This is a genomic window from Novosphingobium sp. HNCC26DJ243 (assembly GCF_057180545.1).
This window is the reverse complement of sequence record NZ_JBXUGN010000003.1, coordinates 112,160-169,830: the sequence shown is the minus strand read 5'-3', so window position 1 is coordinate 169,830 and position 57,671 is coordinate 112,160. Positions and strand designations below refer to the sequence as shown.

General features: G+C 63.0%; 50 protein-coding genes (2 of these 50 running past the window's edge). 28 read left to right on the top strand and 22 right to left on the bottom strand.

The features are described 5' to 3' along the window. A protein-coding gene (locus tag AC2A04_RS11135) for a xanthine dehydrogenase family protein molybdopterin-binding subunit (RefSeq protein WP_484212675.1) crosses the window boundary here: on the top strand, positions 1–1,524 show its 3' portion. The gene continues 804 nt to the left of window position 1, outside the view; 1,524 of the gene's 2,328 nt are visible here — the last part of the coding sequence; its start codon lies off the left edge, out of view; it ends in the stop codon at positions 1,522–1,524. 9 nt (positions 1,525–1,533) lie between these two features. Here AC2A04_RS11135 and AC2A04_RS11130 read toward each other — a convergent pair whose 3' ends face one another. Continuing rightward, entirely contained in the window at positions 1,534–3,411 is a 1,878-nt protein-coding gene (locus tag AC2A04_RS11130; RefSeq protein ID WP_484212412.1) for an ABC-F family ATP-binding cassette domain-containing protein, read from the bottom strand. 173 nt (positions 3,412–3,584) lie between these two features. Here AC2A04_RS11130 and AC2A04_RS11125 point away from each other — a divergent pair, with 173 nt between their 5' ends. From AC2A04_RS11125 to AC2A04_RS11115, 3 genes are read left to right on the top strand one after another with little or no spacing between them, the layout of a single operon-like run. Beyond that, positions 3,585–5,504: a potassium transporter Kup gene (locus tag AC2A04_RS11125; RefSeq protein ID WP_484212411.1), complete on the top strand. Its 1,920-nt coding sequence runs from the start codon at positions 3,585–3,587 to the stop codon at positions 5,502–5,504. A 7-nt stretch (positions 5,505–5,511) separates the two neighbouring features. Continuing rightward, complete coding sequence (locus tag AC2A04_RS11120) at positions 5,512–6,945, top strand: sensor histidine kinase (protein WP_484212410.1); 1,434 nt, start codon at positions 5,512–5,514, stop codon at positions 6,943–6,945. Next, positions 6,942–7,622, top strand: coding sequence for a response regulator transcription factor (locus tag AC2A04_RS11115; protein ID WP_484212409.1), 681 nt, complete (start codon positions 6,942–6,944; stop codon positions 7,620–7,622). The genes AC2A04_RS11120 and AC2A04_RS11115 overlap by 4 nt, the downstream gene beginning before the upstream one ends. Before the next feature lie 65 nt (positions 7,623–7,687). Here AC2A04_RS11115 and AC2A04_RS11110 read toward each other — a convergent pair whose 3' ends face one another. Genes AC2A04_RS11110 through AC2A04_RS11100 form a run of 3 tightly spaced genes read right to left on the bottom strand, consistent with a single transcriptional unit; the run spans position 7,688 to position 10,228 of the window. Then, on the bottom strand, positions 7,688–8,509 hold the full coding sequence (locus AC2A04_RS11110) for an N-acyl homoserine lactonase family protein (protein WP_484212408.1): 822 nt from the start codon (positions 8,507–8,509) through the stop codon (positions 7,688–7,690). 15 nt (positions 8,510–8,524) lie between these two features. Continuing rightward, entirely contained in the window at positions 8,525–9,325 is an 801-nt protein-coding gene (locus AC2A04_RS11105; protein ID WP_484212407.1) for an SDR family oxidoreductase, read from the bottom strand. A gap of 42 nt (positions 9,326–9,367) precedes the next feature. Next, entirely contained in the window at positions 9,368–10,228 is an 861-nt protein-coding gene (locus AC2A04_RS11100) for a fumarylacetoacetate hydrolase family protein (protein ID WP_484212406.1), read from the bottom strand. 582 nt (positions 10,229–10,810) lie between these two features. On the opposite strand from AC2A04_RS11100, the gene AC2A04_RS11095 reads away from it, so the two are divergent. The 9 genes from AC2A04_RS11095 (at position 10,811) to AC2A04_RS11055 (ending at position 20,749) form a co-directional block, all read left to right on the top strand. Then, a complete protein-coding gene (locus AC2A04_RS11095) occupies positions 10,811–12,046 on the top strand; it encodes a CaiB/BaiF CoA transferase family protein (protein WP_484212405.1) in 1,236 nt (411 codons plus the stop codon). After that, positions 12,043–12,819, top strand: a complete 777-nt coding sequence (locus AC2A04_RS11090; RefSeq protein ID WP_484212404.1) for an enoyl-CoA hydratase-related protein — start codon at positions 12,043–12,045, stop codon at positions 12,817–12,819. Before AC2A04_RS11095 ends, AC2A04_RS11090 begins: the two co-directional genes overlap by 4 nt. Before the next feature lie 29 nt (positions 12,820–12,848). Further along, positions 12,849–13,271 (top strand): carboxymuconolactone decarboxylase family protein, encoded by a 423-nt coding sequence (locus tag AC2A04_RS11085; RefSeq protein WP_484212403.1) that lies wholly within the window; start codon positions 12,849–12,851, stop codon positions 13,269–13,271. Beyond that, entirely contained in the window at positions 13,268–14,179 is a 912-nt protein-coding gene (locus AC2A04_RS11080) for an NAD(P)-dependent oxidoreductase (RefSeq protein ID WP_484212402.1), read from the top strand. Before AC2A04_RS11085 ends, AC2A04_RS11080 begins: the two co-directional genes overlap by 4 nt. Beyond that, positions 14,176–15,552, top strand: a complete 1,377-nt coding sequence (locus tag AC2A04_RS11075) for an MmgE/PrpD family protein (protein ID WP_484212401.1) — start codon at positions 14,176–14,178, stop codon at positions 15,550–15,552. Before AC2A04_RS11080 ends, AC2A04_RS11075 begins: the two co-directional genes overlap by 4 nt. A gap of 40 nt (positions 15,553–15,592) precedes the next feature. Further along, complete coding sequence (locus tag AC2A04_RS11070; protein ID WP_484212400.1) at positions 15,593–16,363, top strand: SDR family NAD(P)-dependent oxidoreductase; 771 nt, start codon at positions 15,593–15,595, stop codon at positions 16,361–16,363. Between the two features lie 78 nt (positions 16,364–16,441). Further along, complete coding sequence (locus AC2A04_RS11065; protein WP_484212399.1) at positions 16,442–18,328, top strand: outer membrane protein assembly factor BamB family protein; 1,887 nt, start codon at positions 16,442–16,444, stop codon at positions 18,326–18,328. A gap of 196 nt (positions 18,329–18,524) precedes the next feature. Beyond that, positions 18,525–20,285: an outer membrane protein assembly factor BamB family protein gene (locus tag AC2A04_RS11060; protein WP_484212398.1), complete on the top strand. Its 1,761-nt coding sequence runs from the start codon at positions 18,525–18,527 to the stop codon at positions 20,283–20,285. Then, positions 20,282–20,749 carry a c-type cytochrome gene (locus tag AC2A04_RS11055; RefSeq protein WP_484212397.1) on the top strand — a complete coding sequence of 156 codons (468 nt, stop codon included), beginning with the start codon at positions 20,282–20,284 and terminating at the stop codon, positions 20,747–20,749. Before AC2A04_RS11060 ends, AC2A04_RS11055 begins: the two co-directional genes overlap by 4 nt. 40 nt (positions 20,750–20,789) lie before the next feature. Here the strand turns inward: AC2A04_RS11055 and AC2A04_RS11050 are convergent, their stop codons facing one another. Together AC2A04_RS11050 and AC2A04_RS11045 are read right to left on the bottom strand one after the other, a co-directional pair. Next, complete coding sequence (locus AC2A04_RS11050) at positions 20,790–21,152, bottom strand: c-type cytochrome (protein ID WP_484212396.1); 363 nt, start codon at positions 21,150–21,152, stop codon at positions 20,790–20,792. Further along, positions 21,149–21,607 carry a hypothetical protein gene (locus tag AC2A04_RS11045; RefSeq protein WP_484212395.1) on the bottom strand — a complete coding sequence of 153 codons (459 nt, stop codon included), beginning with the start codon at positions 21,605–21,607 and terminating at the stop codon, positions 21,149–21,151. Before AC2A04_RS11045 ends, AC2A04_RS11050 begins: the two co-directional genes overlap by 4 nt. 321 nt (positions 21,608–21,928) lie before the next feature. Here AC2A04_RS11045 and AC2A04_RS11040 point away from each other — a divergent pair, with 321 nt between their 5' ends. Beyond that, entirely contained in the window at positions 21,929–24,274 is a 2,346-nt protein-coding gene (locus AC2A04_RS11040) for a TonB-dependent receptor (RefSeq protein WP_484212394.1), read from the top strand. A 355-nt stretch (positions 24,275–24,629) separates the two neighbouring features. Here AC2A04_RS11040 and AC2A04_RS11035 read toward each other — a convergent pair whose 3' ends face one another. Beyond that, complete coding sequence (locus AC2A04_RS11035; protein ID WP_484212393.1) at positions 24,630–25,886, bottom strand: FAD-dependent oxidoreductase; 1,257 nt, start codon at positions 25,884–25,886, stop codon at positions 24,630–24,632. A gap of 333 nt (positions 25,887–26,219) precedes the next feature. Here AC2A04_RS11035 and AC2A04_RS11030 point away from each other — a divergent pair, with 333 nt between their 5' ends. Beyond that, the gene (locus AC2A04_RS11030; protein WP_484212392.1) at positions 26,220–27,305 is read left to right on the top strand and encodes an alpha/beta hydrolase; all 1,086 of its coding nucleotides are present in this window, start codon (positions 26,220–26,222) and stop codon (positions 27,303–27,305) included. Positions 27,306–27,440: 135 nt separating this feature from the next. Continuing rightward, a complete protein-coding gene (locus tag AC2A04_RS11025; RefSeq protein WP_484212391.1) occupies positions 27,441–28,778 on the top strand; it encodes an MFS transporter in 1,338 nt (445 codons plus the stop codon). A gap of 113 nt (positions 28,779–28,891) precedes the next feature. On the opposite strand, the gene AC2A04_RS11020 is transcribed toward AC2A04_RS11025, so the two are convergent. Beyond that, entirely contained in the window at positions 28,892–29,323 is a 432-nt protein-coding gene (locus tag AC2A04_RS11020) for a hypothetical protein (protein ID WP_484212390.1), read from the bottom strand. Between the two features lie 159 nt (positions 29,324–29,482). On the opposite strand from AC2A04_RS11020, the gene AC2A04_RS11015 reads away from it, so the two are divergent. The 5 genes from AC2A04_RS11015 to AC2A04_RS10995 all read left to right on the top strand — a co-directional run bounded on the left by AC2A04_RS11015 (position 29,483) and on the right by AC2A04_RS10995 (position 35,314). Then, positions 29,483–31,585 (top strand): PQQ-dependent dehydrogenase, methanol/ethanol family, encoded by a 2,103-nt coding sequence (locus AC2A04_RS11015; RefSeq protein ID WP_484212389.1) that lies wholly within the window; start codon positions 29,483–29,485, stop codon positions 31,583–31,585. 135 nt (positions 31,586–31,720) lie between these two features. Further along, positions 31,721–33,124, top strand: coding sequence for a 3-isopropylmalate dehydratase large subunit (leuC, locus tag AC2A04_RS11010; RefSeq protein ID WP_484212388.1), 1,404 nt, complete (start codon positions 31,721–31,723; stop codon positions 33,122–33,124). Between the two features lies 1 nt (position 33,125). Next, positions 33,126–33,755 carry a 3-isopropylmalate dehydratase small subunit gene (gene leuD / locus AC2A04_RS11005; protein ID WP_484212387.1) on the top strand — a complete coding sequence of 210 codons (630 nt, stop codon included), beginning with the start codon at positions 33,126–33,128 and terminating at the stop codon, positions 33,753–33,755. Continuing rightward, positions 33,755–34,537, top strand: a complete 783-nt coding sequence (locus AC2A04_RS11000; RefSeq protein WP_484212386.1) for an SDR family oxidoreductase — start codon at positions 33,755–33,757, stop codon at positions 34,535–34,537. The genes leuD and AC2A04_RS11000 overlap by 1 nt, the downstream gene beginning before the upstream one ends. 72 nt (positions 34,538–34,609) lie before the next feature. Then, positions 34,610–35,314, top strand: coding sequence for a GntR family transcriptional regulator (locus AC2A04_RS10995; protein WP_484212385.1), 705 nt, complete (start codon positions 34,610–34,612; stop codon positions 35,312–35,314). An 83-nt stretch (positions 35,315–35,397) separates the two neighbouring features. Here AC2A04_RS10995 and AC2A04_RS10990 read toward each other — a convergent pair whose 3' ends face one another. Further along, positions 35,398–35,892: a nuclear transport factor 2 family protein gene (locus AC2A04_RS10990; RefSeq protein ID WP_484212384.1), complete on the bottom strand. Its 495-nt coding sequence runs from the start codon at positions 35,890–35,892 to the stop codon at positions 35,398–35,400. A 17-nt stretch (positions 35,893–35,909) separates the two neighbouring features. Beyond that, positions 35,910–37,319, bottom strand: coding sequence for a c-type cytochrome (locus tag AC2A04_RS10985; RefSeq protein ID WP_484212383.1), 1,410 nt, complete (start codon positions 37,317–37,319; stop codon positions 35,910–35,912). A 191-nt stretch (positions 37,320–37,510) separates the two neighbouring features. Between AC2A04_RS10985 and AC2A04_RS10980 the strand changes: the two genes are divergently transcribed. After that, positions 37,511–38,188, top strand: a complete 678-nt coding sequence (locus AC2A04_RS10980; RefSeq protein ID WP_484212382.1) for a TetR/AcrR family transcriptional regulator — start codon at positions 37,511–37,513, stop codon at positions 38,186–38,188. A 115-nt stretch (positions 38,189–38,303) separates the two neighbouring features. Here AC2A04_RS10980 and AC2A04_RS10975 read toward each other — a convergent pair whose 3' ends face one another. Beyond that, entirely contained in the window at positions 38,304–38,669 is a 366-nt protein-coding gene (locus AC2A04_RS10975; protein ID WP_484212381.1) for a c-type cytochrome, read from the bottom strand. Between the two features lie 251 nt (positions 38,670–38,920). Here AC2A04_RS10975 and AC2A04_RS10970 point away from each other — a divergent pair, with 251 nt between their 5' ends. Both AC2A04_RS10970 and AC2A04_RS10965 read left to right on the top strand, forming a co-directional pair. Further along, positions 38,921–40,177 carry an FAD-dependent oxidoreductase gene (locus AC2A04_RS10970; RefSeq protein WP_484212380.1) on the top strand — a complete coding sequence of 419 codons (1,257 nt, stop codon included), beginning with the start codon at positions 38,921–38,923 and terminating at the stop codon, positions 40,175–40,177. A 217-nt stretch (positions 40,178–40,394) separates the two neighbouring features. Further along, complete coding sequence (locus AC2A04_RS10965; protein WP_484212379.1) at positions 40,395–40,703, top strand: YciI family protein; 309 nt, start codon at positions 40,395–40,397, stop codon at positions 40,701–40,703. 16 nt (positions 40,704–40,719) lie between these two features. Here AC2A04_RS10965 and AC2A04_RS10960 read toward each other — a convergent pair whose 3' ends face one another. From AC2A04_RS10960 to AC2A04_RS10910, 11 genes are all read right to left on the bottom strand, one after another. Next, the gene (locus AC2A04_RS10960) at positions 40,720–41,145 is read right to left on the bottom strand and encodes a Rieske (2Fe-2S) protein (protein WP_484212378.1); all 426 of its coding nucleotides are present in this window, start codon (positions 41,143–41,145) and stop codon (positions 40,720–40,722) included. Position 41,146: 1 nt separating this feature from the next. Then, positions 41,147–42,652, bottom strand: a complete 1,506-nt coding sequence (locus AC2A04_RS10955; protein ID WP_484212377.1) for an aldehyde dehydrogenase family protein — start codon at positions 42,650–42,652, stop codon at positions 41,147–41,149. A 24-nt stretch (positions 42,653–42,676) separates the two neighbouring features. Continuing rightward, complete coding sequence (locus AC2A04_RS10950) at positions 42,677–43,696, bottom strand: hydroxyquinol 1,2-dioxygenase (protein ID WP_484212376.1); 1,020 nt, start codon at positions 43,694–43,696, stop codon at positions 42,677–42,679. 23 nt (positions 43,697–43,719) lie between these two features. Beyond that, entirely contained in the window at positions 43,720–44,223 is a 504-nt protein-coding gene (locus AC2A04_RS10945; RefSeq protein ID WP_484212375.1) for a cupin domain-containing protein, read from the bottom strand. A gap of 128 nt (positions 44,224–44,351) precedes the next feature. Then, positions 44,352–45,275: a helix-turn-helix domain-containing protein gene (locus tag AC2A04_RS10940; protein WP_484212374.1), complete on the bottom strand. Its 924-nt coding sequence runs from the start codon at positions 45,273–45,275 to the stop codon at positions 44,352–44,354. Positions 45,276–45,621: 346 nt separating this feature from the next. Further along, positions 45,622–46,827 (bottom strand): 3-oxoadipyl-CoA thiolase, encoded by a 1,206-nt coding sequence (gene pcaF / locus AC2A04_RS10935; RefSeq protein WP_484212373.1) that lies wholly within the window; start codon positions 46,825–46,827, stop codon positions 45,622–45,624. Continuing rightward, on the bottom strand, positions 46,824–47,483 hold the full coding sequence (locus tag AC2A04_RS10930; protein ID WP_484212372.1) for a 3-oxoacid CoA-transferase subunit B: 660 nt from the start codon (positions 47,481–47,483) through the stop codon (positions 46,824–46,826). Before AC2A04_RS10930 ends, pcaF begins: the two co-directional genes overlap by 4 nt. A 9-nt stretch (positions 47,484–47,492) precedes the next feature. Next, entirely contained in the window at positions 47,493–48,179 is a 687-nt protein-coding gene (locus AC2A04_RS10925) for a 3-oxoacid CoA-transferase subunit A (protein ID WP_484212371.1), read from the bottom strand. A gap of 137 nt (positions 48,180–48,316) precedes the next feature. Continuing rightward, the gene (locus AC2A04_RS10920) at positions 48,317–49,795 is read right to left on the bottom strand and encodes an NAD-dependent succinate-semialdehyde dehydrogenase (protein WP_484212370.1); all 1,479 of its coding nucleotides are present in this window, start codon (positions 49,793–49,795) and stop codon (positions 48,317–48,319) included. Then, complete coding sequence (locus AC2A04_RS10915) at positions 49,792–51,048, bottom strand: iron-containing alcohol dehydrogenase (protein WP_484212369.1); 1,257 nt, start codon at positions 51,046–51,048, stop codon at positions 49,792–49,794. Before AC2A04_RS10915 ends, AC2A04_RS10920 begins: the two co-directional genes overlap by 4 nt. Positions 51,049–51,050: 2 nt before the next feature. Then, complete coding sequence (locus AC2A04_RS10910) at positions 51,051–52,061, bottom strand: Ldh family oxidoreductase (RefSeq protein WP_484212368.1); 1,011 nt, start codon at positions 52,059–52,061, stop codon at positions 51,051–51,053. Between the two features lie 549 nt (positions 52,062–52,610). Here AC2A04_RS10910 and AC2A04_RS10905 point away from each other — a divergent pair. The 4 genes from AC2A04_RS10905 to AC2A04_RS10890 all read left to right on the top strand — a co-directional run. Continuing rightward, entirely contained in the window at positions 52,611–53,846 is a 1,236-nt protein-coding gene (locus AC2A04_RS10905; protein ID WP_484212367.1) for a CaiB/BaiF CoA transferase family protein, read from the top strand. A 121-nt stretch (positions 53,847–53,967) separates the two neighbouring features. After that, positions 53,968–56,316 (top strand): TonB-dependent receptor, encoded by a 2,349-nt coding sequence (locus AC2A04_RS10900; protein ID WP_484212366.1) that lies wholly within the window; start codon positions 53,968–53,970, stop codon positions 56,314–56,316. Positions 56,317–56,451: 135 nt separating this feature from the next. Then, positions 56,452–57,042 (top strand): hypothetical protein, encoded by a 591-nt coding sequence (locus AC2A04_RS10895; protein WP_484212365.1) that lies wholly within the window; start codon positions 56,452–56,454, stop codon positions 57,040–57,042. Between the two features lie 26 nt (positions 57,043–57,068). After that, positions 57,069–57,671: the 5' portion of an FAD-binding oxidoreductase gene (locus AC2A04_RS10890; protein WP_484212364.1), read on the top strand. It continues 1,074 nt past the right edge of the window; 603 of the gene's 1,677 nt are visible here — the first part of the coding sequence; the start codon lies at positions 57,069–57,071; its stop codon lies beyond the right edge, outside the window.

The following is a 57,671-nucleotide window of genomic DNA, read 5'->3' as shown; positions in this document are numbered from 1 at the left end:
GTGCGCATTGCCAACCTGCTCGCGGTTGTTTCTCCCGATGAATGGGAAGCGGTCCAAGCCGCGCAGGCCGTCGCCGCCGAGACGCAGTGGAGCGAATGGAAGGGGCTTCCGGGCCACGAAAAGCTGGCCGAGCACTTCAACGCCAAGGTCGACTGGACCACGCTTCCAGTCAAGGACGGTGAAAAGAACAAGGGCGATCCGGCGACGGTGAAAGGGGAAAAGGTGCACAAGGGCACTTACTTCATGCCCTATTTCAAGCACGCCCCGATCAGCCCGATGGTGACGCTTGCCGACTATCGCCCGGATGGGTCGGTCACGCTTCACACGCTCAGCCAGAATGCACAGCACTTGCGTCGCATGACGGCAAAGATGCTCGGCACGACTGAAGACAAGGTCGTCGTCCGCACGTATCCGGGCTCGGGCCATTATGGTCGTTCCAACGGCGGCAGCGCCGGGAGCGAGGACGAGGCAGCGTTGCTCTCGCGTGAACTGGGCCGTCCGGTGCGCGTGCAGTGGATGCGTGCCGACGACATGCAGTGGTCGAGCCAGTCTTCGGCGGCGGCGGCGGACATAACAGTCGCGCTCGACGCCGACGGGCGGATTGCCGGCTATCAGGCCGACCATCGCGGATTGCCGATGCAGGATGACCGATTGGTCGGAGCCATCCTTGCCGGATTGCCCGTGATCGACGCGCCATCGGTCGAAACGAAGGACGGCTTCCAGAACGCCCTTGCCGGCATGAACGATGACTGGGTCTATGCCACGATCGGCGCGGTGCGCGAGCGCGCGCTGACCACCTTGCAGATCGGCCAGAAGGAGTCGCCGCTCGCCGTGGGCCTGCGCGACCATTCGATGCGCACGCCGATCCAGTTCCAGCAGAACTTCCCGCGCGAAATGGCTTTAAGCGAAGCGGCCATGCTGGCGGGCAAGGACCCGCTCCAGTTCCGCCTCGAGCATGTGAGCGAGCCGCGTTTCAAGCCGATCCTCGAACGCCTCCGCGCGGAATCCGGCTGGACCACGAGGCCTTCTCCCGCGCCGGGTGCCCGAGCGACGGGCAAGGGCACGGTCAAGGGGCAGGGCGTGTCGATCATGTTGCGCGATCAGGGCTATTGGGCCTGCGCCGCGCATGTGGCGGTCGATCCCGATACAGGCGAAGTGAAGGTCGAGCGCGTAACGATCGTGGCCGATGTCGGAATCGTCATCAACCCGCTGCAATTGCGCCGCCAGATCCAGGCCGGTTGCCTGATGGGCGTCAGCCAGGCGCTACACGAGGAGGTCGCGTTCGACGAAGGCGCCGTGACCTCGGCGGACTGGTCGGGCTATCCGATCCTGACCATGGCCGAGATGCCGGAACTACGCGTCATCATCGCCGACAATGGCGGCAAGGGCGAATACGGGCAGGGGTCGGAGAGCGCGAACGCGCTTGCTGCCCCGGCCATCGCCGCTGCTGTCATGGACGCAACCGGCAAGCCGGTTCGCCGACTGCCGTTGCGTCCGGAGTACGTGAAGGCAGCCCTGGCCTAGGTCCTGATCCTAGGCCTCCAGCGCCTCGCCCGCCAGCAGCCAGGCTTCTTCGGCCTGTTCCAGCTCGCGGGCGAGTGTGCCCCGGCGCTGGGCCAGTTCGCTCATGGTCAGTTTGGCAAAAGCGGGCGCGGCGCTCGCGGGCTCGAACATCGCGCGGTCGATCTGCGCGATCTCGGCCTGCAATGTGCTCACGCGCTTTTCAGCTTCGGCCTGCTTCTTCTTCAGCGCCTTGAACTCGTCGCGCGCCATGGCGCGAGCCTTGCGGTCCGGCGCGTTGCCCTTGTCCTTTGACTGCCCTTGCGCAGACTGCGTCGGCTTGGGCTGGTTTCGGCCGAGGATAAAGTCGATGTAGTCCTCGATGCTGCCGTCGTAGGGCTTGGCCGTTCCGCCATCGACCAACACGAGCCGGTCGGCGGTCAGTTCCACCATGTGGCGGTCGTGGCTGATCAGGATCACCGCGCCCTTGTAGGAATTGAGCGCCTGCACCAGCGCTTCGCGCGCATCGATGTCGAGGTGGTTGGTCGGTTCGTCGAGCACCAGCAGATGCGGCGCATCGCGCGTCACCAGTGCCAGCGCAAGACGCGCGCGCTCGCCGCCCGAAAGCGTTCCGACTTGCGCGGTGGCGCGATGGCCGGAGAAGCCGAAGCGGCCGAGTTGTGCACGTACCGCAGCCGGGGTCTTGCCGTCCATCGCGCGGGTCATCAGTTCGAGCGGGGTCGATGCGCCCGCCAGTTCCTCCACCTGATACTGGGTGAAGTAGCCGACCTGCATCTTGCCGGTGGCCTGCATCGCGCCATCCATCGGCGCAAGCTGCGCGGCAAGCAGGCGCGCAAGCGTGGTCTTGCCGTTGCCGTTTCGGCCCAGCAACGCGATCCGGTCATCGGGATCGATGCGCAGGTTGAGCCGCGTCAGGATCGGCGCGCCGGGCGTGTAGCCGACCGCCGCCAGATCCAGCGTGATGAGCGGCGGGCGCAATTCGTCGGGATCAGGGAAGTCGAAGCTGAGCGTCGGGTCTTCGACCATCGCCGCGATCGGCTGCATCTTTGCCAGCATCTTGGCGCGTGACTGCGCCTGCTTGGCGGTCGATGCACGCGCGCTGTTCTTGGCGATGTATTCCTTGAGGCGGTCGGCCTGCGCTTCCTGCGCGGCGCGCGCGGCGGCCTGCTGGGCAAGACGCTCGTTGCGCTGCCGCTCGAAGCTGTCGTAGCCGCCAGGATAGAGCGTCAGCTTGCCCGCGTGGAGGTGGACGATGTGGTCGACCACGTTGTTGAGCAGGTCGCGCTCGTGGCTGATCACGATCAGCGTGCCGGGATACGACTTGAGGAAGTTCTCCAGCCACAGCGTCGCTTCGAGGTCGAGGTGGTTCGATGGTTCGTCGAGCAGCATCACGTCGGGCGCGGAAAACAGCAGCGAAGCCAGTGCCACGCGCATCTTCCAACCGCCCGAGAAGCTGTCGAGCGGACGCGCCTGCATCTCTTCGTCGAATCCGAGACCGATCAGGATGCGCGCGGCGCGGGCAGGGGCGCTGTAGGCATCGATCGCCAGCAGGCGCTCGTGCACGTCGCCAAGACGATCGGGATCGGTGCAGGTCTCGGCCTCTTCGAGCAGTTGCGTCCGCTCGACATCGGATTCGACCACCGTATCGAACGGCGTCTTGTCCCCGCTCGGCGCCTCTTGCGCGATGTAGCCCAGTTTCGTGCGACGCGGCATCTCGACCGAACCCTCGTCGGGTTCGATTTCGCCGATGATCGCCTTCACCAGCGTGGACTTGCCGGCGCCGTTGCGGCCAATCAGCCCAACCTTGGCGCGCGGCGGTACCGCCACCGAGGCACGGGACAGGATGTCGCGCCCGCCAAGGCGCACGGTGATACCGTTGATCGTAAGCATGGGCGCGCGCCTAGCATGAGCGGCGCAAGGTTTGTGCACTTTTTCGCCTCAAGCGTGCCAAACGGCGGACAAGGGCGAATTTCACGGGAATTTTACGCATCGGGCGGCTTTGCAGATGGAGAGTTTACGCGCTGCAGGCGCAACCCACGGCCTTCAACCGGAGTCCATCTGCAGTGCAAGAACAGCATAATGACAGTCGCAACACGCTCGCCGCGCTGACGCTTGGCGCGATCGGTGTCGTTTACGGCGATATCGGGACGAGCCCGCTCTATGCCTTCCGCGAGGCGCTCGCCCAGACCGCGACAGGCGGGATCGACAGCGGCGAGATCCTCGGGGTTCTTTCACTCGCGCTATGGGCGCTGATCCTTGTTGTCACGCTGAAGTATGTCCTGTTCCTCAGCCGGATGGACAACAATGGCGAGGGCGGCGTGCTTTCGCTGATGGCGCTTGCGAACCGGGCGACTTCGGGAACCGCCACTGCGAGCGGCTGGCTCGTCGTACTGCTGCTCGGCGCTGTGGGGGCCTCGATGTTCTATGGCGATGCGATCATCACGCCCGCCCTCTCGGTGCTTTCGGCTGTCGAGGGTCTGAAGACGATCGAAGGGATGGGCGGAATGTCGGAACCGGTGATCCTTGGCATCACCATCGCAATCCTGACGGTGCTGTTTGCGGTGCAATCGCGCGGAACTGCAAGCGTTGCCGGCATGTTCGGCCCGGTCTGCGTGGCGTGGTTCGTTGCGCTTGCGCTGCTTGGCGTCTGGCACATCACGCAAGTGCCGCAAGTCCTTTCCGCCTTCGATCCGCGCAATGCCGTCACCTTCCTGCTTGGCCACGGGGTGGGCGGGCTGTTCGTTCTGGGTGCGGTGTTCCTGACTGTGACCGGAGCCGAGGCCCTGATCGCGGACATGGGGCATTTCGGTCGCACGCCGATCCAGCTGGGATGGCTGGCGTTCGTTTGGCCGGCGCTGACGCTCAATTATCTGGGGCAGGGCGCGCTAGCGTTGAAAGCTTTCGCCGTGGCGGAGGCCTCGGGGCAACCCATGGCCAATGCCGACTGGTTCTTCCTGATGGCACCCGATGCCTTGCGCGCACCGCTCGTCGTCTTGGCGACGCTGGCCACGATCATCGCCAGCCAGGCCGTGATCACCGGCGCGTTCTCGCTGACGCATCAGGCCATCGCACTCGGTCTCCTGCCGCGCATGGCGATTCGCCAGACGTCGGCGCACCAAGTTGGCCAGATCTATATGCCTGCGATCAACTGGCTGCTGCTGGCAGGCGTGCTCGTTCTCGTTATGGCGTTCAAGTCGAGCACCGCAATGGCTGCCGCCTACGGCATAGCGGTGACCGGCACGATGGTCATGACGACCTGCCTTGCTTTCATAATCGCGTGGAAGTTCTGGAAATGGGATCCGTTTTGGACCGCGTTGCTCGTGGCCCCGTTCCTCGCTTTGGACCTGTTCTTCTTCGGCGCGAACTTCCTGCGCGTGATTGAAGGGGGCTGGGTGCCGCTGGTCGTGGCCGGCGCGGTCGGGCTGGTAATCTTCATCTGGCGCAAGGGGCGCCGCGCGGCGCATGCCCGCGTCGAGGAACAGGGCGCGCCCATGGTGGAAATCGCCACAGCCCTGGCCGCAAGGCCGCCGGTGATGACTGAAGGAACAGCCGTGTTCCTGACGCAGGATCTCGACCTCGCGCCTTCTGCTCTCTTGCACAACCTCAAGCACAACAAGGCGCTGCACAAAGCCAACATCCTGCTCAAGATACAGACTTTGCCCCGACCTTGGGTGGCTCCCGAAGACCGCCTCACCATCGAACGGCTGGACGATCGCTTCCTCAAGGCGCGGCTCTGCTATGGCTACATGGACACGGCCGACGTGCCGAGCGACCTTGCGCGCCACGAGGGCCTGCTCTCGCGCACGGGCGGGACCTCGTTCTTCGTAGGCCGCAGCGCCATTCGTTTTGCGAGCAGGCCTTCGATGCCGCGCTGGATGATCGCGATCTACATGTTTCTCCACCGTAACGCGGCAGACCCGACCGCATGGTTTTCGATCCCGCCCAATCGCGTGGTCGAACTTGGCAGCCAGATAGAGCTATAGTGGAGTCATGAAATCGTCCGCCCGTCCGTTTTTCGCCGCGCTTCTGGGCGTTGCTGCCGTTGCCTGGGCGACCGCGACGTTTCTGCCGGTGCTCGGCCTGGCATCGGCCGCGCTCCTTTTCCTCCTGCCAGTGCTGTTCGTCAGTGCGCGCGGAGGAACGGGGCCGGGCCTGCTTGCCGCAACTGCCGGAACCGGGGCCTACAATTTCTTCCTTCTCCCGCCGCGCTACACCTTCCGGATTCACGGGCCCGAAGATTTCGTCAGCGCGCTCGTGCTGGTGGCCGTCGCGCTGGTGACAAGCCGGTTGGCAACGCGGCTCAGGGCGCGCGAGACCGAGGCGCTCGATGCCGCACGGCTGAGTGGCGAACTGGCGGAACTCTCGGCAGCGCTTTCCGGCCATCCGGCACAGTCAGCCCTGTCTCGCGGCATGGCGTTGATCGCGGCGCGCTATGGCGTCGTGCATTTGCTGGATGATCTGTCGCAGCCCGCACCGGATGCGCAATGGTCCTCGATCGATCTCGCCGCCGCCGCATGGGCCCTGCACAATGGCGACGTGAACGGACATGGCACCCCGATCATGCCTGCCGCCGACTGGACCTTCCTGCCGCTGGCTGCGCGCAACCGCCGCGATGGCGCGATTGCCGCTGTGGCGCGGCCCGACGATGGTTCGACCCGGTCACGATCCGAGATCGACCACCTTGCGCAGATGGCCTTGTTACTCGGCCAATGCCGGGATCGCGATGCGCTGGAACGCGAACGGCAAGCGCGCGACATTCTGGTCGAAACCGATCGCCTGCGTCGCACCCTGCTGGCTGCGCTGTCACATGATCTGCGCACGCCTTTGACGATTCTTTCGGGCCAACTCGAAGTTCTTGCCTCCGATCACCCGGCCGCAGCCGAAGCGCTTGTCGCGGCGCAGAACCTTGAACGCATGACCACCAACCTGCTCGATGCAGTGCGGATCGAGGACGGATCGCTTGCCCCGGTTTTCGAAAGCGTGGACCCGGTAGATGCAGTCGCCGCTGTCGTCGATGGGGCAAGCGTGCCGCCGGGACTGACCGTTCTGCGCGCGATTCCTGCCGACATGCCCTTTGCGGCGGCCGATCCCTTGCTGCTCCATCACGTGTTGGCCAACCTGTTCGACAACGCGCTGCGCCATGCTCGGACAACCGTGGCGATCGAAGGGCAAGTGCAAGGGTGCCACCTTCTGCTGCAGGTAGCGGACGACGGACCGGGCGTGCCCGAACACGAGCGTACGCGAATCTTCGAACGCTTCGCCCGGGGTGAGGGGGGCGACCGGACCAGCGGCAGCGGGCTTGGGCTTGCGATCGTGAAGGGACTGGCCGATGCCATGGGCATGACGGTCACGGTTGACGATGCGCCCTCGGGAGGCGCCCGGTTCACACTTTCCATGCCGATTGCGCAAGGCAATCGGTCGTGAGTCGCATCCTCTGCGTCGATGACGAGGCCGCGATCCTGCGGCTGCTTGAAGTCGTCATTACCCGCGACGGGCACGTGGCGGTGCCCGCGGCCACGGGGCGCGAGGCGCTTGCCTGCATGGCGCGCGGGCAGATCGACGCGGTCCTGCTCGATCTCGGTCTGCCCGACCGGGACGGTCTGGAGCTGATTGGCGCGCTTCGTGCGGTTTCGCCCGTGCCGGTTGTTGTCGTCTCCGCGCGAGGCGAAGTCTCTGAAAAGGTCGCAGCGCTCGATCTCGGCGCGGCTGATTTCGTGACCAAGCCGTTCGACGGCGACGAACTTCGCGCGCGCCTGCGGGCGGCCTTGCGATCCGCCTCAGTTGCAATGGAAGAGGCGATCATCATTTTCGGGCCAATCCGCATGGATATCGATCGTCACGAGGCGACGGTGACCAACCGACTTGTGAACTTGACGCCGCGCGAGTTTACGTTGCTGCGCGCTCTCGTCGAAGCAGCTGGCCGCGTGCTGACCCACGCAGCGCTGCTCGAGCGCGTCTGGGGCAAGGCGCATCGCGATGACGTCGAATACTTGCGCGTCGCGATCCGCGCCCTGCGCCTCAAGATCGAGGACGATCCCGCCATGCCCCGCCTGATCCGAAACGAGCTGGGCATCGGTTACCGCCTCCACGCCGACGCTTGATCCTGTCGCAGCTTTCGGTTCGCAGCCACCGCAAAAAGCGTCGAGTGGCGTTGGCGCTCAATCGCTTAGGTGTTGCGTGTCCGCCCGATCACCGGCTGTCGATCGAGCCTGACCGCGATCCCTTGCAGGGCAGGACTGGCCGCCGGATAGCTCGCCATGACGAGCGGATCGTGTCCGGGGATGATGTGATCGGGCGATGGTGCCAGCGTCTCTATGCGGTCGAAGGTCTCGACCATCGCACCGATGTCGTTCGCGATCGTGAAGGGCCGTCCGGCTTCGAGGTTTTCATAGAAGTGACTGGCATCGGACGCGAGCACGACCCAGCCGCGCCTGGTGAACACCCGCACGAACTGGAGTCCCGGTGTATGACCGGGGCCGGGATGAAGCTCGATCCCGTCGCAAAGCAGGGCAGGGCCTGCATGCATGACGACGCGCCCGGCGAAGTTCATGCGGATCATCGCGACGACGTCCTCGACCTCGTAGGCTTGCGCGATGTAGCGATGCTTCATCTGCCGCCCGGCGACATGGTGCATCTCAAGTTCCTGGACATGGAACCGGGCCTGCGGAAAACGGCCGAGATTGCCCGCGTGGTCGTAATGAAGATGGGTGATGACGACATCGTTCACTGTCGCCGCGTCGATCCCGATCAGGCCCAGCGCATCGACCGGATCATGGAGCAGCGTTCGGCCCCTTCGCGCGGCAACCTCGGCGCCGAAACCGGTGTCGATAAGGACCGTCCGATCGCCGCAGACCGCGACCCAGACGAAGTAGTCCATCGCCATCGGACCGTCGTGGGGATCGCCGCCGATGAAGTGCTCGCTCCTGTGCGCGGCACGCGTGGCGTACCGGATGGCGTAGAGTTCATACTCGGGGGTGGTATCTGCCATCGTCGTCCCGTTCCGTCAGCTTGCCAGCCAGCCACCATCGTTGACCATCGTGGTCCCCGTTACGGTATTGCCGGCTGGGCTGCACAGGAATGCCACCATTTCGCCGACGTGCGAGGCATCGACGAAAGCGTTCATCGGCACGCGGTTTGCAAGGAAGGCGATTTCAGCCTCGCGCTCATCGAGCGAGCGGGCGGCCATCAGGTCGCCGATGCGCTTGTCGATGTCGGGCGTACGCATCGCGCCAGGGCACATCGCGTTGCAGGTGATGCCATCGCCCGCCGTTTCAAGAGCGATGCTGCGGGTCAGTCCGAGTAGCGCGGTCTTGGTCACCACGTAGTCGACGCGGTTGACCGCGCCCTTGGTGCCGTAGATCGACGATATGTTGAAGATACGCCCCCAACCGCGTTCGCGCATAGCCGGGATGCTGAGCGAGGCCAGCCTGAACGGCGCTGTGAGGTTCACTGCAAGCGCCCGGTTCCATTGTTCAAGGTCCAGCGACTCGATCGGCGAGAAATAGCGGATCACGGCGTTGTTGATCAGGATGTCGACGCGGCCGAGGTGACGCTCGGCGTCGGCAAAGAGGCCGTCAACTTCGGCCTCGTCGGCAAGGTCACGCTTGATGTAGCAGGCCTCGACCCCTTGCGCTGATTTCAGCGCCTCCACGGCCGGAGCGACGGCGGCAGGATCTTCCAGCCCGTGCAGTGCAATCGCGGCTCCGCGGGAGGCAAGCACTTCGGCAATGCTGTAGCCGAGGCCTCCCGAGGAGCCGGTGATCAAGGCAGTCTTTCCAGTCAGCGACAAGGTCACCTCACTCATGGTCTTGCATGGTCACTTGACCACCTGCCGCCGGCTGTCAGGTCAGCGCTCTTCGATGACGTTGCGAAGCAGGCCGACACCTTCGATTTCCACTTCGCAAACGTCGCCGTCCAGCATGAACAGTTGGGGCTCACGAGTCCAACCCACGCCATCGGGCGTGCCCGTGGCGATGACGTCACCCGGGACGAGCGTCATGATCTGCGATGCATAGGCGATGATCTGGGCGATGTTGAAGATCATGCGATCGGTTGTGCTCGACTGCACGACCTGACCATTGAGGCGCGTTTCGATTTTCAGGCCGGCCTCGGGCGAGACTTCGTCGGGCGTGACCATCCAGGGGCCGAACCCGCCGGTTGCGTCGAAGTTCTTGCCCGGGGTGATCTGGGGTGATGCGAACTGCCAGTCACGGACGCTCGCTTCGTTATAGGAGGCATAGCCTGCGACGTATTCGCTGGCTTTGTCCTCGGGAATGTTGCGGCCCTCCTTGCCGATGATCACGGCGAGTTCGCCTTCCCAGTCGAAGGCGTTCGAGCTTGCCGGTTTGATCATCGGCTGGTTGTGGGCAACCTGCGACCGCCATGTGCGCAGAAAGATCGGCGGAACGCCGGCAAGTTCGACCTTCTTGCCTGCTGCGAGCACTTCCTGATGGTGGCCGAGATAGTTGCGCGCCACGCAGATGACCTTCTCGGGCCGCGGGATCACGGGCAGGAACGTGACGTCTGCCAGTGCGAGATCGGGCGTTCGGCCTTCGAGGTCCTTGGCGACCGTGAGGTGGCGGCCTGCAGCGATATAGGCGGTGAGATCGGGAAATTCGGGCAGGACGGCGCCAAGGTCCACGACGCCATCGCCGACGACCGCGCCCCAGGTTTCACGACCATCACGCACGAAGGAAAGGAGTTTCATCTTGTGTTCCTGATTCTGTTGAAGATCCGGGATTGAACGTCGTGGATCGATCGTGGAGATTACGTTGTCTATGCCCGATCGAATCCAAAGAGTGTAGTCGCATTGAGACCGGACCAGCATCGCCTCGTCCGACGGTCGGGAAGTCATGAGCCCGATTGCCAAGTCCGGAACCACCGTTGGGTGTGCCCCGATCCTGCGCGCAGGATTACCCCTTGCTTGCGGATCTGCCGCAGGAGCCCCGGCTTGCCCGCTACCGGGCGAAAACATGGGCTCCATCGATTTCACCGCAAGCTGTGTTGGACTTGCCATCTGCCAGACTGTATGTCAATTGCTGCAAACAGCGTTAGACTCTCGATCCGCAAAACTGTATGACAATTTAGTCTGCGAACGGTGATGCGTGATGGCGGGCAACGTGTTGGACGCAAGGTTGATATGGCCTGCATGAGGTTCCGCGGATGGTCGCGCATCCCGGCAGGTGGGGCAAGGTCCGCAAAGTCGGGCCCGGGCCGATGAACGACGGGTTGGGCAGTGCAGGCCGGGATGTCCGGCCCTCGCCAACCACAAGGGAACGAAGGAATTTCGATGGAGTCGATGTTGGAGAAGGGCAATACCTGCCTTGCAGGCATGAAGGTTGTGGACCTCAGTCAGTTCGAGGCCGGACCCTCCTGCACCGAAGCGCTCGCATGGATGGGCGCGGAAGTCGTCAAGATCGAGAACCCGAAGGGCGGTGATCCCATGCGTGGGGCGCATGACGACATTTATCACCATTACCAGTTCCTTCAGTACAACGCGAACAAGCGGTCGCTGTCGGTCAATCTGAAGGACCCGCGCGGTCTGGAACTCGTCAAGGATCTGGTGCGAAATGCCGACGTCGTCGTCGAGAATTTCGCGCCGAAAACGATCGAGCGCCTCGGGCTGGGTCCGGACGAGCTGATGAAGATCAATCCCGGCCTCATTTATTGCCGGATCAAGGGTTTCGGCGAAGGCAGCCGGTTCGAGCACAACCTTGCCTTCGACATGATCGCCCAGGCCTGCGGCGGTCTGATGAGCATCACCGGGGACGAGGATGGTCCGCCGTGCAAGCCGGGCGCCTCGCTCGGCGATAGCGGGACCGGCATGCTCCTTACGGTTTCGATCCTTGGCGCCTACATCCGCAAGCTGCGCACTGGCCAAGGCGAGTTGCTTGAAGTGGCGATGCAGGACGCCATCCTCCACTACATCCGCAACGCCTTCACTTACATGGAGTCGTCGGGCAAGGTCGCGCCACGGTCCGGATCGCGCATCGTCGGCGGCGGCTGTCCGCCGAACGGGGCCTATCCGTGCAAGGGCGGCGGCCCGAACGACTACGTCTATATCTATACCAGCTTCGCCAACCCGGAGCATTGGGTGCGGCTGCTGCGCATCATGGGACGCGACGATCTGATCGGCGACGAACGCTTCGACAACAACGGGCGCACCGCACGCCGCGCCGAGGTCGACGCGATCGTTTCCGAATGGACGCGGCAGCAGGACAAGATCACGGCCATGGAATTGCTGGGCGAGGCCAAGATTCCGGCCGGGGCCGTGATGGATACCCGGGAACTGGCAGACGACCAGACCTTCATCGAACGCGGAATCCGCCAGAAGATCGAGCATCCAGAGTCAGGCGAATACACCATGAGCGGATGGCCGGTGCGGTTCAGCGGATCGACGCTGCCGGTGACCCGCGCGCCTCTCCTGGGCGAGCACAATGCCGACGTGCTCGCGCGCTGGCTCGACCTCGACGCCGGTGCGATTGCCGCACTGCAGGGTGACAGCGTGATCGGAGCGCAGCCATGACTCGCAAGTTCTGCATCGTCGAAGACGACGGACCGATCCGCACGGTGACCCTCAACCGGCCCGAAGTGCTCAATGCGCTGAACGACGATGCGCACGAGGAACTTGCCGAAGTGTGGGACGAATTCGTCGCATCGGACGATCTGTGGGTGGGGATCATCACCGGGGCGGGCGAGCGTGCGTTCTGCGCCGGCAATGATCTCAAGGGGCAGGCCTCGGGCAAGCGGCGACCGCATCCCAAGTCCGGCTTCGCCGGGCTCACCGCGCGGTTCGATCTCGACAAGCCGATTATCGGCGCGGCCAACGGCCTAGCCTACGGCGGCGGGTTCGAGATCCTGCTCGCGGTCGATATCGTGGTTGCGGCAGACCATGCGAAGTTCGCGCTGCCCGAAGCGCGAGTCGGCCTGATGGCGGGCGCCGGAGGTGTGCACCGCCTGCCCCGGATGATGCCGCAAAAGAAGGCCTTCGAGATGATGCTGACCGGTGCTCCGATCACGGCGGCGGAAGCCGCAAGCTACGGTCTCGTCAACGCCGTCGCGCCCAAGGGCGAGGTGCTTCAGGTCGCGCGGCGCTATGCCGAGGCGATCCTCGAATGTTCGCCGCTTGCTGTGCGCGCCGCCAAGCAGTCGGCCTTGCAGGGCCTGAATGCCGCGACGCTGGAAGAGGCCATGCACACGACGTACCCTGCGCAGGAGCGCAACCGGGCGAGCCAGGACTATCTCGAAGGCCCGCGTGCTTTCGCCGAGAAGCGCAAGCCCGTCTGGCAGAACCGCTGATTCACACTTTTATACAAGGGGATCGACACATGGATGAAATGTTTGAAAAGGGTCTCGCCGTTCGCCGGGAAGTGCTCGGCGCTGCTTATGTGGACGCCAGCATCGAGGCGGCTGACGACTTCATGGGCGCGTTCCAGCACTGCGTAACGAGCTGGTGCTGGGGTTACACCTGGGCGCGTCCCGGGCTGGACCGCAAGACGCGCAGCATGCTGAACCTGGCGATGCTGACCGCGCTCAACCGCAGTAACGAACTCAAGCTGCACACGCGCGGCGCGCTCGCCAACGGGGTGACCGTGGACGAAATCCGCGAGATACTGCTCCACGCCACCTCCTATTGCGGCATTCCTGCCGGTCTCGATGCGTTCAAGTCGGTCCATTCGGTGCTGGAAGCCGAAGGGTTGACGCCGATCAAGGATCCGATTCCGGGCACAGAAGCGGTGGCTGCTGAATGAGCAGCGAGACGAAGCGGATTGCGTTCATCGGCATCGGCAACATGGGCTGGCCGATGGCCGCGTGCCTTGTCGGCCAAGGCCATCACGTGCGCGTATTCGATGCAGTGCCCGGCCGGGCCGAGGCCTTTGCGCGTGAAGTCGGCGGCGAAGCGGGGCAGGCGGCGGCTAACATCGCAGCAGGCATGGACGTGGTCATCACGATGCTGCCGACCAGCGGTCACGTCGAACAGGCACTGACGGCTGCTGACAGCAGCATTGCGCCCGGCGCGCTGATCATCGAGATGAGTTCGGGCCTGCCCAGCGTGACCCGGACGATTGCGACACGCCTTGCCGAGCGCGGCGTGGCGATGATTGATGCGCCGGTTTCGGGCGGTGTCGAACGCGCCCGCTCTGGCACGCTCGCGATTCTTGCCGGCGGTGACCCGGCAGCGCTGGAGCGGGCACAGCCCGTTCTTGGCGCGATGGGGTCGAGCATTCACCGGATCGGCGATGTTGGCGCGGGGCAGGCGATGAAGGCGCTGAACAATCTTGTTTCGGCGGGCGGCTTCCTGGTCGGCATCGAGGCACTGATCATTGGCAAGAGCTTCGGACTGGATCCCGCGCTGATGGTCGATGCGCTCAACAGCTCGACCGGCATGAACAACAGCACCAAGAACAAGTTCAAGCAGTTCGTGCTTTCAGGCAAGTTCGACAGCGGCTTCGGGCTCGACCTGATGGTCAAGGATCTGGCGATTGCACTCGATGTTGGCGCTGCGGGCGGCACGGCGACGCCATTCTCGGCGCTTTGCCTCGAACTCGCGCGGTCGACCGTCGGCCTGCTTGGCCAGGGGCGCGATCATACCGAGTTCGCGCGGCTTGCCGAGAAACTTTCAGGCATTTCCCTGCACGACGAGCCCGACGGGGCATGACTGCAATCGGCGACGTTCTCGATCCGCAAACCGGGGCTGATACCACGCTGTTCCTCGGCGAGCGGCTGGGCCGTTTCGTGGCGATGACGGCGTGGGAGTCACTCGGGGAGCCTCTACGGCACGAAGCCCGGCGCTGCGTGCTGAACCATCTCGGCTGCTCGATGGCCGCGCGCAATGCCCACGAGGTCGGGCGCGTGATCGGCGTGATGGGGCGTTTCAGCGCGCAGGGGACGTCGACAATCGTCGGCCGACCGGAAACGACAGACGCGCCGACCGCCGCATTCATGAACGCCATGACCGCAAACTTCTTCGACTTCGACGACACGCACGCCAGCACGGTGATCCATCCGACTGCGCCGGTGCTGGCGGCGGCCCTTGCCGTGGGAGAAATGATCGGCACATCTGGCGCAGCGGTTCTTCATGCCTTCATCCTCGGCGTCGAGGTGGAATGCCGGATCGGCAAGGCGGTCTCGCCCACACACTATGCCCGGGGCTGGCACATCACATCGACCGCCGGCGTGTTTGGCGCGGCGGCGGCAACAGCTTGCCTGCTCGGGCTCGATGCGCGCCAGACCTGGATGGCACTGGGCATTGCATCGAGCCAATCGGCCGGAAATATCGAGAACTTGACCTACTTTCCGAAGAACGTGAGCGTGGGCAACGCGGCGCGCAACGGGCTGATCTCGGCATTTCTTGCGCAGGAGGGCTGCGAGGCCGCGCCTGCCGCGATTGAGGGCCGGTTCGGCTGGGCGCGGTCGATGGGCGACGAACTCAGGATCGATGAGGCCGGCGAAGGCCTCGGGCGGACCTGGGAGCTGTTCGACAATACTTACAAGCCGTACCCAACGGGCGTCGTGTTCCATTCCGCGATCGATGCGACACTTTTGCTGCGCCAGCGGATCACCGGCCCCGATGCGATCGCACAGATCGTGCTGTCGGGCCACCAGCTCCTGTCCGATCGCGGTGACCGCATTGTACGCACGCCCGGCGATGCGCGGGTGAGCGCGCAGCATTGCATCGCGGCCACCCTGGTCAGGGGGCGATGCTCGCTGGCGGAATTCGACGAGGTGGCCGTTGCGGATCCGGTGATTGCGGCGCTGCGCGGCAAGATCCGCGTTGCCGTCGATGCGCAGCCGGTGGGCGCGGCAACGCTTCAGGTCACACTCACCGACGGGGAGCAATTCGAGATCCGGCAGGCGGTTGCCAGCGGCAGCCTCGACCAGCCGATGAGCGACGGCGATCTCGAAACGAAATTCCGCGAGAACTGCAAGTTCGGCGGCTTGGAGCCGGGTGATCTGGTCGCGAGGATCGCCGGGATGGAAGACATGACAAATATCACGACGCTTTTGCACGCATGCAGGGTTGCCGCCTGACCTTGCGGTCGGGTGCAACGCTCAATCAAGGAAGTCGGCTTTGGACAAACCACACTGGGCAGGGATGCGGCGCTACGAAGGCAAGGTTGCGGTGGTCACCGCAGCCGCGTCCGGCATCGGCCGCGCGACCGTCAACCGGCTTTCGGGCGAGGGCGCCTATGTCGTTGCCGTCGACATTGATCCTTCTGTGGGGCAGTTGGTCGGCACGGAGATAGCCGAAGGCGAGGGTGTGGTTCTCGACTGCTGCGACCGCGATGCCGTCGCGCATGTGTTTGCGGGCATCCTTGCGCGGCATGGCCGGATTGACGTGCTGGTCAACGTGGTTGGTCGAACCGCTGGCCCCAAGCGCAGCGAATTCTGGGAATCGGATCCCGAAACCTGGGACATGGTCATCGACGCCTCGCTGAAAGCGACGATGACCTGCTCGCGCCAGGTGGTTCCCTCGATGCGGGAGCGGCGCTCGGGGCGGATTGTCAACATCGCGTCGCTTGCCTGGCTCGCCCCGAACCCGACGTTCGTGGACTATACGGCGGCGAAGGCCGGGGTGATCGGACTGACCCGCGCGCTGTCAGTCGAACTTGCGCCCTACAATGTGACTGTCAACGCCGTGTCGCCCGGACAGGTCGATACGCCTGCAACCCGCGCAGGCCATTCGCCCGAATTGCGGGCGCGGATGTCGGCGATGATCCCGTTGGGCCGGTATGGCCAGCCTGAGGAGATTGCGGCTGGCATCGCATTCCTGGGCAGCGACGATGCGAGCTTCGTCACAGGGCAAAATCTGGTGATCAGCGGCGGGCGGGCTTTTGCATGAGCCAGAACTGACGAGCAAACCGGCCAGATGATGCCAGACCCAGATACCGCCAGACAAAGAAAATTCGGGAGAGAATACATGGCAAGGCAGGCACGCAGAAGCGAGATCAGGGCAGCCGCAGGCGCTGCTGCGCTGGCTCTTGCTCTGGCATCGGGACCGGTCGTCGGCCAGTCCGCGAGCGCGCCACCGCCACCGGCCCAGAGCGATGCCGCGATGATGCCGCCGGTGCCGGCCGGGCAGGAGCAGGCAGGCTCGGTCAACGTCGACAACGCCTATCGCCGCGCGGCCGAAGCGCGTCAGGCGCTGCTCGCGCGGGTCTCGCCGGTGACCGACGCCATGCTTGCCAAGCCGGCCGATGGTGACTGGCTGACCTGGCGACGTTCCTACGCAGGGCTCGGCTACAGCCCGCTGCGCCAGATCAACCGCGGCAATGCCGGGAAGATGGTTCCAGCATGGAGCTGGTCGTTGCCGGTATCGCCCAACGCCATCACGCCGCTGGCGCACGACGGCGTGTTGTTCATCTACAGCGGTAACCGCGTGCAGGCGCTCGACGGCGCGACCGGCGATCTCCTGTGGCAATACACCCGGCGATTGCCCTCGGCGCTGGCCAACGGGGTCGGCTATAGCCTGCGCAACATCGCGATCTACGAAGACAGGCTCTACGTTCCCACCGCCGATGGCCATATGGTCGCGCTTGAGGTCAAGACCGGCAAGGTCGCATGGGACCGCAAGATCGTTCCCGACGACGCTGCGGGCGTGCGGCTTACCGGCGGCCCGACCGTGGTGCGCGGCAAGGTGATCCAGGGCCTGACCAACTGCTTCACCTACAAGGGCGGCTGCTTCATCAGCGCGCTCGACGCGCGCACGGGCGAGGAGGCGTGGCGCTTCCACACTATCGCGCGTCCGGGCGAGCCTGGCGGCGACACCTGGAACGGAGCGCCGCTGGACGAACGGTATGGCGGCGCCGTCTGGACTAGCGGAAGCTACGATCCCGAACTGAACCTCTATTACATCGGCACGGGGCAGACCTATGACACCGCCACGTTGCTGCAGCCTCGCGGCGCCGGCGATCATTCGGCCGATGCGCTCTATACCGACACCACGCTGGCGCTGGACCCGGATACGGGCAAGCTCAAGTGGCACTACCAGCACTTCCAGCGCGACGTCTGGGACTTCGACTGGGTGTTCGAACGTTCGCTGCTTACGCTGAATGTTGGCGGGAAGCCCCGTCGGATCAGCCTGACTGCGGGGAAACTCGGCATCTTCGACGCGGTGGATCGCACAACCGGTGAGTACCTGTTCTCGCGCGATGTCGGTCTGCAGACGCTGGTCAAGGAAATCGATTCCAAGACCGGGATCAAGCAGATCGATCCAGCGCTTTCACCGCAGGCAGATGTGGCCAAGCTGATTTGCCCCCACGCCGGGGGTGCACGCAGCTGGCCAGCTACTGCGGTCGATCCGGTCAGCAAGATCGCCTACGTGCCGCTGGTGGAATCCTGCATGGACTTCACCTGGGCACCGCGCGATGCGGCACGCACGGCTGCGGGCGGGATGGACATCCGCTGGGAGCTCAAGGCGCGGCCCGACAGCGACGGGAAGTTCGGTCAGGTGCGGGCGATCAACATCGAGACCGGCAAAGTTGCCTGGGCAAACCGACGGCGCGCGCCGCAATCAAGCTCGATCCTGGCGACCGCGGGCGGGCTCGTGTTCGAAGGCGGGCGTGATCGCCGCTTCCGCGCGCTCGACAATGCGACCGGCAAGACGCTGTGGGAGACGCGGCTTAGCGCGGTCCCGAGCTCGACGCCGATCACTTATGCGGCAAACGGACAGCAATACGTCGCCGTTGTGGCGGGCGGCGGCAACGCGTACGATGCAAGTTGGCCGATCCTCACGCCGGAGATCGAAAACCCGCAAGGGGCGACTACGCTGTGGATTTTCGCACTTCCGGATAAGTCGCGGCGTTGAACGGCTGATCAAGTCAAGTTTGTCAGACAATGTGCGTGACAGTCCTAACCATCTGCTTTAAAAGGATTCGCTGATGCTCCTGATCGAGCAATGCCACGAGAGGCAATCTCGCAAGCTGTCCCGACACAGAGCGGGACCGGGAAGGAACGCCATGCGGCCATCTTGCGCCCAATTCATTTCGCCACTGGCACTCGGCGTGGCCGCAGTCGCCTTTGCCGGTGCGGCATTTGCCCAGGAAACCGACGCGAATTTTGCGGTTGCCGATGCGGCCGCCAATATTGCCGAGGTCACGCCGGTAACCGACGCCCAGCTCCAGGCACCCGCCGCGGGCGAATGGTTGAGCTGGCGGCGCACGTTGGACGACTGGGGCTACAGCCCGCTGTCGCAGATCAACCGCGCCAATGTCGCGCGCCTTGGCCTGACCTGGGTGCGAGGCCTGACGCCCGGGCTGCAGGAAGGAACGCCGCTGGTCCGTGACGGGGTCCTGTTCATGGTGGAGCCCGGTGACGTGATCGAGGCGTTCGACGCCACGACCGGAACACCGATCTGGCGCAACCAGCGTCCGCGTCCGGCCGACTTCAAAGGCGCGGTGCCTTTTCCCGACATCAAGCGCAACATCGCGATCTGGCAGGATCTGATCATCAATACGAGCGCGGACGGCTACGTCTATGCGCTCAACGCGCGCACCGGAAAGCCGGTGTGGCAGACGCAGGTCACCGATTACCGGGTCCATCCCGCGCAGCAGACCGCCGGGCCGATCATTGCCAACGGCAAGGTTATCAGCGGTCGCGGATGCGAACCCAAGGGCGGGCCCGAAGCCTGCGTAATCACCGCCCACGATGCGCGCACCGGCAAGGAACTGTGGCGCACCCACACAATAGCCAAGCCCGGCGAGCCCAATGGCGACACCTGGGGTGATGTGCCGTGGGAAGCTCGCTGGCACGTGGGAGCCTGGCAGCCGCCGAGCTACGATCCCAAGTTGAACATGTTGTTCATCGGCACATCCGTCACCTCGCCCGCGCCAAAATTCGCGCTTGCCGGGAACGACAAGACCTATCTCTACCACAATTCGACGCTGGCGCTCGACGCCGACACTGGCAAGATCGTGTGGTACTATCAGCACCTCGTCGATCACTGGGACATGGACCACACGTTCGAGCGCTACCTGCTGGACGAAGTGGTTGCGCCCGATGCCAAAGAGGTCGTCTGGATCAATCCCCGGCTCAAGCCCGGCGAGCGCCGCAGCGTGGTGCAGGGCATTCCGGGCAAGACCGGGATCATGTACACGCTCGACCGCAAGACCGGCGAATTCCTCTGGGCGACACCCACCGTCACGCAGAACATCGTCTCGAACATCGATCCTGCAACGGGCAAGGTCACCGTCAATCCCGAGGTCTTGTTCTCTGCGGTTGGCCAGACGCGGACCGTGTGCCCCTCCGCGCACGGTGGCAAGAATTGGCCGACTGGTGCGTACAGCCCGCTGACGAAGATGCTGTACTTCCCGCTCCAGCAGACCTGCATGGACGTGACCCCCACGGTAAGCCGCCCCGATCTGCGCTCGCTCTACGGCATGCGGGTAGATCTCAAGGTGGCACCGGGTGTGACCGACATGGGCACGGTCCAGGCATTCTCGGCGGAAGATGGCGGGCGCAAGTGGAAGTATGCGCAGCGCGCGGGCGCGTCCTCGCTGGTGGCGACCGGTGGGGGCCTCCTGTTCGGAGGTGACGTCGACGGACATTTCCGCGCCTTTGACCAAAAGACGGGCAAGGTGCTGTGGTCGGTCAGCCTCGGTGCGCCGGTCACAGGCTTTCCGATCACTTATGCAGTCAAGGGGCGGCAGTTCGTTGCTGTGAGTACGGGCAGTTCGCTCACTGCCGGCGCACTGAACAGCATCACCCAGGACCTGCATCCAGGCAATTACAATGCACTCTATATTTTCGAGGTGAAAGGCCGATGAGCACTCAATCGTTTGGCAGCAGCAGGCTGCGCCGGGCGGCTCGCGCCGTCGTGGTCCTTTCCATCAGCGGACTTGCGGTGGTCTTTGCGCCGCTCAGCGCGCAGGCGCCGGTCGCCGCCGTCGCGTCGCTGTTCACCGAGGCACAGGCCACGCGTGGTGCCGAGGTCTATGGTGCGCATTGCGCCGTCTGCCATGGCGCGGAGCTTACCGGCGGTGGTGGCGCGCCCGCGCTCAGTGGCCCGGATTTCCTTTTCGGTTGGTCACGCAAATCGACCAAGGACCTGACCGACTTCATCGCCAACAATATGCCCCCGGGAGAGAGCCATTCGCTGAGCGATCAGGAGTACCAGGATATCTCGGCCTATGTCCTGAGCGCCAATGGCTTCAAGGCGGGGCAGGCCGCGCTCGACCCCGCCGCGCCAAAGCCGATTGGAGAGCCCACCGATACCCCTTGCGCCAAATAGGCGGCCGCGCGGCCGTGCAGCGAAACCTCGCGTTCTGTCCTCAACGCTTGTTGTTGCGCGTGAGGTAGGCTGAGATCGCGTCGAGATCGGCAGTGCTGACTTCGGTCTTGCGGAACTGCGGCATGACCGAAACGCCATTGCGCACGAAATACTCCACCACTTCCGGGGTGAGGTCGGTCCGCTGCGCCAGCGCGCCGGGTACCTTGCCGTCGTATTTGGACCTCAGGGCCTCCGTGCCGGGATATTTGCTGTTCGCGGTGCTGGGCGCATGGCACGTGGCGCACCAGGATTCGTAGACCTGCTGGCCCTTGCGGATCTTCGCGGCATCCAGGGCCTTTGCCTGAAGCTGAGATCCGAAAATCAGCGCCGATGCGACGACAAGGTAGCTAAGGACCTGTTTCACTTGCGTTGCTCCCTCAGGTCCCGGGGCCAGATGCCGCCACGCCCCGGCGCGAAAATGCCGTTGGGATCGATCGCGTCCTTCATGGTTTCGGTGAAGCGGCGCAGAACATGGTTGTTGAACGAGTAGGTGTTCGACACCTGATCCTGGAAGGCTGGGGGCGAGCGGTATTCGCCATAGCCTGCATCCGCGCCCGCCTTGATGAAGGCCGAAAACAGCTGGCGGTTGCGCTTGTTGGCTTCGATGTCGGTGCGCGAAACGGGCAGACCCGAGATCATCACGAAGGCGCGGTACATCCAAGTCCACGGGAAGGCGAAGGGGCTGAACACCGGCGGGAGGCCCAGTTCGCGCGAGGCTTTCGCATAAACTTTCTGCGCCTCGAAGATGGCCTCGCCAGATTTCGGGATGACCGAGGCGAACCACAGGTGTCCGTCGCGAGGCGTGGTGCGCGCGCGCATGCGACTGCAGATTGAACCGTTCTACGATAGCTGAGGGTATTGGCGGCATGGAGCCTTGCTTGTCAGCCCTTAGGTCATCCGCTTGGCCTGGTTAGTGTTGCAAGGGCAATACAGGTCGCGGCCAATCGCTCAATCTGAATGTTTGTATTACAATATCCGGTTGAGGCATGCGCGGAATGGTTGTATGACAAAACCTCAAGGCGCGGAAAGCGCCTGTCAGGGCCGCAGTTTTCAGTTTGAATTACAACAAGATTGATGCTCGGCGGATCCAGTCAGGGATCGCATGCGAGCGGCTAGAGCTCAACATAAAGGGAGGGTACCTTGGGTAAAATCATTCGCACATCCGGGATGGTGTCGGTAGCGCTTGGCGTTCTGGCGTTTTCGTCTGCGGCGTTTGCGCAGTCTGCGGGCAGCGCGGGGTCGTCTGCGGACCAGGCTGACGATTCAAGCGGTGGCATTGCAGAAATCGTTGTCACGGCACAGTTCCGTGCGCAGAACTTGCAGGACACGCCGCTGGCGATCTCGGCGGTGACCGGTGAACTGGCGGCTGCGCGCAGCCAGTTCTCGATCAACGACGTTGCCCGTTCGGCGCCGAGCGTCAACATCGAGGCCGGGACCGGCACCGGTGGTGCGTTCCCGACCGTGTTCATCCGCGGCGTCGGCCAGGCCGACCCGTTCCCGCCGCTCGATCCGGGCGTTGGCGTCTACATCGATGACGTCTACTACGGCATCCTGACCGGCGCGAACTTCGACCTGCTCGACCTCGACCGCGTCGAAGTGTTGCGCGGCCCGCAGGGCACGCTGGCCGGCAAGAACTCCGAAGGCGGCGCGATCAAGATCTTCACCAACCAGCCGACCAACGACTTCGGTGGTTACGTCGAGGCGACTTACGGTTCGTACGACCGCAAGCAGATCCGCGGCGCGATCAATGTTCCGATCGTCGAAGACAAGGTTCTCTTGCGCGTCAGCGGCATGGCCCGCCGCGTCGACGGCTTCTTCAAGCGCCTCGACTACGGCTGCGTCCATCCCGGCACGCTGCCGCTCGGCACCGGCGTTGCTGCGGTGAATGACTGCGAGATCGGCCGTGCCGGCGGTGGCGACCTGACCGCGTTCAAGGGCACGCTGACGATCCGTCCGGCCGAGGGCGTGCAGAACACCATGTCGTTCACCTCGATCACCGACAACCAGGAAGTGCCGCCGCTCAAGCTGCTGTTCCAGTCGGGTTCGTGGAACGGCGGGAACGACTTCATCACCGGTCCGAAGGAAATGTCGAACTACGCGACTTACGTCGGCAACCAGTACAGCAATGCCCCTTACCAGGGCATCAACTACAACAACCTGAAGCAGAAGGTCTATTCGAACACTCTCGATATCGACATCAGCGACAGCTTGAAGTTCAAGTCGATCACGGCCTACGTCAAGACCGACTCCTTCGGCGGTTACGACAACGACCTGTCGCCGATCAGCGTCTCGCTGCAGGACATCATCGTCAAGTCCGAGCAGTTCACCCAGGAAGTCCGGCTCTCGGGCACGGCGGGCAAGATGCTCGACTGGACCGTGGGCGGGTTCTACTTCGACAACGACATCCTGTTCCCGGGCCGCATCAACATCAACCGCGGGTTCGGTCCTGACGGCAAGCCCGGCTTCACGCTGGACTTCCTGACCAACGATCCGATCAAGTCCAGGTCGAAGTCCGGTTTTGCGCACGCTGTCGTGCACCTGACCGAGCAGTTCAACCTGACCGGTGGCATCCGCTATACCGACGACTTCAAGCGCTACACCTTCGTTCGTCTCGATCCCGATGGTTCGCCGCAGTCCACCCTGCTGGCGCCGATCAACGGCCTGTCGACCACGTTCAACGGCAAGCGCTGGGACTATCGCGTTGCGGCCGACTACCGCTTCTCGCCCGAATTCCTCGTCTATGCGCAGTTCGCAACCGGGTACAAGGGCGGTGGCGTCAGCCCGCGTCCGATCCTGCCCGGCCAGGAACTTCCCTATGACGCTGAATCGGTCAAGTCCTACGAAGCCGGCATCAAGACCGACCTGTTCGACCGTCGCCTGCGCATGAACCTGACGGGCTTCTACCAGAAGTTCGACAACATCCAGCTGCAGCTGGGCCAGTGCCCCAAGATCTCGGGTCCTGGCGCACCGTGCGCCCTGACGGCCAACGCCGGCAAGGCCCGCATCCAGGGTGCCGAAGCCGAAATCGACTTCAGCCCGGTCGACGGCTTCACGATCAACGCATCGGGCAGCATCGTCGACTTCAAGTTCACCGAGACCGATCCGGACTCCGGTGTGCTGCTGACCGACAAGGCACCGTTCATCTCGAAGTACAAGTTCTCGATCGGTGCGCAGTACGAGATCCCCGCCTTCGGCGGCACGCTCACGCCGCGCCTCGATCTTGACTACCGCTCCGAGTTCTCGGTGGGGGCTCCGGCAAATGCCCCGCAGTACAACATCACTGACGGGCGGACCCTGGTCAACGCACGCCTGACCTACAAGCCCGAAGGCAACGACTGGGAACTCTCGCTGGCAGCAACGAACCTGTTCGACAAGTTCTACTACGCCAGCAAGTACGACCACGCCTCCGAAGCACAGGGCGCAACCGCAGAAGGCCTCGTCGGACGTCCGCGCGAAGTCATGGTAAGCGTCAAGCGCTCCTTCTGAGCACCATGACACAATGAACTGACGGCATCGCATGGGATCCAATCCCCATGCGATGCCTGCGGTCCGAGTATCGAGTTATATCGAGGGCACAACGATCCCCGGCAGGTCCGGCGATTGTTGGGCCTTTTTTTGCGCTTGGGGAGTCCGGTCATCCCTGAAGTGATGATTATGCCGGTCCGCCCGGGTGTGGCGTGGCGGTTGCAGATACGCCGGGCTTCTTCGATATGGGCCCTCGAGCGCGGAACTGATCGGTGCTGGCCTTGCGCCTATTGCACAAACAAGATGGCCCGCCTCCATTGGGGGCGGGCCAGAGTTCTTGCCTCGGGACTGCCCGAGGCCGGAGAGAAATGGGTCTTTACGAGAACTGCGACCGGCGCTGCCCGATGTCGATGCCAGCGGCCTTGATCGGATCGGTCACGTCGCTCCACCGCGAATCCGGCCGCAGCAGGTCACCAACGATCCTGTATGCGAAGCACATCGCCAGTCTGGTGAGTTCTGGGCTATCGGCCATCCGCTGATAATTGTCGCAGTCTTGCCTGCGCCGCACGGGATCCGCTTCCTCCATCATGCGCTTGTTCTCGGACGCAGCGGGCGAGGAAACTTCCAGGTAGACGCGCCGACGCTCATCCGAATAGCGGTCGAGGATCGATTCGTCTTCGTCGCCGCGCACAACTGCGGCAAGAACGTCGGCCAGAACCATGCCGTCCCAAAAACCGGTCGTCAGGCCGAGGCCACCCATGGGGTTGGTGCAGTGCGCGGCATCGCCGGCGAGCAGGATACGGCCCTCGCGCAGCCGCGATGCGCAACGCTGGTGGATCGTGTAGGGCCGGGCCGCGACGATTTCGTGCTTGAAGCCCGGTGGGATGTGAAAGGCATAACGTTCGGGAAGGCGTTCCATGAACGTCTCAGCCGGTAGCGAACTGTCTTCCTGATAGGTCAGGCGATGCAGACCCTGCGGATTGATGATCGAAATGACGGCCATGTAGACCGGATCACAGACGAAGCCGCCATCGGCATAACCAAGGCTTGCGAAATCGCCGTAGACGTTGGTGGCGACGAAACGGTTGGGCCAGGTGAAGCCTTCGTATGGAATATCCAGCGACTTGCGCACGGTGCTGCGTGCGCCATCGCAACCGATCAGCCACTTCGACTGGAACGTACGAGGCCCTTCCGGCGTGTCGACAACTGTGATAACGTTGTCCGAATGCTGCTCCATCGAGACAAGCTTGTGATCGAACAACACTTGCACGCCGTGCTTTACCGCATGTTCGCAGGCAATCCGCGCGGCCACATCCTGCCCCGCCTGGATCTGGTAATCGTAGGTCAGGCCCTCAAGCACCTTGAAAGACAAGGTGGCGCTGAAATCGAGTGCGGGCGCCTTCTGAAACACCGTCTGGAAGTGAAAACCCTCACGGTCGAGGTCTTCGAGAACGCCCAGCTTCTTGAGCGCGGACATCACGACTGGAAAATAGGCAATTGCCCGAGGCGAGTCGCTAATCGTGGGCTCGCCTTCGATCACGGTCACCCGGACGCCCTCCTGAGCCAGCGCAAGCGCCGTGAACAGGCCTACTGGCCCCGCGCCTACGATCAGGACATCACCTGCATCAATCATACATCTCTCCAGTTTCATGCCTTGCGCATTTCCCGTTTGTCCAGATTGCACGATTGTCATACAACGCTCAAGAGGGAAAATCCTTTTTGGGCCAATTATGATGCGCAGAGTCGGCATTGATAGTGTTCAAAAAAGCCGCCGCTGGCAATGCTGCCACTGATGTTCGGCCCGCCATTCCCGTGCGATCCGGATTGGCTTGGGTTGAACAGGCCCTGGGCAGATGAATTGGTTTGGAAAAATCCGGAAGATCACGCGCTCACCCACACCTTGGCGTGAGTGGAATGAAGATCGCGCCTCCATGGAGGCAGAGATGCAAGAAGGAACGCCACGGAAATGACGCCCTCACGAGCACCCCATGATCTCTGGTCTGCCAGGCGCGGCTCGGCGCTGCATCTTGCGGCGCAGGGCTTCTTCTGGGTGGGCATAGAGACGATCGAGACTCCCGCCGGGCCTGCCCTGCGCGGGCAGACTTACGTCGAGTACTGGATTCCGGAAGATCTGGCGCACCCGCTTCCGATCGTCATGGTCCATGGCGGCGGCGGGCAGGGCCTTGATTATCTCGGCACGGCCGATGGCCGTGAAGGCTGGGCGCACTGGTTCATACGGCAAGGCTACGCGGTCTACATCATGGACCGGCCTTGCCATGGCCGGTCGCCCTATCATCCCGACCTGCAAGGCGAGATGTTGCCGCCGATGCCTTCGGGCATGATGGAGCGCCTGTTTACCCGGACTGCCGGGTTCGAGGACAACTGGCCGCAGGCCAAGCTGCAGGACAAGTGGCCCGGGATGGGCACGTTTGGAGATCCGGCGTTCGAGAGCTTCATCGCCAGTGGTGGACCTATGCCGGTGGACATGGACCGGCACCAGCGCGATGCGCAGCGTGGCGCTGCCGAACTGCTAGATCAGATCGGCCCCGCTATCGTGATGACACATTCTGCAGGGGGACCCGTCGGTTGGCTGGCGCTCGATGCGCGGCCCGATCTGGTCAAGGCAGTCATCGCGATCGAGCCCGTAGGACCTCCGTTTGCGGGTGAAGGCAAGGGCAAGCTCAGTTGGGGGCCGACTTCCGCCCCGCTCGCCTACGACCCGCCGCTGGCCGATCCGTCCGGGTTTGAACTTGAAGAGCGCGCGCCGGTCCGTCCCGGCACGGTGGCCTGCCTCGTGCAAAAGGCTCCGGCGCGCCAGTTGCCGAACTTTGCCGGTGTTCCAATCGTTGTCGTCACCGCCGAGGCATCGTGGATGGCGACCGACAATCACGGCATGGTCGATTTTCTGGCGCAGGCAGGTGCCAACGTCGAGCATTTGCGGCTGGAGGACAAGGGAATCCACGGCAATGGCCACGCCATGATGCTCGAGACGAACAGCGACGAGATTGCCGAACTGCTCGCGGCGTGGATCGAGAGGCGGGAATTGTCTTGACGGCACGCGAGGTGGCGCTTGCGCGACACCTGTCGCGCCCGCACCCCTCAGTTCTGTGACGCAATGCGAATGAACCTAAAAAGCAGGTATTTCGAAAATCATCGAGCAAAGCTCGATCTGGGTGAGGATAAAATAATGACGCAAAATCTAGGCAGGGTCGATCTTGCGAAGATTGATGAAGTACTTGACGAAAGTCCACTTACCCGCACGCATTACATGGTGTTCTTTCTGTGTTTCCTGGTGTTTCTTTGCTACGGTTATTGCCTGCAGGCCTTGGCCTTAGCGGTGCCCGTCCTGACCGCCGAGTGGCGCTTGCCCGCAGATGACTTCGGCCTCGCCTTGACGGCGGCGGTTGCCGGCCTCGGCGTCATGAGCATTGTGGCAGGGTCGCTGGGGGATCGCTTCGGACGTCGCCCGTTCCTGATACTGGCCGCATTGCTGATCGGCATCGGGTGCCTGGGCTCGGCCTTCAGCACCGGGCTGACATCGCTTGCGCTCTGGCGTCTGCTCTGCGGCCTCGGGCTGGGGCTTTCGCTTCCCAACGGCATGGCGCTGATCGCGGATTTTGTGCCGACCCGGCGTCGCGTTGTGGCCATGACGATGCTGAGTGGTGGGGTGGCCATCGGCACGATCATTGCCGGTGTGCTCGCACCGTCACTGCTCGCTGCAGGCGGCTGGAAACTGCTGTTCATCGTTGGCGGCATCGCGCCGCTTCCGGTTGCGGCGCTGATGTATTTCTCGCTCGATGAATCGCCCAAGTTTCTCGCCAAGAAGCGCGGCAATTCGCCCGCTCTGGCTTCGTTGCTCGGCCGGATGAACATTGCCGTTCCCGAATTCGGTGAAACCACGAGCGAGACGCTCGAAAGCGCCGCTCCGGTCCAGGCCTCCGCCACCATGGGCAGCTATCTGCCTGTCTCGATCCCCTACTGGATCCAGTGTGCCCTGACCGGTACGTTCATGTATGGTCTGATGAACTGGACGCCTGTTTTCTTCCTCAGCGCAGGAGGGAGCGAGGCGGACTCGCTGCGGTCCGTCGCATTCCTCAACGCCGGTGGATTTGCCGGCGGTTTCATCCTTTCGCTGCTGCTCGATCGTTCGAAGGACCGAGTGCTTCTCGTGCCCGCCGCGGCCTTCGCTTTTGCTGCTGCGGTCTATCTGGGCGCCGGTACGTTGATCGCTACTGCTGGCTTCTCGATCACTGCGTTGCTGCTCGGACTGGCCTTGGGTACGTCCTTTATCGTGATCGGCCTCGCATCGCGGATCTACCCGTCGGAAATCCTTGCCACGGGTATTGGTCTGGCTGCCACCATCGCCAGCCTTGGGGGCGTGGTCGGTCCTTTGGCGGGGGGCTGGATCGTCGCGCAGAAGTATCCGATCGGAACGTCTTTCGCTCTGCTCGCGATACCGGCTTTCGTCTGCCTCGCCGCAGCGATCACGCTTCACCTCGTCGTGAGCCGGCGCAGAGTGCGTTGATGACGGACGGAAGGTGGTACTGCCGGGGGATGCGTCTGCGGCATGCGCGCCAACCGGCAGCCACCCTCCTTCGCCCGCCTTTGTGGTGGACCAAGGCTCGGGACGGTCGAGACCTAGCGGCCGGAAGGTAATGGCTCAGGCGCGATTTCCGCGGATAGAAGGGCAGCGCTGCGACCGATCACGATCATGTGAAGTTCGTGGACGGGCTTATCGAGTTCCCACACCGTTCCTGCCCTGACGCCGAACTCCATCGGCACGCAGGACGGTGCTGCGGCGGGTGGAGGGCCATCGGTGTGGAAGCAGGACCTCTCGCCCTCAAGCGTGTAGGTTCCACGCATGACATAGCCGTCGGTGGGCCGTGCGCCGCCGCGCCGGGCGAGGGTAAAGGTCCGGTCGGCATTCCAGTGGACGATATACTGGGTGCCATCATCGTGGAGCGAGATGAAAGTATTGCCGAAGTAGGGTTCGAGTGGATCGGCGGCTTGAGCGCACGCAGGCACGGAAAGGGTTAGCAGAGTCGCTGCGAGCATTCTGGGAATTGCCATGTTGCATCTACCTCTTCGGTTGCGGGTTGAGCCCCCCCTGACGCTTAGCGGCGAACGCCGCTTTTTCTGGTTTCGTCCGTGCTCTTTTCCTGATATTATCAGGCAATCTGACAATTAACAATGTATCACACAGGCGCAAAGCCGGACGAAGGAGTGGGTATGAGGAAGATGTTTGTTGGCGGGAGGCTTCTTGTCGGGACGGCCCTGCTCAGCCTGTCCATCAGCGCTTCGCAGCTCAGCAGCGCGCCACCCGCAGGCGAGGCGATGTCTGCCGCCTTGCTGGCGGACGGCAACAACTGGCCTTCAGGCGGCCGCGACCACAACGAGCAAAATTTCAGCCCGCTGCTGCAGATAAACGAAAACACTGTCGGCCGACTGGGACTGGCCTGGTCCCTTGAACTCGATGGCGAGCATTCGCTCGAGGCAACGCCGCTGGCAATCGATGGGGTGCTCTACTTCTCGGGGCAGGCAGCCACCGTCTATGCGGTCGATGCACTGAAGGGGACTCTGCTGTGGAAGTTCGATCCGGGCTCCGGACCGAAGGACCCAACGCGCCTGCGCTTTGCGCTGCCCGTCAATCGCGGAGTGTCCTACGCAAACGGCAAAATCTTTGTCGGCACGATTGACGGGCACTTGATCGCCCTTGATGCCAAGACCGGCGCGGTCAAATGGGACACGCTGACGATCGACAAGTCCTCAAAGCGCACGATAACCGGTGCGCCCCGCACTTATGGCAACAAGGTTCTGATCGGCAACGGTGGCGGTGACTACGGTGAGCGCGGATATATCAGCGCCTACGATACCGAGACCGGCAAGCAGCTTTGGCGCTTCTACGTTTCGCCCGGATCGCCAAGTGAAAATGCAGGCGACCCGACGATGGAGATGGCGGCCAAGACCTGGACCGGCGAGTTCTGGAAAACCGGAACCGGCGGCACCGTGTGGAACGCCTTCACTTACGATCCCGAACTCGACCGGGTCTACATCGGCACCGGCAATTCCGGGCCTTACGATCCGGCCATTCGCAGCCCCGGCGGCGGCGACAACCTGTTTCTTGTGTCGATCGTGGCGGTGGATGCCAAGACCGGCAAGTACATCTGGCACTACCAGATGAATCCGCGCGAGGCGTGGGATTACAAGGCGGTGACCAACATCCAGCTGGCCGATCTCGTGATCGACGGTAAGCCGCGCAAGGTGCTGATGCAGGCGCCCACCAACGGCTTTTTCTACGTCATCGATCGCCAGAGCGGTAAGCTCGTCTCGGCGGAAAAGATCGGCAAGGTGACCTGGGCCGAGCGAATCGATCTGGTCACGGGACGTCCCGTGGAGGCGCCGAACATCCGCTATGAATCCGGCTCGGTTACTGTCTTTCCGGGGCCTTGGGGGGCGCACAATTGGCAGCCGATGTCATTCAGCCCCAGCACTGGCCTCGTTTATATTCCGTACATGCAGGTGGGCACCCGCTTCTTCAAGGACAAGGATTCTCCGCTGGGTGGGTTGATGATCGAGCCGGTCATCGAGGAAGAGGGCGACGGCAAGGGCAAGCTGCTCGCCTGGGATCCGGTGGCACAAAAGGCTCGGTGGTCGGTCGATTATGATTCGATGTGGAATGGCGGCATGCTCTCGACCGCGGGCAATCTCGTGTTTCAGGGCATCGATGACGGCACGTTCAATGCTTTCAATGCGACCACCGGCAAGAAGCTGTGGACCTTCGATGCCAAGCTGGGGATCATCGCCGCGCCGATAACCTATTCGGTCAAGGGCGCGCAGTACGTCTCCTTGCTGGTCGGCTTTGGCGGCGCCACGCAGATGCAGAACGCATTCATGAAGGGGGGCTGGAAATACAATGCCCAGCCACGGCGGTTGCTGACCTTCAAGCTGGGCGGCACGGCAAAGCTCCCCGCAACCGCGCCTCGGGACTTCACCATCAGCCCACTCGACGATCCAAAACTGGTGATCGACAAGGCTGCGGCAAAGCGCGGCGCGGGGCTGTTTCTCGCCAGGACCTGCGTCTCGTGCCATGGCATCGATCTCAAATCGATGGGCTCGCCAGCGCCCGACTTGCGGGAATCGGGCGTGGCGCTCGACAGGGATGCCTTCTCGGAGTTCGTGCGTTCGGGCGCCATGGCAGCCTATGGAATGCCGGCCTTCCCGGACCTGTCCGATGCCGAACTTACCGACATGTTCATGTACATCCGGTCGGGTGCGCGCGACGCCATCAACAACGTCCAGACGGAAAAAGCAAAGGGCGGAGGCAACTTCTGAGAGTGGCCAGACCGGGACTGCCGGTTGGGCACCCCGAGGGCAACTTTGCCGGATTGACTGACAAACTGGCTACTGCTAGGTTCTGAACCCCGCTCATGAGGCTAGGTCCTCGCAGCTGAAGAAGCTCCCACCACGATGCAACCTCGTACGCTCAGTGAGAAGATTTGGGAGGCGCACTGCATCCGCGAGGTCGGCACCTCATCGCTGCTCTATATCGATCGTCACTTCGTGTTCGAGGTAACCAGCCCGCAGGCGTTCGAGAGCCTGAGGGAGTCAGGGCGGCGCGTCAGGCGGCCCGACGCAACCCTTGCGGTTGCTGATCACAACATACCGACGTTCGCGGGGCGCAGCGAAGCATTGGCCAGCGCCGACGGTCAGGCCCAGTTGCGCCTTCTGCGCGAGAATACGGCCTGGGCGGGTATCCCCTATTTCGAGATGGGCGATCGCAGGCAGGGCATTGTCCACGTGATCGGGCCAGAACTCGGCCTGAGCCTGCCGGGCATGACCATTGCCTGCGGGGACAGCCATACTGCCACCCACGGCGCGTTCGGGTCGCTCGCATTCGGCATCGGCACCTCCGAGGTCGAGCATGTTCTGGCAACGCAGACCCTGCTGATCGAACGGCCGCGCACCATGCGGATCACGGTCGAAGGTGCCTTGCCGTTCGGCGTGACGCCCAAGGATCTGATCCTGACGATCATCGGCCGGATAGGCACGGCAGGCGCGCGCGGTCATGTTCTGGAATTCGCAGGACCGGTGATCCGCGCGATGTCGATGGAAGCGCGCATGACGGTTGTGAGCATGTCGATCGAGGCTGGCGCGCGCGCGGGCCTGATCGCGCCTGACCAGACCACGCTCGATTACCTCTCGGGGCGCGAATATTCGCCGACCGAAAGCGACTGGGATCAGGCCGTTGCTTATTGGCAGACGCTGTTGAGTGACGAGGGATGCCGCTTCGGCAAGGAGTTCACGATCGACGCGGGCGAGGTTGAGCCGACCGTGACGTGGGGAACGAGCCCGGAAGACACGATGGCGATCTCGGGCCGCGTACCCGACCCGGCCATGGCAGCGAGCGCCGAAAGGCGTGACTCGATCCAGCGTGCGCTTGACTACATGGGCCTACAGGCCGGGCAGTCGATCGGCGATCTGCAGATCGACCGGGTGTTCATCGGATCTTGCACAAACGGGCGGATAGAGGATCTGCGGGCGGCGGCAGCTGTGGTGATGGGCCGCCACGTGGCCCCGACCGTGCGCGGACTCGTCGTGCCGGGTTCGACGGCGGTCAAACGGCAGGCCGAAAGCGAAGGCCTGGACAAGGTCTTTGTCGACGCAGGGTTCGAATGGCGCGAATCAGGCTGCTCGATGTGCGTCGGCCTCAATGCCGACCAGCTCGGTTGGGGCGAGCGCTGCGCAGCCACCTCCAACCGCAATTTCGAGGGTCGGCAGGGCGCGGGCGGACGCACCCACCTCGCCAGTCCGACGATGGCGGCAGCCGCAGCAATCCACGGCCACTTCGTCGATGTAAGGAAGCTGGGCTGACATGCCGACGTCATTCACCCGCGTGCGAAGCGTCGCCGCTCCGCTTGCGCTCAGCAACGTCAATACCGAGGTCATCAGCCCGAAGGACCTGATGCGCGCGGTCACCCGCAAAGGACTTAGCTGGGGCCTGTTCCGCCCTTATCGGTTCAATGCGGACGGCACCGAAAAGCCGGAATTCGTCCTCAACCGTGCGCCGTGGCGCGGGGCCGAGATTCTGGTGGCGCTCGAGAATTTCGGCTGCGGCTCCTCGCGAGAGCATGCGGTGTGGGCGCTGGCGGACTTCGGGATCCGCTGCATCATCGCGGTCTCGTTTGCCGACATTTTCCTCAACAGTTGCCTCAAGAATCGCCTTCTGGCCCTCACCTTGCAGCGCGAAGAGGTGGACGAAGTGCTCAAGGCCGCGGAGACAGGCGAGGAGATCAGCGTCGATCTCACGACCAATTCGGTCACGCTGGCAGACGGCCGATGCTTTGTCTTCACGCTCGACGAACTTCACCGCCAGCGACTGCTCGATGGCATGGACGATATCTCTGAGACCTTGCGCTTCGAAGAAGAGATCGACAGCTTCGAGCGCACCCATCGTGACCGGCAGCCATGGCTTGGTGCCAGAGTGGAAATGGAATCGAAGTGATGGACATGGGATTTTCGGGCCGTACGGCGGTTGTGACTGGAGCGAGCCAGGGGCTCGGCGCGGCAATCGCACGGGTGCTCGCACGCGATGGCGCGACAGTCTGCCTGATCGCTCGTAGTGAAGCAGCGCTTGGCGAGGTGGCGGCCGGCATCAGGGATGAAGGCGGCACGGCTCACGTCTGTCCGGCAGACCTTTCGAGCATCGACGACATCGCCCGAGTGTCCGGCGAATGCCTTGCACTGTTCCCCAAGCTTCACGCCTTGGTCAATTGTGCCGGAGCGACCAAGCGCGGCGATTTCTTCGAACTGACCGATCAGGACTGGGCCGACGGTTTCGGTCTGAAGTTTCAGGCGGCGGTGCGGCTCAGCCGCGCGCTTTGGCCGGGTCTCAAGGCGGCAGGCGGCAGCATCGTCAACATCGCCGGGCTTGGTGGGCGCATGCCCGAGGGTGATTTCACGATCGGTGGCTCGGTCAATGCCGCCTTGCTGAACTTTACCAAGGCGCTGTCGCAGGTCGGCATCAGGGATGGTGTGCGGGTTAACGCGATCAACCCCGGCTTCATCGAGACGGGCAGGCTCAAGCGATCGCTCGACGCCGCCGCGCAGCGCGAGAGTCTGACCCCGGCCGAGGCCGCCGGCAATCTCCTTGCAAAGCTGGGCGTTGCACGCTTCGGCACGGCCGAAGAAGTGGCCGCACTTGCCCTGTTCATGTTGTCACCGGCGGCAGCCTATCTCAATGGCAGCGCGATCGAACTCGACGGGGGCGCGCGCCGGGCAATTTGACTATCTGGCGTCACCAAGTATTTTGACGGTCAATTCAGGGGACGCGGGCGTCGCCCCGCTTTAAGGACCAGCATGGAGCAACAAAGCTTACGTATCGTTCCCAAGCCCGTCCGGGAGCAGGCCGAAGAGGCTCTCAGGCATGCGATTGTCAGTGGCCGCTATCCCCCGGGCACGCATCTTTCTGACCGCGCCATTTGTGAAGAGCTGGGAGCCAGCCGCAGCATCATCCGCGAAGCGATCCGGCTGCTTGCCGCCGAAGGGCTGGTCATGTCCATCCCGCACCGGGGAACCTTCGTTGCCTACATGTCGTCGGCCGAAGCGGTCCAGATCTATGAAGTGCGCGCTGCGCTTGAAGCACTGGCAGGCAAGGCCTTCGCCACGCGTGCCTCCGATGACGAGCGGCGCGAACTGCGCGGAGTCGTCGAGCAGATCGCCGAGGTAGGGGCTACGGACGAACGCGCCAATCTCCTGGCATTGAAACAGAAGTTCTACTCGATCCTGCTACAGGGTTCGCGCAATACCTACGTCGCGCGAATGCTCGACCAGCTGCTCAACCGCAACATGGGATTGCGCCACACGTCGCTATCCGATCCCGACCGGTTGCAGCAGACCATCGCCGAGCTGCGCAAGATCGTCGAGAGGATCGAGGACCGCGACGGCGAGGGCACCGCAGCGGCCTGCCGTGCCCACGTTCGCGCAGCAGCTGCTACGGCGCTGCGCATCCTGCGCGCGCAGGAAGCCGCCGAAAGCAACAACGCGAAGAAGCGGCCCGCCTGAACCGTCAACTCGGCGAAGGCCGGGCGGGTCGATCGGGCCTCTGGCCGCTTCGGTATTACAGGGCCATACATAGCCAGTGCGTATCACTGGCGGGTGGCGCTGTCCCAATGTTCGTCTGCCTTCCCGTCGACAAAGCGCCACATGTCGAATGACGTCGTCGTGTAAGTCTTTGCAGGGTCCGAGGGATCGCGCAGTTCGCGGACGAGGGCGACGGTCACGTAATCGCCCTCGGCAGTGACCGCTACGACGGGCATGGCTAGCTTGTCCGGGATCGGTTTCGGCCTCTGCTTCACCACCTTGGTGAAGAAATCGATTATCGTCTGCCGTCCGGAGGCGATAAACGGATTATGCTGGATGTAGCGTTCGGTCATCCAACGGTCTGCCAGCTCCCAACGGCCCGCTTCGAGCAGGTCCTTCATGATGTGATATGCGGCCTGCTTGTTGCGATGAAGCACAGGATCGGCGCTGACGAACAGGGCATCAACATTCGCGGAATGGACCACGGTCTCTTGGGCGAACGCGGGCAGGGCGGAAATGGCCAGCGTCAGTGCGGCAATGATTTTTGCGATATTTGTCATAGCTGAACCTCTTCGGGCTATTTCATGCCGAGGATGTAGGCAGCGACATCTTCGACCTGCTGGGCATCGAGCATCGACGGGTAGAACGCAGGCATCGGTGGCTTGGGTGCCTTGATGAAGGCCACCGCCTGCTCCTGGCTGTAGCGGGCAGCAATGCCGCGAAGCTTCGGTCCGGCGCTTCCTTCACCGGCGTTGCCATGACACCCTGCGCAAATGCTCTCGAACGTGGTCTTTCCGAGGCCCGCATCGCCCAAGCGCACTGGCGCAGGCTGCGCAACCGTGGCCTTGGCAGGCGTTTCACTTGCCCGGCTCTTGCCGCTGCCCTTGCGATAGATGATGACCGATGGGATGCCGCTGGCCGTGGGCCAAGTGGTGCGCGATATGTTGCCCGAAGTGATCGCCAGGTATTGCTGCCTGTCGGCCTGATATGTGATGATTCCGCCCGCAATCGCGCCGCCTGTATCAATGCGCGTCAGCAGCTCGCCATTCGAGCTGCGGAATGCATAGAGCACGCCGCCAAGATCGCCCGCAAAGGTCACTCCGCCAGCGGTCGGCGTGATCGCCCCGACGACTGGTGCGTCCGTGTGGTATTTCCAGCGGACCTTGCCAGTTGTCGCGCCGATCGATGTGATCCAGCCCGAGCCGTCGGTATCCGCCTTGAATGAGCCGCCGCTGTAGATTTCACCCGGCTTGTAGACCGGCGGATCTTCCATGAACACCGTCGAGCACCAGTCCACCGCGCCCACGATCAGCGCGTTGCTAACTGGATCATATCCCGGCGAGTTCCATTCGACACCGCCCATCAGGCCAGGGCAAACGCGCACGCCGTCCTTGGTCGGCTCGACCTGGTGGTTGAGGATCGTGGTGACAGCGGTCCGCGTCACCAGTTTGTGGGTCTTGCGATCGATCAGGTAGACAAAGCCGTCTTTCGAGGCCTGCGCTACGAAGCCTGGCCCTCCCTTGCCCGGAACCAGCACGGCCGCAGGAGAAACGCCGTAGTCGTGGCTGTCATTTTTGATCGTCTGGTAGTGCCAAAGGCGTTGGCCGGTCCGGGCATCAAGCACGAGCACGGAATTGGAATAAAGGTTGTCGCCCCGGCGCACCGCAGGATTGAGGTCGGGAGCGGGATTGGCGACCGGCACGAACAGCTCGCCCGTTGCGGTGTCCAGCGTATAGGACGTCCAAGTGAGCTGCATGCAGAAACGTGCGCCTGCGGCGGTGATCCCGACGACATTCGTGCCGCGTGCCAATGCGCCGATCACTTCGTCATGCCAGAGGGCGGTAGCGTCCCCGGCAAAGGCGAAAGCGGCAAGGCCATGCTGTTGCGTGGCTACCGCGGCGAAGCGGCGGGATTCATCGAATCGCGAGTCGAACACGACGATTGCTTTGCGCGCGCGCTGAGTGGTTGCGCCGGCTGATCCTGCCACGCTCAAGGCGGCGCTGGCAGCACCAACCCCCAGAAATTCCCTTCGTTTCACAGCATCCCCTTATTTTTCTGGAAGATCGCTGGCCCTGACGGCATTCTTCCTCTAACTGGATACAGGCGTACTCATTTAAGAGATTTGACGCAAGCGCGGATTTCGAGTGAAGGCTTTTGCGATCAGCCATGAGGTGTTGTGTGCAAGTTCCAGCCAAGCGAGCCACGCGTTCGGACGCTATCGCCAGCCGCGAGCGTTTTCTGGACGCTGCCGCGAACCTTTATGTCGACTTGGGCTATGGTGGCTGCACGATCCGGCTGATCGCGCAGGAGGCAAAGACAAGTCTTGCCCGCCTCAACCGGCACTGGGAGGGGAAGGTCCAGCTATTCGAGGACGTATTTGCCCGGCATTGCGGTGAAATCCATGCTGCGCAGATGGCTGCGCTCAAAGCCGTACCTGATACCCGTAATAGTGACCCGCGCGCGATGTTTGCGCAGATCATTCGCGCCTTCTTCGGGCCGGTCTTTGCAGAGGCCACTGACAGCGCGATGGTGGCTGGTCGTCGGGTTTATTGTCGTGCGCTGGTCGATCCGGCCCCGGAAGTGCGGCGGATCATTCGCCAGCTGACCTCGCCGATGGCGGACCGGATGATGGACATGCTGCGTCAGACAATGCCTGGTGCGGATCCAGAGGCATTCCTGCTCTCGGTCTCGATCGTGTTTGGCAGCTACATCCACTCGCAGCTTTTCGGCGATGAATTGGCAGCCAGCATCGGTCGTTCCAACCGGATCGACTGGACCAAGGCTGCCGATCTGCTGGCGGGCATGTTCCTTGACGGGCTGCCCGTGGCGCTGCCGGTCTCGACGGTGCGGGCTTGAGCGGTCGGACGCCTGCAAACGCATCAGAGCAATTCGGCCGATGATGCCGGGGAACCTAGGAAAGCCTCCCCGGCGATCGAACCTTGCGCGAACCACTCCGGTTCGCGCACGATGTTTACTTCGTGCGGGTCAGGTACTTGACGATCGCCTGGCGCTGCGTGACGTCGCCCGCCACGGCCACCATGCGCGTTCCCGGCACAACGCGGGCGGGGTTGGCGAGGAAGGCGTCGAGTGTCTTGGCGTCCCAGACGCCCTTGTAGCTCTTGAGGGCGGGAGAGTAGCTTTTGAAAGCCGTTCCCGCAGCGCGGCGGCCGACAACACCGCGAAGATTGGGCGCGATCGGGCCCGGCTTTTTATCCGCAGCGATGGAATGGCATGTCTGGCACCGCGCACGGAATGCCTGCTCGCCGGCATCGGCGGCCTGCGCCGCACCAGCAGGGGCAAATGCGACAAATGCGGTCAATAATGCAAAGCGCTTCATAGAGACATCCTGAATAGAATTATAACTTATAGTGTAACTTCGTGAAGTCATCTGGAAATATGCAATAAATATTTGATCAGGATCAAATCAAATTGCGAATCGATAAAATATACGATGCATATATCGCCCCAGATGCCACTACGGTAACTAGGGTATATCTGTGAATTTTAAGAATCTTGTTGATTTTGTGGCGCTCACAATCTAAGTTTGTGCTCGCACGATCCAATCGTAACGTGACAAAGGAGGGATGAATGATAGATGCAGGAGATGTCCTGATTGTAGGCGCGGGCCCCGTTGGCCTGTTTACCGCGCTTGCGTTGGCTCAAGAAGGCGTCCGGGTGACAGTGATCGAAGCTGGAGCGGACATCAGCGATGCCCCGCGCGCGCCGGTTTATTTCCCGGTGACGATGACGGCGTTTGAAAAGATGGGCGTCCTCGAGGACCTCGAGAAGTTGGCCGCCCGCGTTCAGACCGTTGGCCACAGGGTGCCCGAGTACGGTTTCCACACCCAGCTTTCGTTCAAGGTCCTTCAGGGCGTGACTTACGACTACCAGCTTCATGCCGGGCAGGATGTCGCCGCGCGAATCGCATCGGAGCATGCGCAGCGTCTGGGTGTGCAGGTTCTTTTCAGCCACAAGCTTGTCTCGTTCGAGCAACATCAAGACAACGTTATCACAGTTGTCGAAACACCGGAAGGCCCCAAGACATTCCAGTCGAAGTGGCTCATCGGCAGCGACGGTGCGCGCAGCACCGTCCGCAAGTCGCTTAACATTGATTATGAGGGTTTTACCTGGCCGAACCGCTTCGTGGCGACCAATGTCTATTGTGATTTCCCGAGCTTCGGCATCGATGAGGCCGGGTTCATCTGCGATCCGGTCCACTCGGCCATGATCTGCATCATCGACAAGAAAGGTCTGTGGCGCCTGACCTATCAGGAATCGGGTGACCTTCCCGAGGAAACGTTCATGGAGCGTCTCCCGGCGCACATGGCTGCGCATATCCCGGCAGGCGTGAAGTACGAGCTTGTCGCTGCGGCACCCTATACCATCCACCAGCGCTGCGCCTCGACGATGCGGGTCGGTCGTGTGCTTCTGGCAGGTGACTCGGGTCACTGCACGAACCCGATGGGCGGCCTCGGGTTCACAACCGGCATCTGGGATGGTCTGATCCTGGCCGACGTCCTGGCCGCAGTATTGCGCGGCGAGGAAGACGATTCGATCCTTGATCGCTACTCGGACGAGCGTCGCCGCGTCTACCTCGACATCTCGTCGCCGGCTGCCTCGTCAAACAAGCGCATGATCGAGCAATCCGATCCCGAAATCCGCAAGTCGGATATGGAGCGGATCAGGGAGATCGCCGAAAATCCGGAACTCACGCGTCTGATGATGTGCTTCCCGTTCCGCACGGTCGGAAACGTGCTGCGCGCGAATTCTCGTTGGAAGGACATCGCCAAGCCGGTCCGCGACGCGGGCATCGATATCGCCTACCACAAGTCGCAGTTCCTCTGACCCTGACTGCCGTCGGTACGGCAAGCAGGCTCAGTGACCGGACACCGAGGGATGCTTGCAGCTTTTCACTGCAAGCATCCGTTGCCGTTTCGGATTGACCGGCCAGACAAAGCGCTGCGGGCGTCTGGCCGGATCAAGGCGCACCATTTGTACCGGATTGACTTCCCGACCAAGGTCGTCCTGTTTCAGCCAATCACACTCCTTTGGAGATTAGCCAGTGCCCTTCTACATTTTCAGGGGAGTTGATGGCCCAAGCGGCGGGCCGATCCGCACGGCAATCCGCGATGAGCACCGCGCCTACATCCGCATTGCCACGCCTGATTGCCGCGTTGTCGCGGGCGGGCCGCTGGTCGACGATCGCGGCGAGAAAATGTTCGGCACCTTGCTTGTGTTCGAGGCGACTGACCGCGAGGCCGTGCTGCGGTTCCTCGAAGGCGATCCCTATGCCAAGGCGCAGCTCTTCGCCCACGTGGACGTCGATCGCTGGCAATGGGGGCTTGGCGATCTGGTGCGGCCCACCGCCTAGCAGGCCGCAGGCCGGTTCAGGCTGCTATCTCGATCTCGCCATCGCGCAGGATGACCGGCACCCTGTCGAGCGCCTTGCCGATGCAGGCGCCGGCCACGCACATCCCATCCCCGATACGGAAAAGTGCGAAGTGCCTGCGGCACATCAGGGCATTGCCGTCGGGTGCGAGGAATTCGTCGTCTGCGATGTTGAGCGGCGAGGAATAGTGCGGACACAGGTTGAGATACCCGTTCAGCTCGCCTTGGTGATGGACCACGAACATGCGGAAAGCCGACGGCCCTGCACCGAACACAAATTCCTTCGTCCCGTCTGGGCCAAGCGCCGAAAGCGGACCGAGCCTCGTGCCGGGTTGAGGGGCCCGAGGCCGCGTTTTCCAATAGGCGAACGCGGCCTCGGTTTGCGCTTCCGGGGCCTGTGCACCGGGCTCGGACGCAGCTGCCATGTCAGCGCTTGTAGAACGGCGGCAGTTGCGCGTCGACATTGACCCAGACCGACTTGGGTTGGGTATATTCGCGCATCGCCTCGAAGCCCATCTCGCGCCCGTAGCCCGACATGCCTACACCGCCAAACGGCGAACCTGGGTGGACGCGCTTGTAGCAGTTGATCCAGACCATGCCCGCGTGGATATTTTTGGCAAAGCGGTGCGCGCGGGTCAGGTCCTGCGTCCACAGCCCGGCGCCGAGGCCGTAATCGGTGCCATTGGCGATCGCGAGCGCTTCCTCGTCGGTTTTGAAGGTCAGCACGGTCACGAACGGGCCGAACACTTCCTCCTGCGCAACGCGGTCGCTCGCCTTCGCGCGCACGATCGTGGGTTCGACGAAGTAGCCGTTGGCGAGATCCGCGCGGTCAGGATGCTTGCCGCCCGCCAGGATCGTCCCGCCCTGTTCGCGCGCGACGTCGACGAACGAGAGCACGCGTTCATGGTGCACCTTCGAGGTGAGGGGGCCCATCTCGGTTTCAGGATCGAGCGGATCGCCCAAACGGATCGACTTGGCCAGCGCAACGAAGCGCTCGAGGAATTCGTCGGCGATGTCTTCGTGAACGATGATGCGCGAGCCGGCGATGCACGCCTGGCCCTGGTTGTGGAAGATCGCAAAGGCCGATCCGCCAACCGCTGCCGGCAGGTTCGCATCGGCGAAGATGATGTTCGGTCCCTTGCCACCCAGTTCGAGCTGCACCTTCTTGAGGTTGCCAGCCGACATCTCGACGATGCGACGGCCGGTGCCGGTCGATCCCGTGAACGAGATCTTGCCGATGCCGGGATGCTCGGCAATGCGCGTGCCGGCGGTGTTGCCATAGCCGGTCACGATGTTGACCACGCCATCCGGGAAGCCGACTTCCTGGATCAGTTCACCGATGCGTAGGGTGGAGAGCGGGGTGATTTCCGAGGGCTTGATCACCATCGTGTTGCCTGCGGCAAGCGCTGGACCCATTTTCCAGCTGGTGAACATCAGCGGGAAGTTCCACGGCACGATTGCGCCAACTACGCCGATCGGCTCGCGCTGCACGTAATTCAGGAAACCGGCGTCGACCGGGACGACCGACCCTTCGAGCTTGTCCGCCATGCCGCCGAAATAGCGGAAGCATAGCACCGTGCGGGGAACGTCGAGGCTGAGGCAATCGCGGATCGGGTGGCCCGTATCTATTGCCTCAAGCCGTGCCATTTCCTGCGTTTCGGCCTCGATCCGGTCGGCAAGCTTGAGCAGAAGGCGGCCGCGTTCGTGTGCGGGCAGGGCAGCCCAGCCCGGAGCCGCCCTTGTCGCCGCCTCTACGGCAAGATCCACATCGGCAGCCTCGGCCGCCGCGATGTCGCAGATCTTGTCGCCCGTGTAGGGGTTCACGACGGGAATGGTCCCGCCAGAAACGCTGTCGACCCACCGGCCCCCGATCAGCAGCCTTGTCTGGTACTCGGCGTTCGCCTGGCTGTTCTCGCGAATGGTAGTCGACATCGCTTCAGGTCCAATCCGTCTCAATCAGAAAATTACAGGAACCACCGGCGCTTCGCCGCTGGCAATCAGGTCCACGATCTTGGGCGAACCGTTCTCCCAGACCAGCAGCATCGACCGCTTGGTCGAATAGCCGGTGTGGCGGATGTCGGCAGGCATGCAGGCGATGTCACCGGCCTTCATCCTGACGCGCGCGCGGGGCCGTCCGGTGACACGGTCCTTCACATCCCAGTCGATCTCGTCGGAGAACTGCAGAAACCATTCGGCGCGGTCATTGCCGTGATCGATCGGAAGGATGTATTCTTCGCTGGTCGGGCAGAACAGGCTTTCGCCCACCACCGAGCACACGCTCGGGTTCCAAGTGACGTCCGAACGCGAAAGATAGCCGAACAGGTTGTAGGCGCTGACTTCACCTTCGAAGCCGGGCTCTGGCTCGACCGTGGGGACGTCCTGCGGTACGTCGGCAAAGTGGCGGTTGACCGGGAAGCCATTGTCGTCGGTGCGGACCGGCGTGTCACCCGGCAGGCCGACCATGCGCTTTGCCGTCACGCGCTCACGGCCGATAGCTTCCAGGTTGGCGCCGTTCTTGGCACCCCAGGCGAGGCCGGTTTCGGTCGGCGCAGCAAACGGATCGAAGCCGTCGTTGGTCCAATCGGCCAGCATTTCCTTGAAAGTCGCCATCAAAGCGGCGGAATCAAAGAGTTCCTCGTGGTTTCGGCCCGCTTCGATGAAGGCATCGTTGTACGAGCCTGCAAACAGCGTCACCGTTCCATAGTGGTTCACGGTGCCGATCACGTGGTCGAAGTTGACGGTGCCGTAGAAGAAGCCCCATGCCACGTCACGCATTAGCGCGCGCAGGAAGGCATCGATCGACATCACGTGATTGCCGGTCGGGAAAGTGATGTGCGCGAAGTAGGCATCGCGGCGGAACGTAAAAGCGCCAGCGCGGAAGGCGCGATAGCCGGTCGAATTGTCGAGGCTCAGCGCTTCGGTATCGGTGCTCGCATCGGCACGCGTGATCATCGGAGCGTCTTCTGACATTGCCATGGTAGGTCTCCTGGAATTCTGGATCAGGCTTCGGTCTGGCAGATGGTTGCCCACTTCTCGACCGTTTCGGGCCCCATGATGGTCTGCATGATGGCGGCGGCGGGCTGCGCGGCGCTCAGCCGATAGGCGCTGCCCACCGGAAGCATGGCCATGTGTCCACGGCGCAGGACGATGCGTCCCATCTTGCGGCCTTCGGGATCGCCCTGAAGGCGATGCGCACCGCGGCTGTCGGGCGGAACGACCGCATCGGGGTTGTCCAGCTTGACGAGGTGAACCTCGATTTCGCCGTCCATCGCCACGACGAATTCGTCATGCGCGGTGCTGTACCAAGGCGATTCCCCTTCGGCACGGAAGGCCTCGATCACGTATTCGAAATTCTTGCCCACTGCGACACGCTCGTAGGGCGCGGAGGTGTCGGCAACCTCGAAGACGTTCGAGAACACATAGTTGCGCGGATTGTCGTCGATGATCGTGACGCGGCCCTTCTCGTAGTCGCGCAACGATCCGAATTTGGTCGCGATCGTCATCAGGCACTCCTTCTCGAATCTTGGATCATTTCAAAGTGATCGGTCCGACTGTCTGCCTCGATGCAGGCAAAGTCCTGCTCAAAAGCTATCGACTTGCTGCCCGATGTAAGCGTGCTGAACAACGTTGTCTAACTCAACACTTCGCGGCGGTAGGCTGCAGGCGTCGTGCCGGTAAGCTTGCGGAAGGTCCGCGTCAGATGCTCCTGATGCGCAAAGCCGCAGCGGAAGGCGATTTCGGCAATCGGCAGATGCGATCGCAGCAGTCGCTTGGCGGCGTCGATCCGCGCGTTGAGCAGGTATTGGTAGGGGGACTGACCGGTCGACCGCTTGAACTGGCGGGCGAAGTGAATCGGGCTGAGCGCGGCGACGCCTGACAGCATCGACAGGCTGAGATTTTCCTCGAGATTCTGCTCGATATAATCCTTCACCAGCCGCAGCTTGGCATCGGGAAGCCCATGCACCGGGGCCTCGGTCAGCAGGCGCGCGGAGGAATACTTGCGGATGAGCTGGATCGCCAGGGTCCGCGCAACCGAATCTGCCGCCCAGTTGGAATAGACCTGTTCGCGCATGAATTGACACGCGGTGTGGGCGGCCTGTTCGATCAGCGCGTCCTGCGCGCCCAGTTGCGCAAGGATGTGGACGCTGGCGTGATCGCCGCGACACAGCTCACTTGCCGCTTCCTCGATCATCTCGCTGCGCACGTAGACGTGGGTGGTCGAAAGGGATCCCTGAAGTTCCACCGAGAAGTCCTGTCCGGCAGGTACGATGAACAGGCCGCCAATGGGAATGACCTTTTCGGTCCGCTGGCCATGGAGATTGCGCGAGACGGTTACCGGGCCGTCGCGATGCAGGACGATCAGATGGTCCTTGTTGGCATCGAAGCTGTCGGCATATGGTTTTTCGCGCTGCATCGAGACATAGAGCGATGACCAGCCCAGGCCGTCGCTCGACGCCTCGATGTCGTGTTCCTTGCGCAGGAGAATGCCGTGCGTCTGTTCGATCGTGAACGTCTGCGGCGCTGCTGAGCGCGGCTCTTCGACGACGTGCGTCATGGCATTGCCTTTCAGTTCCAATCAACCGGCCGATCGGGCACGCAACCTCCGACCGGACCTGTCCTTTCCCGCTCGCAGGGCGTGGCGATGTGTCGTGCCTGTGCGCTTGCGTTCCGGTGACTGACCCCGGAACAGTGATCGCATTTTCGCACATCGCGTCTTCGCCGCCGTTTCTCCCGCTTCCAACTTCAACAACGCTGCGCCTTTCCCTGTGCAACGTTGTCTTGACCGCCCGAACGAGCCTCCCAACATGTTGGGAGAAAACCCCTTACGGTCATACAAAAATGATAAGTCATTGCCGCAGCCTTGCATAGGACCATGTGCCGATGCGAGGCCGGGCCATGGTTCAAACGCGTTCAACTGCCAGCGCAAGGCCCATACCTACGCCCACGCAAAGTGTCGCGAGGCCGCGCCGTCCGCCGGTTCTCTCGAGCTGGTGGACCAAGGTCATGGCAAGACGTGCGCCCGACATGCCGAGCGGGTGGCCAAGCGCAATTGCACCGCCATTGGCATTGACCTTAGGGCTATCGTCCGGAAGGCCAAGCGCGCGCGTAACCGCAAGAGCCTGCGCGGCAAAAGCCTCGTTCAATTCGAGCGCATCGAAATCGTCGATGCCCAGACCCAGCCGATCGAGCAGCTTGCGCGTGGCCGGAACCGGGCCGATGCCCATGACGCGGGGTTCGACACCTGCCGATGCCATACCGAGGATCCGCGCACGTGGCACAAGCCCGTGGGACTTTGCTGCTGCTTCGCTGGCCACGATCATTGCGGCTGCGCCGTCGTTGATTCCCGACGCGTTGCCCGCCGTTACCGTGCCGTCCGGACCGAACAGCGGCTTGAGCCTTGCAAAGGATTCGATCGTGCTGTCGGCACGGGGATGCTCGTCCGTGCGCACCTCGGTCGTATCGCCCCGGCGCCCGGTGACGGTCACGGGTACGATCTCTTCGGCAAGCCGGCCGGCCTGCTGGGCGGCGGCGCAGCGCTGCTGGCTGCGGAGTGCAAAAGCGTCCTGATCGGCGCGCGAAATGCCATAGGCGATGGCGACGTTCTCGCCGGTGCGCGGCATGGTCTCAGTCCCGTAGAGCGCGTCTAGCGCGGGATTGACGAAGCGCCAGCCCATCGTCGTGTCTTCGAGCTTTTGCGCGCGATCGAACGGCGAGATCGCTTTGCCCATGACGAAGGGCGCGCGGCTCATGCTTTCGACGCCGCCGGCAATCGCCAGCTCCATCTCTCCGGTGCCGATCGCCCGCGCTGCCGCACCGACCGCCTCGAGCCCCGAAGCACACAAGCGGTTGAGCGTGACGCCCGGAACGCTCACCGGCAGCCCGGCGAGCAGCAGGCTCATGCGCGCGACGTTGCGGTTGTCTTCGCCCGACTGATTGGCGCAGCCGTAGAATACTTCTTCCACCGCAGCAGGATCGAGGCCTGCGTTGCGTGCCAGCAACGCGCGCATGGGAATGGCACCGAGATCGTCGGCACGTACGCTGGCCAGACCGCCGCCGTAGCGCCCGATGGGCGTGCGGACGGCATCGCAGATGAAGGCTTCGCTCATCGTGCGTCCTCCAGCGTGCCTTCGGTCAGCGGAACGCCGGTCAGCGCGCGCAGTTCGTCGAGCGAGAGACCATCGACCATCTCGATCACGCGGGCACCTTCCGGCCCCACCGAGAACACGGCCATGTCGGAGTAAATCCGCGAGACGCAGGCGAGCCCGGTCAGCGGATAAGTGCAGGCTTCGACCAGCTTGCTCGTGCCCTGCTTGGTCAGCAGATCCATCATTACGAAGGTCTGCTTGGCGCCGATGGCAAGATCCATCGCCCCGCCCACGGCGGGAATCGCGCCTTCCTCGCCCGTGTGCCAATTGGCGAGGTCGCCATGGATCGAGACCTGGAAGGCCCCGAGCACGCAGATATCGATATGACCGCCGCGCATCATCGCGAAGCTGTCGGCATGATGGAAGAAGCTGCCGCCCTGCAGCAGCGTCACCGCCTGCTTGCCGGCATTGATCAGGTCCCAGTCCTCTTCGCCCGCCCGGGGCTGCGGACCCATGCCGAGCAGGCCGTTCTCGCTTTGCAGAAAGATGTCGCGCTCCTGCGGAAGATAGTTTGCGACCTTGGTCGGAAGGCCGATGCCGAGGTTGACATAGGCGCCTTCGGGAATGTCGCGAGCGACGCGTGCAGCCATCTGATCGCGGCTATAACGATTGGTCATCGGCTCTACTCACGCAGCCGTGCCGAGGGGCGCAGATGCGACCTCGACAACATGTTGAACGAAGATGCCCGGCGTCACGATGATCTCCGGATCGAGCTCGCCAAGCTCCACGATCTCGGCCACTTGCGCGATCGTGGTACGGGCGGCCATCGCCATGATCGGGCCGAAGTTGCGCGCGGTCTTGCGGTAGACGAGATTGCCCCAGCGATCGCCCTTCTGCGCCTTGATCAGCGCGAAGTCGGCGTGGATCGGCATTTCCAGTACATAGTCCTTGCCGTCGATTCGGCGCGTTTCCTTGCCCTCGGCGAGCATGGTGCCATAGCCCGTCGGCGTGAAGATTGCGCCCAGGCCAGCCCCTGCCGCATCGATGCGCGCAGCAAGGTTGCCCTGCGGCACCAGTTCCAGTTCGATCTTGCCCGCACGATAGGCAGCATCGAAGTGATGCGAGTCCGCCTGACGGGGGAAGGAGCAGACGATCTTGCGAACACGGCCCGCCTTGATCAGCGCTGCAACGCCGGTTTCGCCGTTACCGGCATTGTTGCTGATGATGGTAAGGTCACCGACGCTGCGCCCGATCAGCGCGTCGATCAGTTCGTCGGGCATGCCTGCCGTGCCGAAACCGCCGATCAGGATCGATGCCCCATCGCCGATCCCGCTAACCGCTTCCTCGATGCTGGCCTTCGTCTTGTCGATCATCATACCCTCGTCGCGGGTGCGTGGACCCGGTTTCACGAAGGGGACCGGCGGTCGATAACCGGCTCCCCGTCGCGCTTATTGCGGCCCTGTCTGCCGCTCATCTCCTGCGCAAGGTCACTCGCGCAGGGGCTTAAGCCTCACCAGTTCGCGGCGATGTACTTGACCTCGCAGAACTCCATGATTCCATGATGCGAGCCTTCGCGGCCGATGCCACTGTGCTTGGAGCCGCCGAACGGTGCGGCAGGGTCCGATACGAGGCCGCGGTTGAGGCCGATCATGCCCGATTCAAGCCGTTCGGACACGCGCAGACCGCGCGCCAGATCGCGGGTGTAGACGTAGCAGATCAGGCCGAACTCGCTGCTGTTGGCAGCGGCGATGACCTCTTCCTCTGTGTCGAAGACCGACAGCGCCGCCACCGGGCCGAAGATTTCCTCGTGCGTGATCTCGGCCTCGGGCGAGACGTTCATCAGCACGGTCGGGGCCAGGAAGTACCCTTCCTCGGTCGCAACCGTACCGCCGGTCATCACGGTCGCACCGCGATTGACCGCATCATCGACCAAGCCCTTTACGCGGTGCACAGCGTCGAGGTTGATCAGCGGGCCGCACTCGGTCTTGGGATCGTAGCCCGCGCCGACGGTCATTCCGCCCATCTTGTCCGCAAGTGCCTGCGAAAACTTCTCGGCGATGTCGCGGTGGACGAAGAAGCGGTTTGCAGCGGTACAGGCCTCGCCGCCGTTGCGCATCTTGGCGATCATCGCACCTTCGAGCGCGGCATCGAGATCGGCGTCCTCGAACACGATGAACGGCGCGTTCCCGCCCAGTTCCATCGAGCACGACAGGACATTGTCGGCCGCTGCGCGCAGCAGCACCTTGCCGACCTCGGTGGAACCCGTGAACGACAGCTTGCGCACGCGGCGGTCGCGCAGCATCGCGCCGACGACTGCGCCCGACCGCTTGGTCGTGACCATGTTGATCACGCCGGCGGGAACGCCCGCTTCGGCAAAGATGTCAGCCAGCAGGAGCGCGGTCAGCGGCGTCTCGGCAGCGGGCTTGAGAACGCAGGTGCACCCGGCAGCCAGCGCCGGCGCAATCTTGCGCGTGGCCATTGCAGCAGGGAAGTTCCACGGCGTCACCAGAACCGCCACGCCCATCGGTTGATGCTCGACGAGGATGCGATTTGCGCCTGAGGGCGCGGTGTAAAGTTCGCCATTGAGACGCACGGCTTCCTCGGCGAACCAGCGGAAGAATTCGGCGGCATAACCGACTTCGCCCTTCGCATCTGCCAGCGACTTGCCGTTCTCCATCGAGATCAGCTCGGCCAGTTCGGCCGAACGCGCCGTCATCAGCTCGAAGCAGCGGCGAAGGATTTCCGAGCGTACGCGCGGTGCGGTGGCTGCCCATGAAGGACCTGCGGCATAGGCCGCCTCGACCGCCTGCAGGCCTTCGGCTTCCGAACAGTCGGCTACCGTGGCGATGGACTTGCCGGTCGATGGGTCGAAGACGTCGAACGCCGAGCCCGAGGCAGCCTGCCGCCAGCTTCCGTTGATGTACAGGCCGGTCGGGACCGCGCTCAGGTCAAGGGTCGACGGGCGGAGGGTTCCGGTGTGCGTGTTCATCGTGCGATTGCTCCTTCGGAAGAGTTCAGGCTGGCGCGGTCGCCGCAATAGGCGGCGCGGACGAGGTCCAGCATGGATGTGGGTGTGAGTTCACGCGGGTTGTTCTTGACGAGCCGCGTCGTCCCAAGCGCGAATTCGGCGATCTGCGTGAGGTCGGCTTCCTTGACGCCGATATCGGCAAGCGATCCGGGAATGCCGATCTCGGTGAAGAGATCAGCCACCAGCTGGATCATGGCCTCTGCCTTGGCTAGCGGCGTCTGATCGCGCAGGTCGGGCGCCAGAAGATCGGCCATGGCGGTCAGTTCGGGAAGGATATGATCGCGGTTGTAGGCCATCGCGAAAGGCAGCAGGATCGCAACGCCGATGCCGTGCGCGGTGTGGGTCAGCGCGCCGACCGGATATTGGATGGCATGGGCAAGCGAGGTACCGGCGGTGCCGAACGCCATCGCGGCGCTCAACGATCCCTGCATGACCGCGATCCGCGCCTCGACGTCGTCGCCGGAACGGTAGGCCCGTGCGAGGTTGTTGCAGATCAGGCCGATGGCCGAGAGCGCATGCCGGTCGCTGAGAAAGTTCTTGCCGACGAACACATGCTCATAGGCAGTGTGCGTGCCCCATTCGCGCGGTGCAGCGGTGAAGGCCTCGATTGCATGGGCGAGGGCATCGGCACCGGACAGGGCAGTCAGCCCCGGCGGGCATGTCATCGTCAGTTCGGGATCGCACAGCGCGACCTCCGGGATCAGGTACGGGCTGGAGATGCCGACCTTCAGGACGCGCTCGGAATCGGCGACGACGGCCACGGGCGTCACTTCCGAACCGGTACCCGAAGTGGTGGGAACGGCGACGACCGGAAGCGTCGGTCCGGGGACCTTGAACTCGCCATAGTAGTCGGAAAGGCTGCCGCCATGCTTTATCAGCAGGGCTGCGAGCTTCGCTGCGTCAAGGCAGCTGCCGCCACCAATGGCGATGACTACGTCCGCGCCAAAATCAGCGCCTTGCGCTGCCGCATCGTGGATGCAACGTATTGGCAGTTCAGGCTCGACCGCGCTGAACACGTGCGCCGCAAGACCGGCGTCCTCAAGTCCCGCCAGAATCTCTGCCAGTTCCGTGCTTGTCCTCAGGCGTTCGTCGGTCACGATCAGCACACGCGATCCAAGGCTGCTCGCAATGGCGGGAAGGGCGGCGCGCTGGCCGGGCCCGAACAGGACGCTTCTGGGCGAACGCTGTACGCTGTAGATGTCCGAAGACTGCATGATCATATCTCCTTGAAATTCGTGTCTTCGGCGATCCGGAGCAATTCGGACCAGATCTCGGGCGCAACCGGGATGCCGTCGGCAAGGCGCTGTTCGCGCGTGGTCCGGGCGCGATCGCCGGGCACTCGGACGCCATCGAAGCCAGTGCTGGGCGGCAGGGCACGGATCGCGTCGAGGTAGGCGGCCATCGCGCCGCCCGCACCGTCGATGACAATGAACAAGTCGCCCTTGTTGCAGGGCTCGGTGTCGTCAAGCGTTCCGCGCACGTCGCGCCCCAGCGCCGAGCTCGTCAGGCTGGCGACCAGAAGCTCGAACGCGAGGCCGAGCGCATAGCCCTTGGCACCACCGAACGGTGAGATCGCGCCCGACTTGACCGCGACCGGATCGGTCGAAGGCTCGCCATTGGCATCGACCCCCCAGTCTCCCGGTATGGCCTGGCCGCGGTTGGCGTAGTCATGGATCTTACCCATCGAGACGATGCTGGTGGCGGTGTCCATGACAAACGGGCCGTTCTCGGTCGGCACGCCGATCGTGATCGGGTTGGTGCCGATCATTGCGGTGCCACCGCCCCACGGGTGAACAAGCGCCTCGCTGGTCGAGAAGCCGATCAGTGTCTGGCCGCGATTCGCTACGCGCTCGGCGTACCAGGCCAGCATCCCGACATGATTCGAATTCGAGACCGCTGCCAGCGCCACGCCGGTTTCCTTCGCGCGCTCTGAAATGGCGTCGATTGCGTGGCTCGCCACAACCGGGCCGAGGCCGCGTTCGCCGTCCACTTCGAGGAAGGCCGAGGCGCGCCACGTTTGGCGACCGGTTGACGCGGGGTTGGTCACGCCATTGGCGATCCGCTTGAGAATGCGCGGCGTGCGCAGGATTCCGTGCGATGCCACACCGCGCAGTTCGGCCTCGAGCAGGACGTTGGTCTGGATTTGGGCGAGGTCGGCAGGCACGCCCGAACGTCCCAAAAGGTCTTCCAGAAGGTTGCGAACCTCGCTCGCGGCAACAATTGGCATCACTCGTTTCCCTGCAAGATCACGTTCCTTGGCGACTCGACGGCAACTACCGTGCGCCGCTGGTGCGCTTTGCTGATGTTCGTTCCCGACATCCCGGCCCCTGGCGACGAATCGGCACCAGAACAGGCTCAGGATGATCTCCGGACCAATGATTCCCCGGCTCAGGCATCTCGAGAAATGCTCTCCCGAAAATCTGGCCACCGGGCCTTGTTCTCCTGGTCCTGACCGTCAATAACCCCTCGATTTGCCCGCTTTCATCGAAGAACGGGCATTCCGGCCTGCCTGATCTGGCGGGGCGATCCGGCCCCGGCCATTGCGGGCCATCTGAATCCGGAAGTTTTGCTCATGACGATTGACAACCCAAAATTTCTATCCCAGATAACGTTATCTCAACGAGACGTCTAGGCCTGAATTTGCCAATTGTGAACAGTGAACTGCTTGCAGGATAAAGTCTGGTGAAGGGATTGCGAGTTACCCAAGCTCCGAAGGATGGGTTACCCCGGCAGTAGGGTAGAGACGGATTTTATCTCGAGGATCGAGGAAGCAGAAATGAAGAAATTGTTGGAAGGCATTCGTGTAATCGACTGCGGAACCTACATTTCCGCACCGGCAGCGGCGACCATCATGGCCGACTTCGGTGCAGAAGTGATCAAGGTGGAGCAGCCCTTTACCGGTGACCCCTACCGCAACGAGCACCCCTCGCTGATGGCGCTGCACAGCGTGCGCGGCGCGCAGCCGGACAATACGCCGATTGCCGAGAAGATCAGCCCCAACTGGGTCATCGATGCTCGCAACAAGAAGAGCATCGGCCTCAACCTGAGCAAGCCGGAAGGCAAGCAGGTGCTTCGCGATCTCGTGAAGGATGCCGACGTCTTCATCACGAACTTCCCGCTCGACGTGCGCGAACGCCTGTCGATTACGCAGGAAGAGATCTGTGCGCTCAATCCGCGGCTGGTCTACGCCTCGTTCACCGGCTTTGGTGAAGTTGGTCCTGAAGCGCTCAACCGCGGCTTCGATGCGACCGTGTGGTGGGCGCGCTCGGGCCTGATGGACCTGGTGCGGACGGGTTCGAACCCGCCCACGCGCCTGCCGCCGGGCCTGGGTGATCACAACTGCTCGGTCTCGCTGTTCTCCAGCATCATGCTCGCGCTTTACAATCGCGAGAAGACAGGTGAGGGCGGCTATGTCGGCACCTCGCTGCTGATGAACGGCTACTGGTCGAATGCGCTGTCGGTCCAGGCAAGCTTCTGCGGCGAGCCGGTTTCGCGCCAGCCCGATCGCAAGGATTCGCGCATCCCGATGCGTAATGCCTATCGCTGCAGCGACGATCGCTGGCTGATTCTTTCGGTCATTCCCGATCAGCGCCGTTGGGAAAACATGCGTGAAGCGCTCGATTCGGACCTGCTGGACGATCCGCTGTTCGCCGATGTCGCGTCGCGCTCCGAGAATGCAACGCTGGTCACGGCCGCGCTCGATCGCGTTTTCGAGACGCGCACGCTCAAGGAATGGACCGAGCGCCTGCGTGCCTTCGACGTCACCTTCGGTCCCGTGGCCGAGATGCACGAAGTTGCCGAGGACGAACAGGCCAAGGCAAACGGTGTGTTCGTGCCGTTCGAAAATTCCGATCTGATGACTGTCACCAGCCCATTCTGGGTGGGTGGCTACGACAAGCCCAATCCCAAGCCAGCGCCACGCGTCGGTCAGCATACCGACGAGATCCTGGCAGGTCTTGGCTACGGCGCTGAGCAGCAGGAGGCACTGAGGGAAGCCAAGATCATCAGTTAACCTAGTGAGTCGTTACCTTCCGGTGAGGGGGCAATCGCTCTCACCGGAAGGGTCGCTGTTTCGATTGTCCCAGTTCGACGGGAAATGAGCGTTCACAGCTCATAGCTAAAGGAGAGGTATCTTGAGGGGTAAAATCATTCGCACATCCGGGATGGTGTCGGTAGCGCTTGGCGTTCTGGCGTTTTCGTCTGCGGCGTTTGCGCAGTCTGCGGGCAGCGCGGGGTCGTCTGCGGACCAGGCTGACGATTCAAGCGGTGGCATTGCAGAAATCGTTGTCACGGCACAGTTCCGTGCGCAGAACCTGCAGGACACGCCGCTGGCGATCTCGGCGGTGACCGGTGAACTGGCGGCTGCGCGCAGCCAGTTCTCGATCAACGACGTTGCCCGTTCGGCGCCGAGCGTCAACATCGAGGCCGGGACCGGCACCGGTGGTGCGTTCCCGACCGTGTTCATCCGCGGCGTCGGCCAGGCCGACCCGTTCCCGCCGCTCGATCCGGGCGTTGGCGTCTACATCGATGACGTCTACTACGGCATCCTGACCGGCGCGAACTTCGACCTGCTCGACCTCGACCGCGTCGAAGTGTTGCGCGGCCCGCAGGGCACGCTGGCCGGCAAGAACTCCGAAGGCGGCGCGATCAAGATCTTCACCAACCAGCCGACCAACGACTTCGGTGGTTACGTCGAGGCGACTTACGGTTCGTACGACCGCAAGCAGATCCGCGGCGCGATCAATGTTCCGATCGTCGAAGACAAGGTTCTCTTGCGCGTCAGCGGCATGGCCCGCCGCGTCGACGGCTTCTTCAAGCGCCTCGACTACGGCTGCGTCCATCCCGGCACGCTGCCGCTCGGCACCGGCGTTGCTGCGGTGAATGACTGCGAGATCGGCCGTGCCGGCGGTGGCGACCTGACCGCGTTCAAGGGCACGCTGACGATCCGTCCGGCCGAGGGCGTGCAGAACACCATGTCGTTCACCTCGATCACCGACAACCAGGAAGTGCCGCCGCTCAAGCTGCTGTTCCAGTCGGGTTCGTGGAACGGCGGGAACGACTTCATCACCGGTCCGAAGGAAATGTCGAACTACGCGACTTACGTCGGCAACCAGTACAGCAATGCCCCTTACCAGGGCATCAACTACAACAACCTGAAGCAGAAGGTCTATTCGAACACTCTCGATATCGACATCAGCGACAGCTTGAAGTTCAAGTCGATCACGGCCTACGTCAAGACCGACTCCTTCGGCGGTTACGACAACGACCTGTCGCCGATCAGCGTCTCGCTGCAGGACATCATCGTCAAGTCCGAGCAGTTCACCCAGGAAGTCCGGCTCTCGGGCACGGCGGGCAAGATGCTCGACTGGACCGTGGGCGGGTTCTACTTCGACAACGACATCCTGTTCCCGGGCCGCATCAACATCAACCGCGGGTTCGGTCCTGACGGCAAGCCCGGCTTCACGCTGGACTTCCTGACCAACGATCCGATCAAGTCCAGGTCGAAGTCCGGTTTTGCGCACGCTGTCGTGCACCTGACCGAGCAGTTCAACCTGACCGGTGGCATCCGCTATACCGACGACTTCAAGCGCTACACCTTCGTTCGTCTCGATCCCGATGGTTCGCCGCAGTCCACCCTGCTGGCGCCGATCAACGGCCTGTCGACCACGTTCAACGGCAAGCGCTGGGACTATCGCGTTGCGGCCGACTACCGCTTCTCGCCCGAATTCCTCGTCTATGCGCAGTTCGCAACCGGGTACAAGGGCGGTGGCGTCAGCCCGCGTCCGATCCTGCCCGGCCAGGAACTTCCCTATGACGCTGAATCGGTCAAGTCCTACGAAGCCGGCATCAAGACCGACCTGTTCGACCGTCGCCTGCGCATGAACCTGACGGGCTTCTACCAGAAGTTCGACAACATCCAGCTGCAGCTGGGCCAGTGCCCCAAGATCTCGGGTCCTGGCGCACCGTGCGCCCTGACGGCCAACGCCGGCAAGGCCCGCATCCAGGGTGCCGAAGCCGAAATCGACTTCAGCCCGGTCGACGGCTTCACGATCAACGCATCGGGCAGCATCGTCGACTTCAAGTTCACCGAGACCGATCCGGACTCCGGTGTGCTGCTGACCGACAAGGCACCGTTCATCTCGAAGTACAAGTTCTCGATCGGTGCGCAGTACGAGATCCCCGCCTTCGGCGGCACGCTCACGCCGCGCCTCGATCTTGACTACCGCTCCGAGTTCTCGGTGGGGGCTCCGGCAAATGCCCCGCAGTACAACATCACTGACGGGCGGACCCTGGTCAACGCACGCCTGACCTACAAGCCCGAAGGCAACGACTGGGAACTCTCGCTGGCAGCAACGAACCTGTTCGACAAGTTCTACTACGCCAGCAAGTACGACCACGCCTCCGAAGCACAGGGCGCAACCGCAGAAGGCCTCGTCGGACGTCCGCGCGAAGTCATGGTAAGCGTCAAGCGCTCCTTCTGAGCACCATGACACAATGAACTGACGGCATCGCATGGGATCCAATCCCCATGCGATGCCTGCGGTCCTAAACGACTGGCCCGACAAACAAGGGTCAGCAAGAATAGATGAGTTGCATGGCATCAGGGAGGGTGGGGAGTGGCTAACCGAAGGCAGTTCCTCGCAGGCAGCGTAGCAAGTTCTGCGTTGATGACATCGTTCTCCGCGCGCGCGGGAACGCTTCTGGGCAGCCCGTCCGATCCGAGGCTGTCGGCCTTCGTGTTCGACGAACGCGTCGCTCATGGGCCGGCCCTGGCCAAGCACCTCGCTTCCCATGTCGACCGGACCTTCGCCATTCGCGGCGATGTCTCCGAGCTATGGTACGATTATCTGGCTCCTGGAATTGCACGTGGTGCGCGCTCGATTGGCGGCGTTACCAATGTCGGTGCGATGTTTGTGCTGGCTCGTCTGGGACACGATGCCGGCCTGATGCTCGCACTCCACGGGAAGCATTGCTTTCCCGCTGGCGAAGGCACGGGCGAGCACACGCTGACAGCGCCCGATCTGGTCAAGACGCAATACGATGCCGCATTGTCAGGGGGGGGGCACTGGATGCCCGCGCTGCAGACCGCATTGATCGCGGTGGCTTCAACCCCATCGATCGACCGCGAGCCAGTCCTAGACGCTGTGCCGTTTGAATTGGAACGGCAGACCACCCTGCATTCCTGGCTTCTGGTGCCGCGAGGCTGACCGTCGATACCGGAGAGGATCGAAGCATGTCGATTTTGCCACCTGGAGTGAGTGCCGAACAGTTCGCAGAGGCACTGCATGCTTTCGAGACTGCCGTTGGCAAGGATTGGGTGCTCGTCACCGACTCCGACATTGCAGGCTACCGCGATCCTTGGTCGATGGTCCGCGATGAACCGGGCGAACTGCTGCCCTCCGCGGCGGTCGCACCGGCGTCTGTCGAGGAAGTGCAAGCCGTCGTTCGCATCGCCGACCAGTTCAAGATCCCGCTCTATGCCATCTCGACTGGCAAGAACTATTCCTATGGCGGCGCGGCCCCGAACGTTCGGGGCAGCGTAATCGTCGATCTCAAGCGCATGAAGCGCATCATCGAACTCGACGGCGATCGCCATTTTGCGCTGGTTGAGCCCGGTGTCACCTATTTTGATCTCTATAACGAGATCCAGGCTCGCGGCCTCAAGCTGATGATCGACAATCCCGACCCAGCTTGGGGTAGTCCGGTGGGGAACAGCCTCGAACGCGGTGTCGGATACACGATGGGTCCGTATCGCGACCATGCCAGTTCATCGACTGGCCTCGAGGTCGTGCTGGCGAACGGCGAGGTCATGCGCACTGGTATGGGCGCGCTGCCC

Coding starts and splice junctions, on each gene's coding strand:
- AC2A04_RS11055 (WP_484212397.1), top strand. CDS start 20,282: ATGAGCACTCAATCGTTTGGCAGCAGCAGGCTGCGCCGGGCGGCTCGC.
- AC2A04_RS11015 (WP_484212389.1), top strand. CDS start 29,483: ATGAGGAAGATGTTTGTTGGCGGGAGGCTTCTTGTCGGGACGGCCCTG.
- AC2A04_RS11000 (WP_484212386.1), top strand. CDS start 33,755: ATGGACATGGGATTTTCGGGCCGTACGGCGGTTGTGACTGGAGCGAGC.
- AC2A04_RS10995 (WP_484212385.1), top strand. CDS start 34,610: ATGGAGCAACAAAGCTTACGTATCGTTCCCAAGCCCGTCCGGGAGCAG.
- AC2A04_RS11110 (WP_484212408.1), bottom strand. CDS start 8,509: ATGGCAGATACCACCCCCGAGTATGAACTCTACGCCATCCGGTACGCC.
- AC2A04_RS11035 (WP_484212393.1), bottom strand. CDS start 25,886: ATGATTGATGCAGGTGATGTCCTGATCGTAGGCGCGGGGCCAGTAGGC.
- leuD (WP_484212387.1), top strand. CDS start 33,126: ATGCCGACGTCATTCACCCGCGTGCGAAGCGTCGCCGCTCCGCTTGCG.
- AC2A04_RS11130 (WP_484212412.1), bottom strand. CDS start 3,411: ATGCTTACGATCAACGGTATCACCGTGCGCCTTGGCGGGCGCGACATC.
- AC2A04_RS11090 (WP_484212404.1), top strand. CDS start 12,043: ATGACTCGCAAGTTCTGCATCGTCGAAGACGACGGACCGATCCGCACG.
- AC2A04_RS10960 (WP_484212378.1), bottom strand. CDS start 41,145: ATGGCAGCTGCGTCCGAGCCCGGTGCACAGGCCCCGGAAGCGCAAACC.
- AC2A04_RS10990 (WP_484212384.1), bottom strand. CDS start 35,892: ATGACAAATATCGCAAAAATCATTGCCGCACTGACGCTGGCCATTTCC.
- AC2A04_RS10970 (WP_484212380.1), top strand. CDS start 38,921: ATGATAGATGCAGGAGATGTCCTGATTGTAGGCGCGGGCCCCGTTGGC.
- AC2A04_RS10945 (WP_484212375.1), bottom strand. CDS start 44,223: ATGACGATCGCGACCAAATTCGGATCGTTGCGCGACTACGAGAAGGGC.
- AC2A04_RS11105 (WP_484212407.1), bottom strand. CDS start 9,325: ATGAGTGAGGTGACCTTGTCGCTGACTGGAAAGACTGCCTTGATCACC.
- AC2A04_RS10925 (WP_484212371.1), bottom strand. CDS start 48,179: ATGATCGACAAGACGAAGGCCAGCATCGAGGAAGCGGTTAGCGGGATC.
- AC2A04_RS11025 (WP_484212391.1), top strand. CDS start 27,441: ATGACGCAAAATCTAGGCAGGGTCGATCTTGCGAAGATTGATGAAGTA.
- AC2A04_RS11120 (WP_484212410.1), top strand. CDS start 5,512: ATGAAATCGTCCGCCCGTCCGTTTTTCGCCGCGCTTCTGGGCGTTGCT.
- AC2A04_RS10955 (WP_484212377.1), bottom strand. CDS start 42,652: ATGTCGACTACCATTCGCGAGAACAGCCAGGCGAACGCCGAGTACCAG.
- AC2A04_RS10910 (WP_484212368.1), bottom strand. CDS start 52,061: ATGCCAATTGTTGCCGCGAGCGAGGTTCGCAACCTTCTGGAAGACCTT.
- leuC (WP_484212388.1), top strand. CDS start 31,721: ATGCAACCTCGTACGCTCAGTGAGAAGATTTGGGAGGCGCACTGCATC.
- AC2A04_RS10905 (WP_484212367.1), top strand. CDS start 52,611: ATGAAGAAATTGTTGGAAGGCATTCGTGTAATCGACTGCGGAACCTAC.
- AC2A04_RS11075 (WP_484212401.1), top strand. CDS start 14,176: ATGACTGCAATCGGCGACGTTCTCGATCCGCAAACCGGGGCTGATACC.
- AC2A04_RS11080 (WP_484212402.1), top strand. CDS start 13,268: ATGAGCAGCGAGACGAAGCGGATTGCGTTCATCGGCATCGGCAACATG.
- AC2A04_RS11095 (WP_484212405.1), top strand. CDS start 10,811: ATGGAGTCGATGTTGGAGAAGGGCAATACCTGCCTTGCAGGCATGAAG.
- AC2A04_RS10920 (WP_484212370.1), bottom strand. CDS start 49,795: ATGAACACGCACACCGGAACCCTCCGCCCGTCGACCCTTGACCTGAGC.
- AC2A04_RS10930 (WP_484212372.1), bottom strand. CDS start 47,483: ATGACCAATCGTTATAGCCGCGATCAGATGGCTGCACGCGTCGCTCGC.
- AC2A04_RS10950 (WP_484212376.1), bottom strand. CDS start 43,696: ATGGCAATGTCAGAAGACGCTCCGATGATCACGCGTGCCGATGCGAGC.
- AC2A04_RS11030 (WP_484212392.1), top strand. CDS start 26,220: ATGACGCCCTCACGAGCACCCCATGATCTCTGGTCTGCCAGGCGCGGC.
- AC2A04_RS10940 (WP_484212374.1), bottom strand. CDS start 45,275: ATGACGCACGTCGTCGAAGAGCCGCGCTCAGCAGCGCCGCAGACGTTC.
- AC2A04_RS11065 (WP_484212399.1), top strand. CDS start 16,442: ATGGCAAGGCAGGCACGCAGAAGCGAGATCAGGGCAGCCGCAGGCGCT.
- AC2A04_RS10975 (WP_484212381.1), bottom strand. CDS start 38,669: ATGAAGCGCTTTGCATTATTGACCGCATTTGTCGCATTTGCCCCTGCT.
- AC2A04_RS11020 (WP_484212390.1), bottom strand. CDS start 29,323: ATGGCAATTCCCAGAATGCTCGCAGCGACTCTGCTAACCCTTTCCGTG.
- AC2A04_RS10915 (WP_484212369.1), bottom strand. CDS start 51,048: ATGCAGTCTTCGGACATCTACAGCGTACAGCGTTCGCCCAGAAGCGTC.
- pcaF (WP_484212373.1), bottom strand. CDS start 46,827: ATGAGCGAAGCCTTCATCTGCGATGCCGTCCGCACGCCCATCGGGCGC.
- AC2A04_RS11045 (WP_484212395.1), bottom strand. CDS start 21,607: ATGCGCGCGCGCACCACGCCTCGCGACGGACACCTGTGGTTCGCCTCG.
- AC2A04_RS11085 (WP_484212403.1), top strand. CDS start 12,849: ATGGATGAAATGTTTGAAAAGGGTCTCGCCGTTCGCCGGGAAGTGCTC.
- AC2A04_RS11100 (WP_484212406.1), bottom strand. CDS start 10,228: ATGAAACTCCTTTCCTTCGTGCGTGATGGTCGTGAAACCTGGGGCGCG.